This is a genomic window from Hominilimicola fabiformis (genome assembly GCF_020687385.1).
Lineage (GTDB): Bacteria > Bacillota > Clostridia > UBA1381 > UBA1381 > Hominilimicola > Hominilimicola fabiformis.
This window is the reverse complement of sequence record NZ_JAJEQM010000016.1, coordinates 1-57,671: the sequence shown is the minus strand read 5'-3', so window position 1 is coordinate 57,671 and position 57,671 is coordinate 1. Positions and strand designations below refer to the sequence as shown.

50 protein-coding genes, 3 tRNA genes and 1 pseudogene (1 of these 54 running past the window's edge) are annotated in these 57,671 nt (G+C 37.0%); 13 read left to right on the top strand and 41 right to left on the bottom strand.

Features of this window, described 5'->3' with window-relative positions:
* The 9 genes from LKE05_RS11255 to LKE05_RS11215 form a co-directional block, all read right to left on the bottom strand.
* On the bottom strand, nucleotides 1-460 hold the 5' portion of the coding sequence (locus tag LKE05_RS11255) for a hypothetical protein (protein WP_308456928.1). The gene continues 446 nt to the left of window position 1, outside the view; the window shows 460 of its 906 coding nt (coding positions 1-460); the start codon lies at nucleotides 458-460; the stop codon falls past the left edge of the window.
* A gap of 16 nt (nucleotides 461-476) precedes the next feature.
* Nucleotides 477-1,844 (bottom strand): ATPase, T2SS/T4P/T4SS family, encoded by a 1,368-nt coding sequence (locus LKE05_RS11250; protein ID WP_022230054.1) that lies wholly within the window; start codon nucleotides 1,842-1,844, stop codon nucleotides 477-479.
* Nucleotide 1,845: 1 nt separating this feature from the next.
* Entirely contained in the window at nucleotides 1,846-2,574 is a 729-nt protein-coding gene (locus LKE05_RS11245; protein WP_022230055.1) for an AAA family ATPase, read from the bottom strand.
* Nucleotides 2,574-3,236 (bottom strand): Flp pilus assembly protein CpaB, encoded by a 663-nt coding sequence (gene cpaB, locus LKE05_RS11240; protein ID WP_022230056.1) that lies wholly within the window; start codon nucleotides 3,234-3,236, stop codon nucleotides 2,574-2,576. Before cpaB ends, LKE05_RS11245 begins: the two co-directional genes overlap by 1 nt.
* 24 nt (nucleotides 3,237-3,260) lie before the next feature.
* Nucleotides 3,261-4,439, bottom strand: a complete 1,179-nt coding sequence (locus tag LKE05_RS11235) for a hypothetical protein (protein WP_308456927.1) — start codon at nucleotides 4,437-4,439, stop codon at nucleotides 3,261-3,263.
* Complete coding sequence (locus LKE05_RS11230) at nucleotides 4,436-4,825, bottom strand: type II toxin-antitoxin system RelE/ParE family toxin (protein ID WP_308456926.1); 390 nt, start codon at nucleotides 4,823-4,825, stop codon at nucleotides 4,436-4,438. Before LKE05_RS11230 ends, LKE05_RS11235 begins: the two co-directional genes overlap by 4 nt.
* A gap of 56 nt (nucleotides 4,826-4,881) precedes the next feature.
* Nucleotides 4,882-5,637, bottom strand: a complete 756-nt coding sequence (locus LKE05_RS11225; RefSeq protein WP_022230059.1) for an adenine nucleotide alpha hydrolase family protein — start codon at nucleotides 5,635-5,637, stop codon at nucleotides 4,882-4,884.
* Nucleotides 5,637-6,512: a ParB/RepB/Spo0J family partition protein gene (locus tag LKE05_RS11220; protein ID WP_308456925.1), complete on the bottom strand. Its 876-nt coding sequence runs from the start codon at nucleotides 6,510-6,512 to the stop codon at nucleotides 5,637-5,639. Before LKE05_RS11220 ends, LKE05_RS11225 begins: the two co-directional genes overlap by 1 nt.
* 639 nt (nucleotides 6,513-7,151) lie before the next feature.
* On the bottom strand, nucleotides 7,152-8,249 hold the full coding sequence (locus LKE05_RS11215) for a LytTR family transcriptional regulator DNA-binding domain-containing protein (RefSeq protein WP_308456924.1): 1,098 nt from the start codon (nucleotides 8,247-8,249) through the stop codon (nucleotides 7,152-7,154).
* 164 nt (nucleotides 8,250-8,413) lie between these two features.
* Here LKE05_RS11215 and LKE05_RS11210 point away from each other — a divergent pair, with 164 nt between their 5' ends.
* The 8 genes from LKE05_RS11210 (at nucleotide 8,414) to LKE05_RS11175 (ending at nucleotide 14,565) form a co-directional block, all read left to right on the top strand.
* The gene (locus tag LKE05_RS11210) at nucleotides 8,414-8,635 is read left to right on the top strand and encodes a DUF6514 family protein (protein WP_118446914.1); all 222 of its coding nucleotides are present in this window, start codon (nucleotides 8,414-8,416) and stop codon (nucleotides 8,633-8,635) included.
* A gap of 108 nt (nucleotides 8,636-8,743) precedes the next feature.
* Nucleotides 8,744-10,069, top strand: a complete 1,326-nt coding sequence (locus tag LKE05_RS11205; RefSeq protein ID WP_147514943.1) for an MATE family efflux transporter — start codon at nucleotides 8,744-8,746, stop codon at nucleotides 10,067-10,069.
* Between the two features lie 172 nt (nucleotides 10,070-10,241).
* Nucleotides 10,242-10,330: transfer RNA gene (locus LKE05_RS11200), tRNA-Ser, on the top strand.
* Between the two features lie 88 nt (nucleotides 10,331-10,418).
* Nucleotides 10,419-10,509 (top strand) — tRNA-Ser (locus LKE05_RS11195).
* 215 nt (nucleotides 10,510-10,724) lie between these two features.
* Nucleotides 10,725-11,075, top strand: a complete 351-nt coding sequence (locus tag LKE05_RS11190) for a Mor transcription activator family protein (protein ID WP_308456923.1) — start codon at nucleotides 10,725-10,727, stop codon at nucleotides 11,073-11,075.
* Nucleotides 11,076-11,090: 15 nt separating this feature from the next.
* A complete protein-coding gene (locus LKE05_RS11185) occupies nucleotides 11,091-11,456 on the top strand; it encodes a hypothetical protein (RefSeq protein WP_118446843.1) in 366 nt (121 codons plus the stop codon).
* Between the two features lie 41 nt (nucleotides 11,457-11,497).
* Nucleotides 11,498-12,355 (top strand): AIM24 family protein, encoded by an 858-nt coding sequence (locus tag LKE05_RS11180; protein ID WP_308456922.1) that lies wholly within the window; start codon nucleotides 11,498-11,500, stop codon nucleotides 12,353-12,355.
* Between the two features lie 617 nt (nucleotides 12,356-12,972).
* Nucleotides 12,973-14,565, top strand: coding sequence for a glycosyltransferase family 39 protein (locus LKE05_RS11175; protein ID WP_308456921.1), 1,593 nt, complete (start codon nucleotides 12,973-12,975; stop codon nucleotides 14,563-14,565).
* A 17-nt stretch (nucleotides 14,566-14,582) separates the two neighbouring features.
* Here the strand turns inward: LKE05_RS11175 and LKE05_RS11170 are convergent, their stop codons facing one another.
* Nucleotides 14,583-16,901: a GGDEF domain-containing protein gene (locus LKE05_RS11170; protein WP_308456920.1), complete on the bottom strand. Its 2,319-nt coding sequence runs from the start codon at nucleotides 16,899-16,901 to the stop codon at nucleotides 14,583-14,585.
* A 258-nt stretch (nucleotides 16,902-17,159) separates the two neighbouring features.
* Between LKE05_RS11170 and LKE05_RS11165 the strand changes: the two genes are divergently transcribed.
* Nucleotides 17,160-17,969 (top strand): helix-turn-helix domain-containing protein, encoded by an 810-nt coding sequence (locus LKE05_RS11165; protein WP_308456919.1) that lies wholly within the window; start codon nucleotides 17,160-17,162, stop codon nucleotides 17,967-17,969.
* A gap of 306 nt (nucleotides 17,970-18,275) precedes the next feature.
* Here LKE05_RS11165 and LKE05_RS11160 read toward each other — a convergent pair whose 3' ends face one another.
* The 11 genes from LKE05_RS11160 to mraZ all read right to left on the bottom strand — a co-directional run bounded on the left by LKE05_RS11160 (nucleotide 18,276) and on the right by mraZ (nucleotide 31,288).
* Complete coding sequence (locus LKE05_RS11160) at nucleotides 18,276-19,373, bottom strand: iron-containing alcohol dehydrogenase family protein (RefSeq protein WP_308456918.1); 1,098 nt, start codon at nucleotides 19,371-19,373, stop codon at nucleotides 18,276-18,278.
* Between the two features lie 67 nt (nucleotides 19,374-19,440).
* Entirely contained in the window at nucleotides 19,441-20,667 is a 1,227-nt protein-coding gene (gene hisS / locus LKE05_RS11155) for a histidine--tRNA ligase (RefSeq protein ID WP_308456917.1), read from the bottom strand.
* Nucleotides 20,664-21,773 (bottom strand): undecaprenyldiphospho-muramoylpentapeptide beta-N-acetylglucosaminyltransferase, encoded by a 1,110-nt coding sequence (murG, locus tag LKE05_RS11150; RefSeq protein ID WP_308456916.1) that lies wholly within the window; start codon nucleotides 21,771-21,773, stop codon nucleotides 20,664-20,666. Before murG ends, hisS begins: the two co-directional genes overlap by 4 nt.
* Before the next feature lie 15 nt (nucleotides 21,774-21,788).
* Complete coding sequence (gene ftsW, locus LKE05_RS11145) at nucleotides 21,789-22,970, bottom strand: putative lipid II flippase FtsW (RefSeq protein WP_118446067.1); 1,182 nt, start codon at nucleotides 22,968-22,970, stop codon at nucleotides 21,789-21,791.
* A 28-nt stretch (nucleotides 22,971-22,998) separates the two neighbouring features.
* On the bottom strand, nucleotides 22,999-24,024 hold the full coding sequence (mraY, locus tag LKE05_RS11140; protein ID WP_308456915.1) for a phospho-N-acetylmuramoyl-pentapeptide-transferase: 1,026 nt from the start codon (nucleotides 24,022-24,024) through the stop codon (nucleotides 22,999-23,001).
* Nucleotides 24,025-24,045: 21 nt separating this feature from the next.
* On the bottom strand, nucleotides 24,046-25,416 hold the full coding sequence (locus LKE05_RS11135) for a UDP-N-acetylmuramoyl-tripeptide--D-alanyl-D-alanine ligase (RefSeq protein ID WP_308456914.1): 1,371 nt from the start codon (nucleotides 25,414-25,416) through the stop codon (nucleotides 24,046-24,048).
* 76 nt (nucleotides 25,417-25,492) lie between these two features.
* The gene (locus tag LKE05_RS11130) at nucleotides 25,493-26,929 is read right to left on the bottom strand and encodes a UDP-N-acetylmuramoyl-L-alanyl-D-glutamate--2,6-diaminopimelate ligase (RefSeq protein ID WP_308456913.1); all 1,437 of its coding nucleotides are present in this window, start codon (nucleotides 26,927-26,929) and stop codon (nucleotides 25,493-25,495) included.
* 21 nt (nucleotides 26,930-26,950) lie between these two features.
* Nucleotides 26,951-29,224: a penicillin-binding transpeptidase domain-containing protein gene (locus LKE05_RS11125; RefSeq protein ID WP_308456912.1), complete on the bottom strand. Its 2,274-nt coding sequence runs from the start codon at nucleotides 29,222-29,224 to the stop codon at nucleotides 26,951-26,953.
* A 73-nt stretch (nucleotides 29,225-29,297) separates the two neighbouring features.
* Nucleotides 29,298-29,819 carry a hypothetical protein gene (locus tag LKE05_RS11120; protein ID WP_308456911.1) on the bottom strand — a complete coding sequence of 174 codons (522 nt, stop codon included), beginning with the start codon at nucleotides 29,817-29,819 and terminating at the stop codon, nucleotides 29,298-29,300.
* A gap of 35 nt (nucleotides 29,820-29,854) precedes the next feature.
* Nucleotides 29,855-30,787 (bottom strand): 16S rRNA (cytosine(1402)-N(4))-methyltransferase RsmH, encoded by a 933-nt coding sequence (gene rsmH / locus LKE05_RS11115; protein ID WP_308456910.1) that lies wholly within the window; start codon nucleotides 30,785-30,787, stop codon nucleotides 29,855-29,857.
* Nucleotides 30,788-30,844: 57 nt separating this feature from the next.
* Complete coding sequence (mraZ, locus tag LKE05_RS11110; RefSeq protein ID WP_022230879.1) at nucleotides 30,845-31,288, bottom strand: division/cell wall cluster transcriptional repressor MraZ; 444 nt, start codon at nucleotides 31,286-31,288, stop codon at nucleotides 30,845-30,847.
* 402 nt (nucleotides 31,289-31,690) lie between these two features.
* Between mraZ and LKE05_RS11105 the strand changes: the two genes are divergently transcribed.
* The 3 genes from LKE05_RS11105 (at nucleotide 31,691) to LKE05_RS11095 (ending at nucleotide 34,939) form a co-directional block, all read left to right on the top strand.
* Nucleotides 31,691-33,853 (top strand): Tex family protein, encoded by a 2,163-nt coding sequence (locus LKE05_RS11105; RefSeq protein WP_308456909.1) that lies wholly within the window; start codon nucleotides 31,691-31,693, stop codon nucleotides 33,851-33,853.
* Between the two features lie 2 nt (nucleotides 33,854-33,855).
* Entirely contained in the window at nucleotides 33,856-34,653 is a 798-nt protein-coding gene (lgt, locus tag LKE05_RS11100) for a prolipoprotein diacylglyceryl transferase (protein ID WP_308456908.1), read from the top strand.
* Nucleotides 34,654-34,792: 139 nt separating this feature from the next.
* Nucleotides 34,793-34,939, top strand: a complete 147-nt coding sequence (locus tag LKE05_RS11095; RefSeq protein ID WP_022230876.1) for a hypothetical protein — start codon at nucleotides 34,793-34,795, stop codon at nucleotides 34,937-34,939.
* Nucleotides 34,940-34,964: 25 nt separating this feature from the next.
* Here the strand turns inward: LKE05_RS11095 and LKE05_RS11090 are convergent, their stop codons facing one another.
* The 3 genes from LKE05_RS11090 to LKE05_RS11080 all read right to left on the bottom strand — a co-directional run bounded on the left by LKE05_RS11090 (nucleotide 34,965) and on the right by LKE05_RS11080 (nucleotide 44,288).
* A complete protein-coding gene (locus LKE05_RS11090; protein ID WP_308456907.1) occupies nucleotides 34,965-39,188 on the bottom strand; it encodes a rhamnogalacturonan lyase family protein in 4,224 nt (1,407 codons plus the stop codon).
* Between the two features lie 125 nt (nucleotides 39,189-39,313).
* Nucleotides 39,314-40,270 (bottom strand): stage II sporulation protein D, encoded by a 957-nt coding sequence (spoIID, locus tag LKE05_RS11085; RefSeq protein WP_308456906.1) that lies wholly within the window; start codon nucleotides 40,268-40,270, stop codon nucleotides 39,314-39,316.
* Between the two features lie 82 nt (nucleotides 40,271-40,352).
* Nucleotides 40,353-44,288, bottom strand: a complete 3,936-nt coding sequence (locus tag LKE05_RS11080; RefSeq protein ID WP_308456905.1) for an SGNH/GDSL hydrolase family protein — start codon at nucleotides 44,286-44,288, stop codon at nucleotides 40,353-40,355.
* A 194-nt stretch (nucleotides 44,289-44,482) separates the two neighbouring features.
* Here LKE05_RS11080 and LKE05_RS11075 point away from each other — a divergent pair.
* A tRNA-Leu gene (locus LKE05_RS11075) sits at nucleotides 44,483-44,566 on the top strand.
* A gap of 33 nt (nucleotides 44,567-44,599) precedes the next feature.
* On the opposite strand, the gene LKE05_RS11070 is transcribed toward LKE05_RS11075, so the two are convergent.
* The 17 genes and pseudogenes from LKE05_RS11070 to LKE05_RS10990 all read right to left on the bottom strand — a co-directional run.
* Nucleotides 44,600-46,138 (bottom strand): recombinase family protein, encoded by a 1,539-nt coding sequence (locus LKE05_RS11070; RefSeq protein ID WP_308456904.1) that lies wholly within the window; start codon nucleotides 46,136-46,138, stop codon nucleotides 44,600-44,602.
* 164 nt (nucleotides 46,139-46,302) lie between these two features.
* The gene (locus LKE05_RS11065) at nucleotides 46,303-46,431 is read right to left on the bottom strand and encodes a hypothetical protein (RefSeq protein ID WP_308456903.1); all 129 of its coding nucleotides are present in this window, start codon (nucleotides 46,429-46,431) and stop codon (nucleotides 46,303-46,305) included.
* Between the two features lie 226 nt (nucleotides 46,432-46,657).
* Entirely contained in the window at nucleotides 46,658-46,975 is a 318-nt protein-coding gene (locus LKE05_RS11060; protein WP_308456902.1) for a hypothetical protein, read from the bottom strand.
* A gap of 168 nt (nucleotides 46,976-47,143) precedes the next feature.
* Nucleotides 47,144-47,884: a helix-turn-helix domain-containing protein gene (locus tag LKE05_RS11055; RefSeq protein WP_308456901.1), complete on the bottom strand. Its 741-nt coding sequence runs from the start codon at nucleotides 47,882-47,884 to the stop codon at nucleotides 47,144-47,146.
* An 88-nt stretch (nucleotides 47,885-47,972) separates the two neighbouring features.
* A complete protein-coding gene (locus LKE05_RS11050) occupies nucleotides 47,973-48,974 on the bottom strand; it encodes a hypothetical protein (protein ID WP_308456900.1) in 1,002 nt (333 codons plus the stop codon).
* 30 nt (nucleotides 48,975-49,004) lie between these two features.
* Complete coding sequence (locus tag LKE05_RS11045) at nucleotides 49,005-51,095, bottom strand: VirB4 family type IV secretion system protein (protein WP_117968299.1); 2,091 nt, start codon at nucleotides 51,093-51,095, stop codon at nucleotides 49,005-49,007.
* Entirely contained in the window at nucleotides 51,089-51,739 is a 651-nt protein-coding gene (locus tag LKE05_RS11040; protein WP_022230082.1) for a hypothetical protein, read from the bottom strand. Before LKE05_RS11040 ends, LKE05_RS11045 begins: the two co-directional genes overlap by 7 nt.
* A gap of 67 nt (nucleotides 51,740-51,806) precedes the next feature.
* A complete protein-coding gene (locus tag LKE05_RS11035; protein ID WP_022230081.1) occupies nucleotides 51,807-52,169 on the bottom strand; it encodes a hypothetical protein in 363 nt (120 codons plus the stop codon).
* A gap of 17 nt (nucleotides 52,170-52,186) precedes the next feature.
* Nucleotides 52,187-52,414: a hypothetical protein gene (locus tag LKE05_RS11030; protein WP_022230080.1), complete on the bottom strand. Its 228-nt coding sequence runs from the start codon at nucleotides 52,412-52,414 to the stop codon at nucleotides 52,187-52,189.
* 4 nt (nucleotides 52,415-52,418) lie between these two features.
* Nucleotides 52,419-53,273, bottom strand: a complete 855-nt coding sequence (locus LKE05_RS11025; RefSeq protein WP_022230079.1) for a conjugal transfer protein TrbL family protein — start codon at nucleotides 53,271-53,273, stop codon at nucleotides 52,419-52,421.
* Nucleotides 53,274-53,310: 37 nt separating this feature from the next.
* Nucleotides 53,311-53,643, bottom strand: a complete 333-nt coding sequence (locus LKE05_RS11020; RefSeq protein ID WP_022230078.1) for a hypothetical protein — start codon at nucleotides 53,641-53,643, stop codon at nucleotides 53,311-53,313.
* A 13-nt stretch (nucleotides 53,644-53,656) separates the two neighbouring features.
* Nucleotides 53,657-55,201 (bottom strand): VirD4-like conjugal transfer protein, CD1115 family, encoded by a 1,545-nt coding sequence (locus LKE05_RS11015; protein WP_308456899.1) that lies wholly within the window; start codon nucleotides 55,199-55,201, stop codon nucleotides 53,657-53,659.
* A 16-nt stretch (nucleotides 55,202-55,217) separates the two neighbouring features.
* Nucleotides 55,218-55,865, bottom strand: a complete 648-nt coding sequence (locus tag LKE05_RS11010) for a hypothetical protein (protein ID WP_308456898.1) — start codon at nucleotides 55,863-55,865, stop codon at nucleotides 55,218-55,220.
* 24 nt (nucleotides 55,866-55,889) lie between these two features.
* Complete coding sequence (locus tag LKE05_RS11005) at nucleotides 55,890-56,144, bottom strand: AbrB/MazE/SpoVT family DNA-binding domain-containing protein (protein ID WP_022230075.1); 255 nt, start codon at nucleotides 56,142-56,144, stop codon at nucleotides 55,890-55,892.
* Between the two features lie 15 nt (nucleotides 56,145-56,159).
* Nucleotides 56,160-56,609 carry a hypothetical protein gene (locus tag LKE05_RS11000; RefSeq protein ID WP_117968296.1) on the bottom strand — a complete coding sequence of 150 codons (450 nt, stop codon included), beginning with the start codon at nucleotides 56,607-56,609 and terminating at the stop codon, nucleotides 56,160-56,162.
* Between the two features lie 2 nt (nucleotides 56,610-56,611).
* A complete protein-coding gene (locus LKE05_RS10995) occupies nucleotides 56,612-57,166 on the bottom strand; it encodes an S-layer homology domain-containing protein (protein ID WP_308456897.1) in 555 nt (184 codons plus the stop codon).
* A gap of 7 nt (nucleotides 57,167-57,173) precedes the next feature.
* Nucleotides 57,174-57,671 (bottom strand): annotated as a pseudogene (locus LKE05_RS10990) (hypothetical protein); the annotation flags it as partial.

The following is a 57,671-nucleotide window of genomic DNA, read 5'->3' as shown; positions in this document are numbered from 1 at the left end:
TTACTGCCTTTATAATATCGTTACAGCTTATATAGCTGTTAGTTATAAGGCTCAGCGTATTTTCAAGAAGCTCATCCTGATTACGCTTATACCATCTTGACTTGACTTTAAGGAATATGTAAGGGACGGGAATTAAAGCAAGCCCTGTTACTAAGGCGAGTCCCGTATCGGTAAAAAGCATTTTTCCCATACCTATCCCTGCCGCACAGAATACGGCAAGCATAGCGGCAAATATCTTCATATTACTGCCTCCCATTGCTACCGTATTCTGTACCGTTGTAATAATTTGGTCTTTTAATGTCAGCCTGCTGAACCGCTCGTCAACATTACGGAATTTCTCCTCCTGTACCTGCTTAGACAGTGAAATATATGACTTCCTTCTAAACGGATTTATTCCGGTAAATAAAAATGTGCCCGTAAGTAGGAGCGCGAATATCATAATCAATATTATATTTTGCAATCTCAAAAACCTCCCATTACATAAATTGTTTTATAGCGTCCTCGCTTGCGCCGCCATAGCGTAAGCGGTGCAAAAGCTCATCGGACATCTTGCTGACCTTCTTATGATGACCGATTACTTTTTCAATCTGTCCGTCAGTTCCGTATATATTTTTCTCAATCTCGTACTTATACAGGGTATTTCCGATGACCTTACCGCCCTTTATCCCTGTACCCTCAAAAATTTCATCATATACACGCCGCCCGTCAGGTAGCTGTCTTTTAAAGAGAACAATCGGAATAGCCTCCAGAATAAACTCGAGGATTTTATTCTCCGATAATTGAAGTCCCGTTGCAACACACATTGAAAGAATACGGTTATACGCGTCTACCGCTGAATTAGCGTGAAGCGTGGATATGATAACATGACCTGTTCTGCCTGCTTCAATCGCTGTCATAGCTTCTGCGCCGCGCATTTCTGCGGGAATAATCGCATACGGGTGAAATCTTAACGCTTCCTTTAACAAATCGTCCATTGTAATCGGATTCGGCGCATCCTTTGTGAGCGTCTGAACAACTCTGTTTGTCATTCTTCCATTCTCATACTGAGCTATATTCAGTTCCCTTGTATCCTCAATCGTATATATTCTCTTTTTCTTGTCCAGACACGAAATCAAATATGCAAGGTCTGTCGTTTTACCGCTGCCCGTACTTCCTGCAATCGCCAGCGACACACCGTTATTGATACACACGGGCAAGAACTCCAACTCCTCCGGTGTTGCGCTGCCATACTCAATCATCAGCCTGCGTGTTATGACATTTTCCTTTTGCCGCCTTATAGACGCCACTCCGCCCGTTTTACTATCGACACACGGCGGAATGAGCGCCGATATTCTTACACCCTCACCTATATAGCTGTCTACTTTCGGATTGGAACCGTCAATGATAGAGCCGCCGAGCCATACCATTTTCTTGATTTTATCCATACAATCGTCCGGCGAAACAAAGGTTTCCTCCAGCAATTCCACTCTGTCGGGATAGATAACCTCGATACAATTCCAAGCATTGATATTAACCTCTTCTACTTCCTCGTTCTGAAGATATTTTGTTAAAATACCGAAGCCCGCCATGTCCTCGTATATCCTGTCTGCAAGCATAGAAATGTTTTTACATTCCTCTACCGACATCTTATTCTGATTAAGATAACGGATTATGAGATTTTTCAGCTTATCGCCTGCCGACGGTGAGTATATAACGTCTATAAGCTCCGCCGAGTGATTTTTGGATATGATATGCCGTATCTTATCCAGCACGTCCTTATATTCCATAGTCTGTTGATTGGAAGTGTCAGAAGTCGTATTGATATTTACCTTGTATATTAAATCATTTATGTTGAATACGTCCATATTACTGTCCCCCTCCCAATATTACCGAGCTTGTCAACGCTTTCATGCCTGATATGTACTCACGTTCCTGCTTCAAATCGTGGAATACAATAGCCTGTCCCGTATTAGCATAGATATTTGCGTTTTCCACATATCCAAGCTCAAAGTCAAAGGTCAGACCGATGCTTGACTTATACGCGGATAAATCGCACGACTTATCGTGAGCGTTTAAGATATGCGCTGTCTTGTATGACAGATTAAGCAAATCAAACACATTTCTCATACTGTCATGCCACAAACAATCCTTTACAGACGGACGGTGAACAACAAGAAGCTTGTCAGCCTCCGTCATTCCTATGCTTGATATGGGATTATTTAAGTCAGTATTTCCGTCAATAACTAAATAATCAAAGCGCATATTCGCGTCATCAAGCATATCCTTAACGCTTTTTGCGGATACGGTAGTAAGCTGCATAGCATCAAACTTATCGGGAACAGACAGCACAAATACTGATGTTTTTCCTGCCTGCACAAGCATATTCTTTGTTTCGCCGCCCATAAGCGCGTGATATATTCCTCTGTCGTCAGGGACATTACAGCCGCAAAGCATCTGCATTTCTCCGTAATATATATTTGAAGAAATGAGTCCCACCGTGAAATTACGCTGTGAAAGCGAAAACGCAAGATTAACCGCTGTTGTGGTCTTGCCGCTTCCGTTCGCGCCCCAGACCGCTATAACTTTTGCGTTCATTATGCCACACCTCTGCTTTCAAGTATGATGTGAAGCTTACCCGAATACTCGGCATTGATAAGCTTCGCCGCCTGTTCTTCTGTTGCTATAAGCGTTACGTTAGCGGCGATTGTGTCCTCTTTATCCTCACTCCCCTGTACATTCTCCAGATTTTGAGCGTCCTCATTTTCCACGCTGTAAATCTCTATACCTTTGAGTGTATCGTCAATAATAACCGTATCATCAGCATAATACGCAACTGTTACCTTATCGCCTGCCTTTAGCTGATTTGCCACACTTGCGGCATTGCTCGGCACACTCACGGCAATAAGGCGCTTTCCCTCTGATACCGCCTTATCAAAGCGTTCATCAGATACGAAATCTGCAAACTTTGAAGCGTACAAGTAATCGTCTGTTGTCATACTTACCTTTGCATACTTGCCTACAAGCTCATCGGGATTTTTGACAACCGACTCAGGCAAACCGTAGCTGCCTACCTCTACTTGTTTAAGCATTTGTGCCTCAATCTTTGTCCCTGCTGTAATATCCGCCTGCAATCGGCAAATATATATCGTCTTTTCCTTTTGCTTATACATTCCCGGTAAGACCAGAAACGCAAGAATAGCGGCTATGACAATGCACACACCGCCGACTACAAGCTTATTTTCCAATAACTTTTTCAAATCTTATCACTCCTACTATATTTTTTATTCCGTCAAAAAAAGCCTTGCAATTTCCTCTGCAAAGCTCTGACTGTTACGGTCAAACATATTGACCGCGTATTTCTGCAATGACTTAGGCGGCTCGGTATCAAACAGAAATATATATGAATTTGATATTTGCCCCGCCCACTGTTCATCTGTTAAAAAGTATTCGCATTTCTTTATATGCCAAGCGTCCGACAGCGACATTACAATCTGCAAGGACGATTTTTTCAGAAATTCTATATTCCTGTAATCATACCCGTCCGAAAAACCGTTATATTTTCCTCCGCTGCTTATTCTATATGGCGTTCCAAGGTCAATGAGAATAACGTCATAGTCCTTTTCAAATTCAGATATGTCAAATGATTTTACATCTCTGTACTGCGCCTGTCCGTTTATATACCTGAACTCATCGCCGCCGGAAAGATTAAAGGCTATTACCTTTTTACCGTTCATAACCAGATATTCCGCAAGGCTCGCCGTCATATTCGTGACGCCTGCGCCATGCGTTGTGCCAAAAAGAGAAATAACTGTGCATTTGTCCGCTGACTTATGCTGTAATACTTTTTTCTTTTTGGGCTTAATATCTATGACAGGCGTTTTTTCTCGCTTAGGCTTTTCTCTCTTGAGTTTTTCAGGCTTTTCCCTTTTGGGTTTTGCCTCCGGCTTTATATCAAACTCAGCCACATCAGATTTTCCCGTCTGATTTTCGATGGAATTTTCTTTAGATTTCTCCACAGGCTTTTCCGCCAGACTCGGATTTTCAGCATGTATTTCCTCTTTTATTTCCTGCTCAACCGTCAGCCTGCCCTTATTCATAATAGACAGAATTTTTAATTTGTCTATACCGTCACCCTCAAAGATAATATCCTCAACATTATATCGTCGGTTATATCCCTCATACTGCTCTTGTATATACTGATGTCTTTTGCCATTCAAGAGCAGTACAATACGCGCTGTCTTTGTAATTTCCCGTATTTGTGAAAGATATGTTTCTATATCCTTAACCACTGTATGCCCGATTACAATAACGTCAACATCAGGGTGTTGTTCAACCGCCATAATCAGCGAGATACCATTACTGCAATCCTCTAACGAAAAAACCATATTCTGACCTTGCATATCCTTATACAGTGCGTCCTGAATATGCTGACCTCCAAACGCGCTTATGATACTAATCATCCTAGCATCACCTCTTTAAGATACTGAAACGGGAGCAGGCTGTCGCTTTCCAGACTTTCATATACCTTCAGGGCATTTTCAAGAGCCTTTTCGGTGTCGCGCTTATCGTGCTTGTAAAAAGCGTGAAGAAGTACGATATTATCGTCCCTCTCACAGAATATGATACGCACAATTTTTTTTGATACCTTTATCCGAAACTCATAAAACTGTCTGTAACGCTCTATGATAAAATGCTTTACATGAGGCTCTCGAAGTATTTTGTTCTCCATTACAAGCATACTAAGCTGATACTTGAATTTCTTTTTTACCTTGTCATCGGAATGTTTCAAAAATTCAAGCACCTGCGACGCTCCGCTTTCATCACAATATGTATAAATTTGCTTCAATAAAAATTCACCACACTTTACTTACTTTTTAATTTTGAGTACAAAAAAAACAAGGGCTATGTATGTAAAAGCCCCCAATTTTCCGTTATTATTTTATCTATTCTTTCCTCCACCTCGTCAAATGGTACACCATACCTGAACCCGCGCGATACCAAATCAGGCACACACGATAATACTTTCAGCTCCTCCCATAATTCGGGATGCAAAAACTTCAAATGTGCAAGCTCATTATATGATTGATTAGGACAAAACCAACACCCATTGCGCCGCGTAAAGCTATATATCGGCGATAACAGTCCGTAATTCTTACATAATTCATAAGCCATTTCCTCAGTACAGTGGTATTCATACAGTAAAGACCGTTTGTTATCTGTCAGACGTTCCAAGCGTTTAGGCTCGTCTGCCGCTATTCCCACATACTCTATATACTCACCCTCAATACTTTTACGATACTGTCTTATAGGCTTCATCTTTAATCGGTCATTCCCTGCACATCTGCCGCCGATAAGCCAACCGCTGTGTTTACCGTTGTTTTCTTCTGTCTTTGACCTTGTAACGGTATGAAAAAATAAATCCATATAGTCACAATCGGCATGAAGTATTTTTATCTTATACCCCCATTCTTCAAATATCGGTATTGCGATATTTCTGATAAAATCAATATGTTCAGGTATTTCACCCGATATATTCCTGCTTTTATCAAACATAACCTCGCAAAAAACTATTTCCGTAATCGGCAAATGATGTATATGAGCGAGAATTATTGAGGCAGTCGAATCTTTTCCTCCTGACCAGAAGCATAGTGTATTCATTATCCACCGCCTTTCTTATCAAGCAGCTTATTGTCTTTAAGATAACCTATGAGCAGTTTTTCAAGCACGTCCGCCATTTCCTGTTCACTATGGAACTTACCAACATACTTCTTTACAAAGGCATCAACATATCTTTCGGACTTCTGTTTCGGTTCGCCAAGTTCTGCAGTTATCTTTTCCAGAATTTCAATAGTAAGATTATTTCTGTACTTCTTTATTTTCTTGACATATTCGCTATTTAATATATCTTTTTTATCTACAAAGAAATATTGATGTATTATACTTTGACATTCCTTTGAAAAATATGATAAAGCGACCGATATTTTAATTTTTATTTTTCCGCTGTCCACTAAAATGAGTAAATCATCAATTAAATAGTTTAGACGAATATACTCATATATATTGCTTTTGGACACGTCAAATTCTTTAGCCAATGCTTTCTGCGTATTTTCATCCAGCTTTGTCCACCCGGTGGACAAATTGCCTTTCTCCTTTTTCAGACATTCGTTACGAAGCATATATACTTTTGCGCGTTCTGACGGTAATATCTTATCCCTTTGCAGAAGATTAGACTTTATAACGATATTTGCCGCTTCTATGTCAGTACACTTAATAATGCGTACATCTGCCTCTGTTTCACCATTAAGCTTCAACGCTTCCATTCGTCTGTGACCGCTTAGAATTTCATACCTGCCGCCAAAACCTAATACACGCACAAGAATTGGATTTAACAGACCATGCTCCTTTATATCCTCCGCAAGCATTTCAAGCGCTTTATTATGCACCACTCTGAACGGATGCTTTGAATATGCCTCAGTATCAGTTATCTTTACCCTTGTTACGGGTATCACTTCAAATTCCTGTTCAAAATCCATATTAGTTCCTCCCTTCTGTTACTTTTTTTGATTAGATGTTTGTCTGTGTAAAATTACTTCTATGTCCCTTTCCACAGCATAGTCAGTCCTCCTTTTTAAATTTTTGCAAATAAAAAGACTTGAAATTCAAAGTTTTGAAAATCAAGTCTCTTTAATAAGTATTATTTAATTATATGATTTTAATTTATATTCTAAAAAATCGAATTATATTTATTGTTAAAAATATGTGTACCTTTATTTAATTTACCAACTAGAAACCGTTTAGATTTTCTAGTTAGAATTGTCAGCAGACTACATTTTTTCTTTCTAACATTTTTCTAACACTTTGGATTTTTTAGATGATTTATGTATTTTTCAAAAATCCCTTTTTATACAGTATAAACATGAATAAATGGCTATGTAATGCCATTTTTACATGATTAAAAGGTCTTAAATAAATCACTATAAAAATAAATAAAACACATCTGGTTCCACTCTTAATCAGGGTGTCCAGGGTTCGAGCCCCTGATCGCGTACCACAAGTTGTAATATCCGAACTTTGGTTCGGATATTTTTTTGTACAAAAACAAAATATAGCCTCTTAGAACTATATTTATGCAGAAATATATTGAGTTCATTAAACGAGATTTTAATACAATGTCAGTCTTCTTCTATTATTTGCATACTATTAATAACATTTTTATATTCTTTTGCAACTTCCCCAAATTGCTTATCAATCAAAATTTTATCACAATCTTCTCCATTATGATTAATGTTATAAAGAGTTTCCGTAAGAGCCGAACTTGCCTTATAAAGTTTTCCGAAATCAAGACTTACTGACGAGCCTTTCAGAGTATGCGCACAAAGATACGCTTTTTCATACAATTCTTCATTCAAAGCCTTTTTCAATTCATTAAAAGCGGTATCGTTTTTGAAACACTGTACAAAGCGGACAACATATTTTTCATCAATGAGTCTTCTTTTGACTACTTCAAAATCACCTCCGACTTTATCATAAAAAACTTTCAGTCTCTTGGTTGTTCCTGCAATATTACCTCTGTATTCAATATAATTATAGTATTCTTTTTTTATTTCATTCAAATTTCGAGTTCTTATCGGCACAACATCGCCCGATTTCATTGTAAAATCATTCTCAACACTCTCTATCTTGTTCATATTAACAAGATAACTCTGATGACATCTCAAAAATGCTCTATGATTTATTTCTTCCTCAATATCATTAAGTTTCTTATATATTGTGTACTTGTTTCCGTCTGTGCGATGAAGAATACATTTTGAATTACTGCTCTCAATATATTCAATCTCACTGTACAACACTTGAATTACGGAATTGCGTTTTTTTATTTGGTATGTATGCACATTTTCATAATTGCTCAGCACTCTGTCAAGTACCATGCTGATTTTATCTATATCGTGCGGCTTAACCAAATAGCCGCTCGCCTCAACGTCATAACTTTCAACCGCATATTTTGACGTTGCGGTAAGAAATATAATCTTACCTTTATAATTCATATTTCTAAGCTTTTCCGCAACTTGTATTCCGTTTAACTTGTCCATATACATATCAAGAAATATTATATCATAATACTCCCCATCTTCTATCGAATAAATTAAATTAACGCCGTTTTCATAGCTATCAATATTGTATTCAATAAATCTATCTGAGAAATAGATACTTAGTTGCTGACGGATTATTTCCCTATCACTTAGATTGTCATCACAAACTGCAATATCCACTTTTTGTGTTCACCTCACAAGGAATTATTCTATCATAATTATACCACAAATATGTATTTTTTGTCAAATTCATCGTAAACACCTTCATTTTCAATAAATTCATATTTCTACGGTTATTTATGCTATAATTTCATCATACAAAAGGATAAAAGGAGAAGTATAAAATGGTAAACTACGGAGTGATTGAAGAAAAAATGTGTGATTTATGTATGGGAGAATACATCACCTATGGGATAGGTGCTTATAATACACAGGCTCACGAACTAATAACTTTTGTTTCAGATGTTTTTCCATGTAAGGATGACGCCGAAAAATTTGTGAATGTTTGTAATGAAAACGAACTTTCATTACATCATTTAAGAGATGTTATCGAAGATTTCATTTGAAATAAAAAAGCACTGAATAAATTAAACTTTGTTCGGTGCTTTTTTATTGCAATTCACTTTGAAAGGTGCTATACTTGATATGCAAAAAATATACAAAGGAGCATATGTATGAGTAAAGCACCTTCGGATAATCAGTATTTCGGTACCGAAAAAACAATGAAAATTTTATTTAAGCTTGCGCCGCCCGTTATGCTGGCACAGCTTATTCAATCTTTATATAATATAGTAGACAGTTTTTTCATCGGTAAATTCTCAGGATACGCACTGACGGCACTTTCTGTAATATACCCTATGCAACTTTTGATATGTGCCGTTGCAGTCGGAACAGGTGTCGGCGTCAATACCGTTATGGCACGGTTTTACGGTCAAAAGCGAACTTCCAAAGCGATTAACACCGCCGGAATAGGAACTGTTATGGCTGTTGTGAGCTGGTTCATATTCGCTTTAATTTCATTTTTCATCATAAAACCGTATGCCTTAATCTCGGCAGAATCTGAAATTGTACATGAGTATACTATTACATACGGTAAAATAATCGGAATTTTCAGCTTGGGAATATTCCTTGAAAGCACTTGGACAAAGATTTTGCAGTCACAAGGAGATATGAAAACACCTATGATTGCTCAGATTGTCGGTGCATTGACAAATATTGTACTCGACCCTATTTTAATTTTCGGAATGTTCGGAATTAAACCGATGGGTGTTGCAGGTGCGGCTATTGCAACTGTCATAGGTCAGTCGCTCGCCGCCGCCATAACAGGTATTAAAGGATTTTATAAGCCGCCGAAATTAAATATATTTTTGCCGTATGTAAAACAAATATATGCAGCAGGACTGCCGAATATTATTATGCAAGCATTGTGGACTGTATATATTCTCGGACTGAACGTACTTCTTGCGTCATTCTCTGATGCATCCGTAACCGTGCTCGGTATTTATTATAAACTTCAAAGTTTCTTCTTTATTCCGCTTAATGCTCTCGGCGTCTGCATAGTGCCTGTATTGAGCTTTAATTATGCGATAAACAGAAAAGACAGATGTAAACGCGTGTTTTGGGAAACTGTTGCCGTATCTGCCGCATTTATGCTTTTAGGCGTGGCGATATTTGTGCTTTTGCCAAAACAGTCAATTGGAATATTCTCAAATGATACAGAAGTTTTGAATATAGGTAATGTGGCTTTCCGAATAATCGGAGCAAGCTTCGTACCCGCCGCACTCTCGCTTACATTCCCTATTTTGTTTCAGGCTATCGGAAAAGGTAAGGAAAGTATTTTTATAACAGTGCTAAGACAAGTTGTACTTCTTGTTCCTCTTGCCTGGGTATTTTCGTTCGCAGGACTTAATTATGTATGGCTCACTTTTCCGGTTACAGAAATTATAACTTGCAGTGTCAGTATGATTTTTTATAAAAAAGTTTTTCATAAAAATGCGTAATTTTTGACTGTCGATTAAAAAAATCGACAGTTTTTTGTTATGAAAACGGCTTAAAACCTATGGTTTTGAAAGTTCACTAAAAAAAGTTTAATTTTTTTCAAAAAAAGTGTTGACAAAAGGTATATGTTCTGCTATAATAATTTTTGTCAGTTGAGCTGATGAACAAACATCTGGAGAGATGTCTGAGTGGTTGAAAGAGCCGGTCTTGAAAACCGGTGACGGTTCCGCCGTCCGTGGGTTCGAATCCCACTCTCTCCTCCATTTAAAATTTTATATTTTGTACTGCATACAAAGCTAATTGCTATTTAGAACGGCAGCAATTTTAACTTGTTGTATGCTTTTCTTTTATGGAGAAGTACTCAAGAGGCCGAAGAGGCGCCCCTGCTAAGGGTGTAGGTCGGGAAACTGGCGCGAGGGTTCAAATCCCTCCTTCTCCGCCAACAATTCCCACAACGTTGGGACACGGAAACACTATAAACCATGAGGTTTGTAGTGTTTTTTTGTATTATTTTTTACGCAACAGTTCACTATTTTTTTACAACTTAATTTTATATTATTTTAATTTATATTAATCTATACTACCCTATCTGAATTTACTCGTTATATAAATATATATTCTTACCTTGATAGCTATCTTATACTTATGGAGGTAAAAATGGACAAACATACAGAAAAAGTCAATGACATTGAGATTTGTACCGTTCCGAAAGGTGTGCTACAATACACTCATGGGGTGATGGAAATGAGCGAATACGACAAAAATTTATTCCACAAGGTGTACAGAGAAATCAGTGAACAGCTTGGAATTGAAACAGCTTTAACCATTCATCAAATGTTCAAAGGTACACAGGTAAACTTCCCTGTGCGATTTTTTGATACACAATGTGTAAAGGAGATGATAATTAAAGAGTATGACGGTACTAATGTCAAAACATTAGCGAAAAAATATGATTATTCCGAAAAATCAGTCAGACGAATAATCAAAGAAAGTACGAAAAAGAAATAAAGGAGGTATTTCTAAATGGATAAACCATCAAAAACAAGAGGTATAATAACTTTTATCATTGCAATAATTGCTGTTATCGTAATGATTACAACAAGCGGTTTATTGGGGTTAATTCTGTATTTATTTGCTGTTGTAATCTCTTTCTTATCTATTGATAAAGAAAACAGACATTCTGTATCTGCACTAATAAACTACACAAAAAACACTGTATGCAATACTCACAAAGAAACATTGCTTTCAAATGATATATTTGCAATTATTATAGCACTATTCCCTGTTATACTATTAATCAGCTGTTTTATGATATTCTACATAGACCCATTAAGAGCGGCAGAAAATGCTTTAAATGATGCATTTGACGAATTAGACAGCCTATTTTAAAACCGGCACACTATAAAAAATATAATTAGGAGATGTAACTTATGATAAAAATTAATAATTTCTTTGACAATTCCAATGTAAAGTGCATTGCTGAAGGCGGTGTATTCTCAATTTATGAACATCAACATGATTTAAGCGTTGATAGCAATACTGCAATGAATTCTTATTTTATGGAGCAGATGAATGTAAAGAAACGTCAAGTACTGTGTAAACTTGATAATAGTACAGTCAAATTACAAGCAGGAGCAATGCAATGGATAACAGGCGATGTTGAAATGGATTCAGGTGTATCAGGTGCTAAAGACTTTTTCGGTAAATTGGTAAAAGGTGCCGTAACAGGTGAATCAGCCGTTAAACCGCTTTACACAGGTACAGGTTGTGTTATGTTAGAGCCGACTTATAATTTCCTTCTTATTGAAGATGTTGCTTCTTGGGGAAAAGGTATTGTATTAGATGACGGCTTATTCCTTGCTTGTGAAGGTAATATACAAGAGTCAATTAATAAAAGAAGTGATGTTGCCACAGCATTATTATCAGGAGAAGGTATTTTCAACCTTACACTTTCGGGTAACGGTTTTTGTGTGCTTGAATCACCTGTTCCGAGAGAAGAATTAGTTGAATTTGAATTAGATAATGATGTCTTAAAAATAGACGGTAATATGGCAATAGCATGGTCATCATCATTGCAATTTACAACAGAAAATGCAAGCAAGTCCATAGTCGGCTCTACTCTTTCAGGTGAAGGTGTAGTAAATGTCTATCGTGGTACAGGTAAAGTTCTTGTTGCTCCAACCATGAACGGTACAGTTAATCCATCATCAAACGGTCCTGAACAAACAACTGCAAATTCAGGTTCTGACAGTTTAGTTGGCAGTATCGTCGGCGGAATACTAAAATAAATCATTTTATCAATTTTAAAGTCATACAGCCAAACCTATGGCAGTATTCTCTGTTTTATAGAAGGAATTTGATACTCCGCCAAAACGTATAAACCGTATAAATGCTTGAATATCAAGTATTTATATGGTTTATATTAGTATTACAATAAATTCTGTATACTTATTTTAAAAGAACCTTTAGATAGCGGGGTTTTTATAGTGAACCCTGCTCTGTTAGGAGACCGGTTATTCTTTTTATTGTATATTTATCTATATATGATATTTTTAGGAATTTCTTTATTCAAATTATACTCTTTTGTAATTTGCACCCTTGACAAATGATATGCCGATTTACAATCACAACACCAAATTTCACCGTATCCATACTCTCCGAGATTTCCCACAAAAGTATAATCGGTATTATCACTCCCGCAATACGGGCATTTTCCGCTTGTTTTTGTTATTGCTATGCTTTCTAAGTTTTAATCCATTTCATGTCACAACACCCCCATAATATATAACACCATAATTTTATTATATCACATTTTTATTTTTTTCAACTGTAAATTCGCTTTACAAATATAATCATATTGTTTATAATAGTATTATAAACAATACACAAAACACAGGAGCATATAATGAACAAAATTGAATTTAAGCAATTCTTACAAAATACAAAAGACAATATACAAGAAAAACTCAATCCGAAAAAAATCGGTACAAAAATATCAGTGAGTTTAAAAAGTAAAAAAACACGCAAAAATCTAATAATCTATGCATTTTTAACATTATTCTGCATAGCATTTCTGTTACTTCTGTCTGCGTCCACAAGTCCGCTATACAAGGACTTATGCGACGGTGATTCAAGCATTTTCATATTCTTCGGAAAAGCGATAACGCTCGGCAAGGATGCATACAGAGATTATTTTGACCACAAAGGTCCGATTTTGTTTTACATAAATGCATTGGGATATTTCCTGACAAAATCAAAAGTAGGCGTATTCATACTACAATGTATATCCCTTTCAATATCTTCGATATTTATGTACAAAACGGCACGTTTTTTCACAAAACCGATACGCTCGGTAATTTGTGTTATAATCACCATTCTCGCATTCGGTGCGACAATCAGTGACGGCAACTTAACGGAAGAATACTGTATTCTCTACTGTATGATAGCGATTTACACCGCATTAAAATTCATCACAAAGCACCCAAAAGCACCTCACCCTCACAAAAATATGGTTATTTACGGAATATGTTTTGGAATTTGTGCATTTATCCGCGTAAACAACGGACTGATTATCTGCGGTATTGTATTCGTTACGATTATGACCGACTTTATAAACGAGCATATCAAAGAAATATTTAAAAATATACTGTATTTTATAGTCGGTGTATTGATAGTGGCAGTGCCTGTATGCCTTTTCTTCCTTATTAAAGGGACGCTGTCGGATATGTTGTTTTCTACTTTCGTATTCAACTTTCTATACGCGTCGGAAGGCTCGTCAGAAAAGACATCATCAGCCATATTACTGCTTCTGCGATGGGTTGCACCTGTCTTGATGATGATATTTATATCGTCATTTTTCGCAAAACGACTTGGTCCAAAGGTTGCGTCATTTATCACAACAATATCCATATTCGCACTGATACCTATATTACTCGGTTTCAGTTACACGCATTATTACACAACGCTTATACCTTTAATACCGATTTATTGCGCTGTATTCTTCTATATTACATCAAATAAAATAAACATTCTTGCAGTAATACTTTGCGTAATAATGGCATTTCCGTTGGCAAATTACTTTGTTCAATCAGAGTCAAATATAGTGCATTACTCAAAGAAGTTGTATTTGCAAAGTCACCCTGCCAAAACAAGCGACGTATATTCGGATATTTATTACAGTGCAAAACAGCTTAGCTCGCAAATTCCCGATGAAGACAAAGACAGCGTATACTGCTACGACATTTCGGCAACCTGGCTTTTGCAAGCCGACATTATGCCTTGCTTTAAGATATTTATTCTTCAGGAATGGTGGTCGGAAATGTATCCCGAGTTCGGTCGTCAAATTAATCAAATGATGCTTGAAAAACAACCTAAGTGGGTAGTTATACACAATATCGACATTGTAAACAGTAAGCAGTTTATGAATATAATCAACAATAATTACGAGCTTGTTGATGAATACAGTTATGACCGATTATACAAATTGAAAACCCAATAAAAAAATAGCTGTTGCAATTAGCAACGGCTATTTTCATGTTTATCTTTGTCATAGACAATGCAAAATGATTCCGTAGGATTTTTCACAGTCTTTTTAGCTTTCAAAGCCTTATCCAGCCCCACTCCCACAACTTCATTTGTTTTAAGCACATAAATTCCTGTTTTAACAATAATATGCGCGCCGGGATATTTTTCATTAATCATTTTACTGAATTGTTTATTTAACGCATCTATCTTATCAAAGCTTTCTAAATTTTTAAATCTGAACGCACTGAAAAAAATATCCGCACCGTCAATGTGAGTTATAATATTATAATCATTATCACTTGGCAAAATACAGTTTACAAACTCTGTAAAAACCTTATCTCCCTCAATCTGACCGAACCGTTCGTTGAAATCAAGCATTCCCGAAAAATCGGTATGTAACAGAGCAACCTGTTCGTCTTTTTCCTCTGCAAATTTTCTCAGTCTGCCTATCTGTTCATAAAACTTTGCAATAGTATAACAACTTGTTTTGCGGTCATAATCAATTATTTTTCTAAGCTTTTTCTCATTTTCCGTTTCCTTATCGCTTTGAGAAATGTACATCGTCATAAGCTTCGTCGCCATATTCAATTCAACGCATTCTTCTATCTGCCAAGGATTTTCATATCCGAATCTCGTACAAACAAACATAAAGAACGAATCTCCTGTTGTAATATTTGCATTATAGACCACTTCACCGTTCTTTTTATTCTTTTCAAATTCACGTTGAAACTTTAACGAAAATCCGTTTATTTTTTCATTTGAAAGAATAAATACAGGATATTTTTCAAAGAATTCTTTGAAATGCTCAATGTCAGAATGAGCATAATATCCTCTTTTTCCCGCATTATTCTGAAATTTTGGATCACTGCACCATTCATAGCTTATTGTGATTAAATCTTCCTTGGTATTGACCTTCATTATCTGAAACCAGTCAATATCGAACTTTTCAGCCACATACCGAATAATCTTATACATTGCGTCATCGCTGTTTTTCGCACTTGAAGAAAGTTCAAGGAACACTTTCATCATATCGCGTGTCTTAAATAATTCCGTACTGTTTTCGGCGTCCTCAACTTCATAATCAATCGCATGGCTTGAATTGTCGTACACAATATTTTCATTGTATATCTCCCAGTGAGCCTTGCCATTCTTTTTTGTACTGTACAGCGCCTTATCTGCTTTTGAGAACAACGCTTTATAATTAGGCACTTCTTCAAATATTCTGCCGTCTGCCACTCCGACACTGCACGTTATTCTCTTATCTTCTGAAATATTAATCTTACATACATTGTCAACAACTCTGTCGGCATTCTCTGCTATTCTGCTACTTTTCAAAAACACGAAAAATTCATCACCGCCGTATCTTCCGACAATAGCGTCGTCATCGGTTGCCTTGTTCAGCATTTCCGCAACCATGGCAATAACGGTATCACCGTATAAATGTCCGTATGTGTCATTTATATTTTTAAAATCGTCAATATCAATAACAAACAGTGCGTAATCTCTGCTTTCGGGATTGGATTTTATATACTCATTAATCCTCTCGACGCCTGCATTTCTGTTATAGACATGAAGTACCGGATCAATCTCGATTTTTTCTTTTAATTCTTTTTCATGATGTTTTTCATCCTCGATATTCGTTATTGTTCCGAAAATTCTTTTAAGATTACCCTTTTCATCATGTTCAAAATTTCTGAAAATGCGGTGCCATTCATAATTCTTATTGCCCGGCAACTTCATTCTGACACTTATATTTTCTACTTTTTCATTGTATATGTTTTCTTTAAGATAACCGTAATCTCTTTTATCCGTAAGCTCATAAACAGCATCTTCTGTATTATTGGGGATAGACAGTTTTTTCAGTTCGGTTTGACCTTTCACCGGAATATATAAAGTCATATTATCGTCCGCTACGTTATGTTCAAAAACAATATTTTTTGAACTTTTAAGAGCAAACGTAAAACATCTTCTCTCATCTTTCATCCTGACAAGATTCGTATGCTGTTCCGTAACGTCCATAAGAATACCAAGAATATCATTTTCATTATATTTAGTCAAATGCATACAAATATAACGTATCGATCCGTCCGAAACAATACATTTGTATACCACTTCATTTTTATCTTTCAAATCAGCTATAATATTTTTGTCTTCTTCACAAATATTAAGACTTTCAAAATTTCCGTTCGCATAAGTCGAATAATAGTAATCATTCGCCGAAATAATTTTAAGCGTACTGTCATTTTGAAACGCAACAACACCACACGGCATTATATTATAGCTATCGTCCTCAAAATATTTTTTCAACATTACAACTGCCTCAACCTTTTTATAAATTATCGGTATAAATATTCTATCACAAAAAATGTATCAAGTAAATATTTTTCGACATATTTTATTATAAAAAAAACAACCGTATCTATATAAGAATACGATTGTCTGAGAGAGAGATTTATTTTACGGTTATATAATAACACAATAATTAAATTTATTCCATTGCATTTGTTGTCCAAAATATTGCAAATATTGTCCTTTTATGCTATAATAATTGTGTAGGAGGTGTATTTTATGGATGCAATTTCATATAAACAGAAAGAATATCTTTACAGTTATTTCCGTTCAAAGCCTCCGGAGCTTAACTTGCACCTTCATAAATATTATGAATTTCTGTATTTTATATCGGGTGATGCAACGTACATAGTCGAGGATAATCTATATAAAATTCACCCCGGCGATATTTTGCTTACAAGACCAGGAGAACTTCATACGATTTTCTTTCAGTCAGAAAAGCCGTATGAACGTATTTTTATGCAGATACATCCCGACTTTATCACCGAATTTGATTTGTTTGATAAAATAAATTCTTCACCTATTGGCGAAAATAACAGAATACCGTCAGACATTGTTCAGTCTTTCGGACTTTACGATTATTTCAAAAATGTTGAACATTACATTTTAAACAGAGTACCCGAAAGTGACGCTATGATAAAATCGTATTTTTTACAGTTTCTTGTCGCGGTAAATCATGCACTTGACAACACCGTTTTGCCGATAAAACCGACAAATAATAACCGTATTGACGATATAATAGATTACCTTACCGATAATATTTCCGCAGATATAACACTGGATTTTTTAGCAGAGAAATTTTTTATTAATAAGTATTATATGTGCCATACATTTAAAAAACAGACTGGTATTACAATAAAGGAATTTATGAATACAAGAAAAATCACTAAGGCGAAACAAATGCTTTCCGAAGGTGCGGATATTATGGGGCTTTGCTATGAATGTGGGTTTAATGATTATTCCACGTTTTATAAAGCGTTTAAAAAACTTACCGGTAAATCGCCGAAAGATTTTTTGACTGGTGATTGATTTTTGCCACCCCGTCACTTCGTGACGCCTCTCTTCAAGGAGAGGCTTTTTGGCTCCCCTTGTGGGGAGCTGTCGGCAACGCCGACTGTGGGGGTGGCTTCTCGGGTCGTAGTGGTGCCGTCCCCTACTGCCTTAATATCTAAAAAAAAGGGGCGACCAATGGTCGCCCCTACATACAATATTGTTTAACATAAGCGATTGTTTAACATAAGCGGTTATCTGCCATTCTTATTCGTACGGGCGGTCATTGGCCGCCCTTTAACATTCCACACATAAAAAAAACAGCGGTCAAAGACCGCCGTTTTTTTACATCAATGACTCAACATATATTTGAAGTATTTCATCTTTTGACGGAACGAACATACTGTTTAGTGTACCGCCTGCATTTTGAGCAATTTCTGCATACAATTCAAGTTCTTCTTTTTCAAACTTTTCTTTATCACCCAAAATTTTCGCAAGAATATTTTTAAATTCTTCTGCACTGTCTAAATTCATACAAGACAATATTTCCTTAACTCTGTCCTTATCATTTCTTTCAATATACTTTGTAAACTCACCGAGCAACAATCCGTTTGCTCTGCCGTGGTCGATATTTTTGAAATATGTAAGCGAATATCCCATTGCGTGTACCGCCGTTGTTTTTGTTTGCGATATGACAACACCTCCAAGCATTGACGCATAAAGCAGTTTTTCTCTGTCGTCTTCCGTAAGTTCACCGCTAATTAAATCATCAAATGTTGACGCAATAATTTTAACAGCCTCTTTAGCTATTACATCAGCCATTATATTCGCCCTCTTTGACATCATTCCTTCAACCGAATGTGAAAGTGAATCTATTGCGGTATTGACCGTAGTGGCAAGTCCGAGATTTTTTGTGTATTTTGCGTCAAGCAATGCGTATGTTGGGAAAAGGCATGGTGACGCAATACTCTTTTTTGTCTGTTTTTCGTGGTTTGTCAAAATCGCATACGGTGTAACCTCCGAACCGGTTCCGGCAGTTGTCGGAATATGTATCATAGGAAGTGCCTTATTGCCTATGTTGCCGTCAAACAAATTCTTTCTTTCAATGTCCGATACTGCCAGCAATGCAATAGCCTTTGCCGAGTCCATCGGCGAGCCGCCGCCTATGGCAATGACAAAATCAACTTCTTCCTCCATCGCCGTTTCCGCACCGTCATACACACACTCAACTGTCGGATTACTCATAACCTTATCGAATATTACATATTCAATATTATTCTTTTCAAGCGCATATTTGACATCGTCAAGTGCGCCGCTTAATTTTGCGGAATTTTTGCCTGTAACGATAAGTGCTTTCTTTCCTATTTTGAAAACGTCACTGTTTTCTCTGACACAATCCTTTCCCACAATAACCTTTGTAGGCATATAAAATCCCAAATTCATATTTTCACAACCTCACATTCTCAAGCAACAAAAGCAAGCTATTTTGTTGTATAGCTTGCTTTAATTCTTATTTCTTCAATTCTCTTATTTCTTCTCCAAGGAAGCAGAAACCAAAGTAACCCTTTGCCTGAATTTTATCAAGGAATTTAGACAATTTCTTTGGCTTTTCATAGATTACAACATCATAATCCTTACGCAGTTTTTCTGCCTCTTCTATTGCATTTACAACGTCTGCTTTATCGTGAAGTAAAGCAATTCTCTTTTTAGTATCGGGAATTGTATATCCTGCCTCTGTAAGAAGTGAGAAAATTCTTTCAAAACCTATTGAAAAACCTACCGCAGGAATATTTTCACCCGTAAATTTACCGATTAAGTTATCGTAACGACCGCCGCCGGCAATAGAGCCTTTAAACTTATCGCTTACGATTTCAAAAACAGTACCTGTATAATATCCCTGACCTCTTACAAGCGAAATATCGAACTTAATCTTATACGCACCGTCCGAAAGTTTTTCAACGGCATTAATTATTGTTTCAATACTTTCGGCAGATTCTTCACCGCAAACATCTTTTACGCTTTCAACAGTAAGTGGTTTTGCGATGACTTCACCGAATTTTGCGATAGCACCGCCGTCAAAACCTTTATCGGTAAGCTCACCGATAACGCCCTCAGCACCGATTTTATCCATTTTATCAAATGTAATACACACGCTGTCAAGCTGACTTTCTTCAAAGCCTACACCTTTAAGCAATGCTCTTAAAATTCTTCTGTCATTAATTTTTACGGTAAAGTCCTTTATATCAAGTGACAAAAGTGCTTTTGCTGTTGTATGAATAAGCTCGATTTCAGAGCTTATAGAAGATGAGCCGATTATATCAATATCACACTGCACAAACTCACGAAGTCTGCCCTTTTGCGGTCTTTCCGCTCTGTACACCTTATCAATCTGTATACACTTTGCAGGAAGAACAAGTTGTTCACGATTATTTGCATAATATCTTGAAAGCGGAAGTGTAAGGTCATATCTAAGTCCCATATCACAAAGCTTATTTGTATCACCGCTGTCCATTGCTTTCTTTAGCTTATCTCCACGCTTTAAAATTTTAAATATCAAATTAAGATTATCACCGCCGTCACTCTTATCAAGATTTTCAATATCTTCAACTGCAGGCGTCATAATACGTTCAAAGCCGGCATCCTGATATGTATTTAAAATTTGATTTTGAAGATAATCTCTAAGTCTGACTTCTTCAGGAAGATAATCATTTGTACCTTTTACTGTCGTGATTTTCATTTTCTATCTCCTTTTGCCATTTTTATCATAAGCTCATATATTTTTTCAAGTGCGTCTACTTTGGCAAGCGGTTTCAAATTTTCCGACATCTCTTTCAATCTGTCCTTATCGCTTACCATAGACATTATTTTATCGTATAATGCGTCAGACGTCAAATCTTTTTCTAAAATTAATTCTGCCGCATTCTTATTTTCAAATTCTCTTGCATTCTGCTCTTGGTGATTACGCACAACATTCGGTGACGGAATAAGTATTGACGGTTTACCGAGTGCAGCAATTTCGCTTACGGTTATCGCACCTGCTCTTGATACAACAACGTCTGCCGCCGCCATACACTCCGCCATATTGTCAATATATGACACAATCTTTATGTTATCCGAAAGAGTTATTCCGCTCTCCTTAATTTTATTCATTATTTTATCGTAATTTCTGTCACCGGTTCCGAACAGCAATTCGATTTTATTGTCCTTTGATATTCTGTCAAGCATACCGATTACCGTATCATTAATTCTGTCCGCACCCAAACTGCCGCCGAAAATAAGCACAAACGGCTTTTTTATACCGAGCTTTTCTCTTGACTTTTTATAATCGGAATGAAGTATTTCACTTCTGATCGGATTACCTGTTACAACACATTTTTCCTTATGCTGCATATGATTAATTGTTTCTTCAAAGCTGAGTGCAAGATATGTAACATAATTTGCACTGCCTTTTACCGTCATACCCGGATACACATTTTGCTCATGTATAAGCGACGGCACTTTCATTTTCTTTGATGCCATAGCAACAGGGCCGCTTACATATCCGCCCGTACAAACGATACAATCGGGTTTAAATTCCTTTATAATCTTATTGCACTTTCTTCTTGCGGAAATAAGTTTTTTTACCGTTTCAAAATTTCTGAAAATATGCTTTCTGTCAAAACCTTGTATTTCGATATATTCAATATCATATCCTGCTTTCGGTACAAGTTTTGTTTCAAGTCCCGATTTTGTACCGACAAACAAAGCCTTAAAATCCTTATCCTGTTTAGCTGCATAATCGGCGATTGAAATAGCCGGATTAATATGTCCGCCTGTTCCTCCGCCCGCAAATAATACTCTCATAAATCTTCCTCCACATTAATCTTTTACGGAATGTCTTGATATATTAAGCAATACTCCCATTTCACATAAAAGCGTTATTATCGCCGTACCGCCGTAACTGAAAAACGGCAATGCCACACCTGTATTCGGTACGCTCGATGTTGCAACGGCGATATTAAGTATCGTCTGAATAGCAAGCTGAGCCGCAATACCCACCGCAACAAGTGAGCCGTATGTATCGGGTGCATTCATAGCAATTCTTATTGCTCTTATAATAAGCGCCGCAAAAAGCAAAATTACAACAGCCGCACCGATAAGACCAAGTTCCTCACAAACAATCGCGAATATAAAGTCATTATACGGTTCAGGTAAATACGAATATTTCTGTACACTCTGTCCCAAGCCAAGTCCGAAAATACCGCCCGAGCCAATCGCATAAAGACCTTGCACAACCTGATAACTTTCGTCACGAATATCCGCAAACGGATTCATAAAACTTGTTACTCGCGCCCATCTTACACCACTGAGTGCTCGGACGCCGATTAAGCCGATTGGCAAAAGAATAAGTGCTCCGATAAGTACGGGTTTAATCGGTGTACCGCCTGCAATCATAACGCTTACACCGATACCGGCAATAACTATCGCACCGCTAAGGTGTGTTTCCATAAGCATCAGTCCGACAACTATAAGCATAACTCCTATATACGGCAAATTACCCTTAAGATGTTTCAAATTATATTTTCCCGAATCGACAAGTCGTGCAAAATACATCGCTATAACGGGTTTCATAAATTCCGACGGTTGAAGCTGAAGAAACGGAGTATTAAGCCATCTTCTCGAACCGTTCAATTTTACACCCAAACCCGGTATAAGAACGCAGACCAAAAGTATTGTACATACAATCATAAACTTCGGAACGGTATTTTTATATTTGTTGTAATCAATCCTTGAAATAACCCACATTCCGATAAGTCCCAATATTGCACAAAGGAATTGTTTATTAAAGAAGTAGTACGAATTGTTATGTAAAGTATTTCCGGCAGGTGCAGACGCCGAGAGCAGCATTACCAAACCGAATGAAAGCAACAATATTACTATAAACAAAAATGTATAGTCTATCTCTCCCATTCGTGCAAGCTTAACCGGTTTTCCTATTTTAGCACGAGTTGTTCGTCTATTCTGTTTTATAGCTCTTTTAGGATATGCAGTCCCTGCCATATCTAAATCTCCTTCCGATTAATTCGTCTTAAATTGCAAAATATGCAACAGCACAAGTAATTACCGTTACCAATGTAAATACCGCAACGATTTTCTTTTCTTTCCAACCGCACATTTCAAAATGGTGGTGAATAGGGCTCATCTTGAATATTCTTCTTCCCTCACCGTATTTCTTCTTTGTATATTTGAAATATGCAGTCTGCATAATTACAGAAAGTGTTTCCATAAAGTATACAAAACCTATTAATATAAGATGTATAGGCATTTTAAGGTCAATCGCCATAAGTGCAACCGACGCACCCAAGAAAAGTGAGCCTGTATCACCCATAAACACCTTTGCAGGATATTTATTATACCACAAAAATCCTATCAAACCGCCAATTAATGCCGCTGAAAATACAGTCACGCCATACTCTTTAAATACGATATATGACACAAGCATAAAGAATATTCCAACTATTGTCGTTATACTTGCTGCCAAACCGTCAAGTCCGTCTGTAAGATTTACAGCATTTACAACACCTACGACAACGAACATTACGAACGGTATGTAAAGCCATATCGGCATTGTCCATTCAATGCTTGTAAACGGTATTTTAATCGCCGTATCAAGCTCGCCTATGAAGTAAAGCACTGCAATATAAATTGCCGCAAGCACAACCTGCATTATGAATTTCTGCGGTGCGGTAAGTCCGAGATTACGTTTTTTTACTACTTTAATGTAATCGTCCACAAAACCGATAACACCGAAACCGAGTGATATTACAAACAATACAATACATCTTGCGTATGTCGTGTTAAAATTACCGTTCATTGCAAAAATGACTGTTGTTACAAGTATCGCAATCGCCATTGCAACTATGAACATAATACCGCCCATTGTCGGTGTACCCGATTTTTTCTGGTGCCACTTCGGACCTTCTTCTCTTATTTCCTGACCGAATTTAAGTTTTCTGAGCCATGGAATAAACACAGGTCCGAACACAAGCGTTACAACAAGTGCAACGACAAGTGTAAGCAATGATGACATTAACATTTCTTTTATCAATTCCATTTTTTAATCCTTTTCCTCTCGTTATTTATTTTTAATTGTGTTATATACTTCTTCAAAGTGCATTCCTCTTGACGCCTTTATAAGCACCGCGTCACCGCTCTTGATTTCAGCTTTGACATAGTTGCACACTTCAAGAGTTTTATCAAATGACACTATATTTTCTACACCGTTATCCTTTGCACCTTGTGCAAGATATTTCATATTTTCACCGGCTGTTATAAGCAAGTCCACTCCGTTCTCCTTGACAGCCTTACCGAGATTGTAATGTGCGTCTTTTGCAAAATCGCCCATTTCAAGCACGTCGCCCAAAATTGCGACTTTTCTGTTTTTATCTGTATCCGCAAGCACTCCGAGTGCCGCTTTAATCGAATCCGGTGACGCATTATAACAGTCATTGATTATCGTAATACCGTTATATTCTTCAACAGCCAATCTCATTTTTGTAAGTTCAAAACTGCGTATTCCCTCTGCAATCTTATCCATAGGCACATCAAATTCACGTCCTACGCATATTGCCGCAAGTGCATTGTACACATTATGTTTACCCGGAATATTTACTTCAATAGGATATTCGCCGCCGTCAACAACTGCGGTGAATTTAATTCCGTTAAGTCCGTTATTTTCAATATCCTTTGCGTAAACATCATTTTCGGGATTTGTTATACCGTAATATACTACCTTGTATTCACCCATACCCTTTGTTTTTGAAAGGTAATCGTCATCACCGTTTACTATAAGTGTATTATCCTTTGTAAACAGCTTTGTCATTTCCATTTTCGCCTTGAAAATGCCTTCGCGTGAGCCGAGATTTTCAATATGCGACTGACCGATGTTTGTTATAACCGCAACATCAGGTCTGCCTATATCAGCAAGATGTTCTATTTCACCGAAATGGTTCATTCCCATTTCAAGAACAGCCGCCTCATGTTCTTTTTCAAGTCCGAAAATCGTAATAGGCAAACCTATTTCATTATTGAAGTTGCCCATTGTCTTAAGTGTATTATACTTCTGTGAAAGGACTGATGCAAGCATATCTTTAGTAGTAGTTTTTCCCACACTGCCCGTAACGGAAACAGTCGGAACATTATACTTTTGCTTGTAATACTTTGCAATGTCGCCGAATGCTTTTAATGTATCTTCAACCTTTACGATTGTCTTATCTACTAAAAGCTCGGTATCTCTCTGTGTCAAAACAGCCGAAGCACCAAGGTCGAAAGCCGCCTTTATAAATTCGTGACCGTCAAACTTTTCACCGACAAGCGGCACAAAAAGCACACCTGCCGTAACCTTTCTCGAATCACTGATTACATCGTTAAAAGTTTGGTGTATGTCACCGCTTAAAAGTGTTCCCCCAGTTGCTTTTAATACATCTTCAATCGTCATTGCCTGCATAATAAATTAAATCCTTTCTCTCTTTTTGTCCTATGCTCAAAAATAAGGGCGGTAGTTTTTCAGCCGCCCTTTTCAATTATTTATTAAGGTGTTTATATACAACAACACGTTCGTCAAAGTCGTGTTTCTCTTTACCAATTATTTGATATGTTTCCTGTCCCTTACCCGCAAGAATGATTACATCATCTTTCTTTGCGTGGTCAAGAGCATATGCGATAGCCTCTCGTCTGTCGACTATTACTTTATATTTCCCGTCTGTGCGTTTCATTCCGACTTCTATCTGTTCTATAATAGAAACAGGGTCTTCCGTACGCGGATTGTCTGACGTTATAATACTGTAATCCGAAAGTTTTCCGGCGATTTCACCCATAATCGGTCGCTTCGTATTATCTCTGTCACCGCCGCAGCCGAACAATGTTATAACCTCACCCTTTGCAAAATCTTTAACGGTTTTAATTATATTTTCAAGACCGTCCGGTGTATGTGCATAGTCGATTATAACCGTATAATCGGTATTTGTAGGAACAACCTCAACACGTCCGACAACTCCTGTTGCATTTTCAAGACCTTTGATAATGGTATCCATATCAATACCCATCTGCAATGCCGCACCCATGGCGCATATTGCATTATACACGCTGAACTTGCCCGGAATTACTATATGAACACGATATGTCTTACCGTCATATTCAACATCAAAATCAGCACCCGATGATGAAATTTCAATATTTTTTGCTTTAAGGTCGCAACCGTCCGAAAGACCGACTTTTAATATATCGCAGTCATTGTTTGCAACAATCTTCTTACCGCCGTCGTCGTCAAAATTAACAACACCCTTATCGCTGATTTTAAACAGCTTAGCCTTTGCATTTAAGTAATTTTCCATAGTCTTATGGAAATCAAGATGGTCACGCGTAAGATTTGTGAACACACCCACGTCAAAGTGACAACCGTGTACTCTTTCAAGTTCAAGTGCGTGACTCGAAACTTCCATTACAACACATTCCGCATCACTGTCAACCATTTCCGCAAATAGCTGTTGAAGTTCAAGTGCATTTGGTGTTGTAGGTGTTGTACTTTGCGTAACAAGCACCTTGTCACCGATAATATTTTGATTTGTACCGATAACACCGATTCTCATACCGGCTGTTTCGATTATACTCTTTATTAAATATGTTATTGTAGTCTTACCGTTTGTGCCTGTGATACCGATAAGTTTGAATTTGCTTGACGGATTGCCGTAATACTTACAAGCCATTTCCGCAATTTCAACTCTCGAATTTTCAACATACCAAACAGGTACATCTACATCTATTTTATCTTCGGCAACGATTAGTGACGCACCGTTTTTAACTGCCATTTCTGCATATTTATGTCCGTCCGTTTCAAAGCCTTTGATACATACAAAAATGTTTCCCGGAAGTACGTTTCTTGAATCGTACGCTATTCCGGTTATATCTATATCTTCATGCTCATCAAGCCATTTACTGCCTAATAATTCACTTGCTAACATTTGATATTTCCCCCTGTCCTATTAGTCTGAAGTTACTTGGCGGAATTCCACGCCTATTACTGTCGCAGGTGTAACCTCTTCGCCTGCCGCTATGCTCTGATTTACCGCATACGCACTCGACACTTCACTGTGTCCCGCACCGACAATCTCAAAGTTCAGTCCGCTCATTTCAAGAGTATATTTCGCATTATCCACGGACATTCCTTTAAGATTAGGTACTGTTACCGTATGTGTTTTGTCAATTTCTTCTGTATATAATATTACCGTTGAATCTTCGTTAAGCATTGTACCCGGTTTCGGAAGCTGGTCAACTACCGTATCACCGTCACCTCTCACTTGAACATTCAACTTTTTGTCAACAATGGCTTTCTTCGCCTCTGTCAAATCCATTGTTCTAACGTCAGGTATTTCCTGCTTAACGTCAGGTTCTTCATTTTCTGTGTACTGCTTTTCAACACCGAGATAGTTTAGTACATCTTCAATAACTTCACCTGCCAAAGGTGCGGCTATTGTACCGCCGTATTTGTTATCAACCTGTGGTTCGTCAAGCATTATAAGACACACTATTTCCGGATCGTTTGCAGGAGCAAAACCGATAAATGACGCAATACGTTTTTCTTCGTCACGGTTACCTTTTTCCGAAGTACCTGTTTTACCTCCGATACGGCAACCTTTTACATACGCATTTTTACCTGTTGATGTCGGCAACGATACAACCGATTCAAGAATTTCTCTCATTTGCTGAGATGTTTCTTCCGAAATAACTCGGCTTATAACCTCCGGCTCATACGTTTTCAAAATTCCGTTTGAGTTTCTGATTTCCTTTACAATCTGCGGTTTCATTCTTTCACCGCCGTTGATAACCGCCGAAACGGCTGTTACAAGCTGAATCGGTGTTATTTGGAAACCTTGACCGAATGAACTTGTCGCAATATCGACTTCACTCATTTTATTGTGGTAATAAATACTTGACGCCTCGCCGACAAGTTCGACGTTTGTCTTTTCGGTAAGACCGAATGCAGTGAAATATTCCATAAATTTCTCATACCCAAGTCTTTCGCCCAATTCCATAAATACAGGGTTACAAGAGTTTCTTACACCCTCTACAAATGTTTGAGCGCCGTGACCGCTCTTGTTTGCACAACCGATTTTTCTGTCGGCAACAATCTTAAATCCCGGACAATAGAATGTTGAATTAAGGTCTACAACGTGTTCTTCCAAAGCCGCCGCCGCAGTAATAATCTTAAATGTCGAGCCCGGTTCATATGTATCCGAAATAACCTTGTTTCTCCACATTTTATTTCTTATTTTCGCAATGGCCTCGTCACTTAAATTATTCGGATCTTCTGTCGGTTTCGGTGTTGCATCGGGATCGTCACTTGTGTCATCTGATGTATCATATCCCAAATCTATCGCATATTTTTCAAACTGGTCAATATCATACGGATTATTTACGTCAAAATCAGGCTTAGTTGCCATTGCAAGTATTTCGCCCGTTTTCGGGTTCATAATAATACCTGCCGCACCCTCTTTAAGCTTGTTTTCCGTAACCGCTTCTTCAAGGTGCTTTTCAAGGAAATGCTGGATTGTTTCATCAATCGTAAGCACAACGTCATCACCGTTTTGAGAACTGTTCAAATACTCATTTTGTTGGTCTTTAAGTGTTGTACCCTTTGCCGACTGATTAGTTTCTATACTTCCGTTACGCCCCATAAGCTCATCGTCGAAAGTAAGTTCAATTCCCTGCAAACCGTTATTGTCATATCCCGTAAATCCCAAAATATGCGGTGCAACGTTGAACGGATAATATCTCTTTGAATCATTTTCAAAATATACCCCTTTAAATGCTTTTGCAATCGTTGCGTCAACATCTGAATCTCTTAATTTTTTTACCGCCTCGGTCTGTTCGTTCGTAAGACGTTTTTTTATAACTTGGTATCTTGAATTTTTTGTTATAATCTTAAGGATTTCGTTTTGATCCATATTCAAAACAGGAGCCAATCTTGCGGCGATTACTTCACTGTCACCGTCCGCCTCAATATCCTTAGGATTGCAAATAAGTGTGTTTACCGTTGCACTTTCCGCAAGCACCTTACCGTTACGGTCGTAAATGTCTCCTCTTGACGCTGTAACAATACTGCTGCCCTGCTGTTGTGCCTTTGCCTTGCTCGAAAGCTCGTCACCTCTTATTATCTGCCAATATGCCACTCGCAAAACAAGCAACGCAAGCAGTACAGCAACGATACACACCATAAATATCGTTTTCTTTTTAATTTCATTTAATGATGGTTTCATTAATTTATCAATTCCTTTTAATACTTTAATAAATGTACATTTTTCATAATTTTATAATTATAGAAGTCCATTTTTATTTTATGCTGAAAAATTGTACAATATTACCACCAATCTTTTTCAATACAGACACAATACCGTGTCCAAACCCCTCTACTTCACCGGCAGTTTTCTCTGTCATATCCTCTTGCTTTACGTTTACATATATTGTCTGATACTTTTCAGGTCTTTGCATACCCAATCTTGTTGTTGCCTCTTTTTCAATTTTTGTAAGGTCAACACTCTGTTCAAGATCAAAAACCATCTGACTTGTTGCTGATTCAAGCGTTGTAAGCTGACTTTTAAGTGACGCAACCTGCTGGTTCATTTCATTCACAGCAACGAATTTTGAAATCATAAATCCTGCTGATACAGCCAAAAGCACTGTCACGCATATTCCACGAAAAATTGTTCTCTTATACTGCATTTGTTCATGATTCCTCTTGTTACTGACTGCTGTGGTATTAACTGTTTTCTCTTTTCTCTTTTGTGGTTTTCTCTTTTTTATCGGTTCATCATACTGTTCCGGCAATTTATATGCCAAATTTCCGTATTCCACAATAATTCTCTCCCTTAATTATCCTTTAGCCTATCCTATAATTTTTCGGCAATTCTCAATTTTGCACTTTTTGAACGTGAATTATATTCAAGTTCTTCTTCCGACGGTAAAATCGGTTTCCTTGAAATAATTTTAATTTCCGGTTTCTTGCCGCATACGCATACCGGAAATTCTTTCGGACAAGTGCAACCCCTTGCCAAATCCTGAAATGTTTTTTTGACAATTCTGTCCTCAAGTGAATGGAACGTTATAATCGCCAATCTCCCGCCAGATTTTATGCTTGACACAAAGTCTTTAATAGCATTTTCCAATATTCCGAGTTCGTTATTGACTTCAATTCTTATCGCCTGGAACACTCTCTTTGCAGGATGTCCGCCTTCCATACGGGCTTTTTTCGGTATTGCCGCCTTTATGATTTCAACAAGTTCAAATGTTGTTTCAACAGGCTTTGTTTTACGTTTTTCACAAATAAATTCCGCAATACGCTTTGACCACTTTTCTTCGCCGTAGTCATAAAAAATACGCATCAATTCCTCACATGAATATGAATTTACAACGTCATATGCCGATTTCGGCGAAGACGTATTCATTCTCATGTCAAGAGCGGCATCGTGCATATAGCTGAAACCTCTTTCGGCATTATCGAGCTGATATGAACTCACGCCCAAATCAAGTACCGCACCGTCAATTTCATCAATATCAAGTTCTGATAAAATATCCTTAATCTCGCTGAAATTGCGATTTACGAACGTCACTCTGCCGTCAAATTCTTTAAGACGTTCCTTTGCCGCCGCAATAGCCTCTTTGTCTTGGTCTATACCGATAAGTCGGCACGAATCGTTTGTTGACAAAATACCGTGCGAATGTCCGCCGCCGCCGAGTGTGCCGTCTGCATATATACCGTTCGGTTTAATATTCAGCGCGTCAATACTTTCCCCAAACAATACTGAAATATGTTTAAATTTCATTTTGATTCCCTTTCAATTAATTTTTTGAACCGTCAACACTTTATCGACAACCTCAAATCAAATATTAAGTCCGTAATTTAATATTCCGTCCATCATAATATCGTCTGAAAGTTCATCTTGGTATCTATCCCATTCTTCACTGTCCCATATTTCAAGACGTGTGTTTGCACCTACAAGCACAACATCTTTTTTCAGATTAGCATATTCCATCAGACGCTTTGCGATTGGCACTCTGCCTTGCTTGTCTATAACGGCTGAAGTAGCCTTACCGAAAAACAAACGTACAAAAGCCGCAGCATTTCTGTCTGTGGCAGTTGGGAGTTGATTAATCTTTTCAGAAATCTTATCCCATTCCTCTTGTGTGTATAATTGAAGGCATTTATCTGACATTGAACGTGTAACGTACACTGTTTCGGACATATTTTCTCTAACTTTGGCAGGCAAGATAATTCTTCCGCGCTCGTCAAGCTGACGCGGATATTCGTCAACAAAATTTACCATATTCAATGTCACCTGCCTTTTTATTGATTTATGGGTTACTCTCTCCAATTTGACCGTTTGTCACCCCAAACGCTCCAATTCGCTCCCATTAACTCCATTTTACCTTAAATCAATCAAAAGTGCAATAGGTTTTTTGTATTTTTTTCAGCTTGTACATCTCATTTTAACTCATTTTACTGTTTTGCTTGTAAAATTAAGCTAAATGGGATATAATTAGCTTAACTGCATTTTTAATCACATATATATTTGGTGTTGAGTTTACATAATTGCACACTATATATTGTGGTTGTTACTATTATATCACAAATATTTCAGTTTGTGAATAGAATTTTTAAAATTCATTTGCAGAATTGTTACAGAATAATTTCAAAGCAAAACATTATTTTTTGGAGGATATACATAATGGAAAAATCAGAAGAAAAAATCATAAATCAGCTTACGTCTGAATTTAACTTACGCCCCGAACAGGTTACAAACACTGTAAAACTGATTGATGACGGAAACACAATTCCTTTCATTGCCCGTTACAGAAAAGAGGCAACAGGCTCTCTAAGTGATGAAATATTACGAGATTTTTACGACAGACTTTCATATTTACGTAACCTTGAAGATAAAAAAGAAGAAATATTGCGTTTGATTGACGAGCAAGAAAATTTGACCGTTGAAATCGCAAAATCAATCGAAAATGCCGTAACATTATCGGAACTTGAGGATATATACCGTCCGTTCAGACCAAAACGCCGCACAAGAGCGACTATCGCAAAAGAGAAAGGACTGGCACCGCTTGCCGAAATTATCCTTGCACAAAATCCGAATGATAATATAGAAAGTATTTCGCTTGATTTTATCGACGCCGAAAAAGATGTTGAAAGCAGTGAGGACGCAATGGCCGGTGCTATGGACATAATCGCCGAAGAAATCAGTGATAACCCCGAATACAGAAAAGATATTCGTCAAAAAACAATCGACTTTGGTCTTTTGGTTTCAAAAGCGTCAACAGAAGACGACAGTGTATACCGTCTTTACTATGATTTTGCCGAACCAATAAAAAAACTTGCAAACCACAGATTGCTTGCGATAAATCGTGGCGAAAAAGAAGGATTTTTATCGGTAAAAATTGATATTGACGAAGAAAAAATCACAAACTATCTTTTCAGACGACTTACTCCAAAACACGAATCACCGTCTACAAAGTACGTCAAACTTGCCGCTGAGGACAGTTATAAACGACTCATCGCGCCGTCCATATCAACAGAAATACGCAATATGCTTACGGAAAATGCCGAGGAGGCATCAATAAAGGTATTCAATCAAAATCTTTCGGGACTTTTATTGCAACCGCCTATTAAGGATAAAATCGTTATGGGCTTTGACCCCGGTTACAGAACCGGGTGCAAAGTCGCGGTTGTGGACGAAACAGGCAAAGTCCTTGACACCAACGTTGTTTACTGCACATTACCTAACCACGACAAAGACAAGGCTAAGAAAATTCTTACGGATATGATTTTAGGAAACAACGTAAACTTAATTTCAATCGGTAACGGAACAGCCTCAAAGGAAAGTGAAATATTTATTTCCGACCTTTTAAAAGAAATTGACCGAGAAGTATTTTACATTATGACAAACGAGGCAGGTGCGTCTGTTTACAGTGCGTCAAAGCTTGCAACCGAAGAATTTCCGCAGTATGACGTTGCACTCAGAAGTGCCGTTTCAATAGCAAGACGTGTGCAAGACCCGCTTGCAGAGCTTGTAAAAATTGACCCTAAGTCAATCGGTGTCGGACAGTATCAGCACGATATGAACCAAAAGCGACTTGGTGAGGCACTCGGAGGAGTGGTTGAAAATTGTGTAAACAGTGTCGGTGTCGACCTTAACACCGCCTCTCCGTCACTGCTTGCATATGTTGCCGGAATTAACAAAACCGTTTCAAAAAACATAATCACATATCGCGAAGAAAACGGTAAATTCAATACAAGAAAAGAACTTTTGAAAGTGCCAAAACTCGGTGCAAAAGCATTTGAGCAGTGCGCAGGTTTCTTGCGTATAACAGACGGTGACAACGTCCTTGACAACACCTCCGTCCACCCTGAAAGCTACAAAGCCGCCGCGCAGCTGCTTAAACATATGGGATATACCGAACAAGACGTTCAAGACGGCACAGTTGCGGATTTAAAGCAACGTCTGTCGAAAGAAAATACACATAAATTAGCCGGAGAACTCGGAATAGGTGAAATAACTTTAAAAGACATTGCCGACAGTATTATAAAGAAAGGTCGCGACCCGCGTGAAGAATTGCCGCAACCCGTTTTAAGAAGCGACATTCTCTCAATGGAGGACTTAAAACCGGATATGGTACTGACGGGAACGGTGAGAAACGTTATAGATTTCGGTGCATTTGTCGATATAGGTGTTCATCAAGACGGACTTGTACACATATCGCAAATATGCGACCGATACATCAAGCACCCAACCGACGTACTTTCAGTCGGTGACGTTGTGAAAGTTCGTGTACTTGAAGTTGACGTACCGAAAAAACGTATTTCACTTACTATGAAGGAGGTATGATTATGAACAACATTGCTTTTCCTAAACTCGGTATTTCTCTAAACATTTCACCTGTCGCATTTTCAATAGGCTCAAAGCCTATTTATTGGTATGCGCTTATCATTCTTTCGGGTTTTCTTTTGGGATTATTTTTCGTTTATAAAACTTGTGAAAAGCGTGGTGTGAAAAAAGATAATGTATGGGATATCGCCTTGTTCGGACTTATTTTCGGAATAATAGGCGCAAGAATATATTATGTGCTTTTCGCACTCGATGAATTTGACTCGATAGCCGATATGTTTAAAGTCTGGAACGGCGGACTTGCTATTTACGGTGGTATTATCGGTGCAATAATCTCAACCGTTATATACTGCATGGTTAAAAAGCTGAATATCGCCAAAGTCTTTGACGTATGTGCACCAGGTCTTTTTATCGGTCAAGCAATCGGACGTTTCGGAAACTTTGTAAACGTCGAAGTGTACGGCGGTGAAACAAACAGCCTTTTCGGTATGTCCATAAACGGTGCAACACCTGTTCACCCATTATTTTTATATGAATCGATATGGAATGTTATCGGACTTGTGATACTTCTTCTGATTCGTGACAAAAAAAAGAATGACGGGCAGGTATTTTGTTTCTATATTTTCTGGTATTCATTCGGCAGACTGTTTCTTGAAGGTATGAGAAATCCGAATTATATATTATATGTAATTCCAAATGTTCTCGGCATTTCTCAGCTTGTTGCAATACTGTTTATGATTGCCGCTGTGTCAGCTTTTGTCGTTTTACAGGTTAAAGCGAAGAAAGATAATGAAATTTAAACGGTTGTGTCGTTTTCTGCAACACGAAAGTTGCTCCTTTTATACCACAATATATTGACAAGTTTTATCATATATTGTAAAATAAATACAACAAGCAGTGGTTTATATATAACCGTGTAATCGAAAGGAGCATACATAAATGAACAACATTAAACAACTGAAAACAGATTTTGATAATCTTATAATTGAAAAAAATTATTGTCTTTCCGACCCCGAAGTCGTATCAAAAGCAATAGAACTCGAAAACATACTGAATAACACATTAAAAAAATCGCAGACCTTATAGTCTGCGATTTTTGTTTTTAAATTTGTTATTGAGCATTTTCGCAAAGTGCTGTCATACTGCCAAGCGAATTCCACATAAATACTTTCAAATTTTTTTCTTTGATACTGTTTTCAAAAACAATTTCACTGTTCAAATATTTGCCTTTTTCAACATTGGCAACAGGAACTGTCTTGATTTCAACAAGTTTACCGTCCTTGTCATACAATGCACCTATCAATGAAATGTCATCAACATCTTCATCAACAACCGCATATGTTACCGTAGCAGTCTTATCGTCTTTTCCGCTTACTTTCACTTCTGAAAATTCAAGCGGTTCTTCACCTTGAACAAATTGTGACACTTTAATTCTGTCGATACCGTTCGGAACAGCCCAGTTAGGTGCCGCACCGGCGCGAGTAAATCCGAATTTAACAGCATTTGCCGCGTTTTCTGTAGTATAATCGTCTACTTTTGTTCCGTCAAACCAAAGTGATGCTACACCTGTAGCAGTATTAACCGTCACTTTAACATTCTTAGTGTATGTTTGATTTGCACCGTTGAATATGCTGTCATTTGTGCCGTCACTGTCGCTGTCAAGCCATGTTGCTCCGCCGTCTGTGCTTAGGAACATCTTATAGCCGTTTGTCCAGCCAAGACGAATATTACCGATTTGAAGATATTCAAAGTTACCATCTCTGCCTACTGCACTTCCGAAATACCAATCAACATCATAAGTTACAATAGCATTATCTTTCACGGCAAAAGTCTTTTCTGCACTGTATTCAGCACCTGGCTTTTCAGGATTGTATAAAATACGGTTATTGTCACTGTCTAAAGTAAGTGTCGCCGTATCTGTGCCTGTCTGTGTCCAATCTGTTATATCACTGTCAGTAAACTTACTATCTCCGCCTTTGTTATACAATTCTTCTGTTACACCCGAAACAGTTGTTGACTTACTGTATACAAGATTTTCAATTTTCGGCGAAGCCGTTAAGGTAGCCGAATCACTGTCTTTTTGTGTATACAAACTTAATGTCTTGAATTTAGCACCCTTTAGCGCAAATGTTTTTTGTATTACGCCGTCATCATTTCCCCATGTTCCGTCTGTACCTGTAACCTTTACAGTACAGTTATCATTATCATAATCCAATGTGACTTTTACTTTCCAACGCTTTGAACTACCTTGAATATTGCCTACAACGTTACCGCTGTTTGACCAACCCGAACCTGATGCAGTTACAGCAGTTGCCGCAGAATCGACAGAAGTTTGCGCCATCAAATTTTGAGCCTTTGTAGTATACGGCTGATATACATTCACAATGTTGTTGCCCTCACTGTCAAGAAGTTTCATTCCCATTGTATATTCATGTCCTGTCCAGTTCCAATTTGAACCGTCAACCTTTACACCGCCTGTTGTAAGTCTGTATTCAAGCTCAACCTTACCGCTGTCATAAACTTCAAAATCTTTATGTGCCTCCGCACCGTCAGACGCACCCGTTTGAGAAATCACCGCACTGTTGGCACTTCCTGTAAAGGCAGTGTTTGCATCAGTATTTTCCGATACAAACTCATTGTTACCCGTTGCGTCAAATACATCTATCGGTTTAACTCTTACCACACACTTTGCGGTATATCCGCCGTCTGTTGTAGTCGCGGTTACAACCGTTCTACCGTAGCTTTTACCTGTGATTGTACCGTTGTCCGAAACTGTTGCGATTTCAGGATTTTCCGATGTCCATTCTACAGACTTATCCGTAGCGTCATCAGGCATTACCGTTGCGGTAATTTGTTTTTTGTAACCCATTCCCAAATCAATTAGTTTTTCCGAAATTCTTATGCCCGTAACTGCATTTTGCATAACAGTCACTTCACAAGTATCTGTAAAGTTGCCGTCTTTGGTTGTTGCCGTTATAGTTGCAGTTCCGGCTGAAATACCTTTCACAACACCGTTTGTAACAGTTGCCACGTTTGTATCGGACGAAGTCCAAGTTATACCTTTTCTTGTCGCATTTTCGGGTGTGATAATCGCATTGATTGTTTCTGTCTTGCCTTTTTCAACTTCTATTGACTTTTTCTCCAAAGTCATTCCCGTAACCGCTACTTGCTCCGGTGCCGAATATGTCACCTTTGTATAAGGTACTGCCGGTGCAAGATAGTTAAGTGTATTGCCGCTTTCGTCTGTTGCAAGTGCCACAGAACCTATATAATAGCTTGCGTGTGTCGGTTGGTTATATCCGACATTCTGCCACGCAACCGACAATCTGTATTGGCAGTCGTGCATTAATGTTGTAATTCTGTAATCTGTAGGCATTGTAGATGTATATATTCTCAAATATGCCTGATCCGTTGCCGAGCCTTTGTTTACCGGCATTATAATTTCTTCACGCCAGTCGCCCCAAATATCGGCAACAAGTGAAGGATTTCTCTTTGAGTAGTTGTTTGTAGAACCGCCTGTAAGTGTGTATCCGTCTGACGGACCGTAAAATCTCTTTGTTGTACCTGTTGCGGCATAATATTTTTGGATAATGTTTGCGTCAAGCAACTCACGGCTCAAATCGCCGTCCCAATATACAAGGAAATTATCAAAGGTACCGCTTCCCGCACCAGCCGGTTTTGCGGCAACATCATCACCGTTTAAGTCGTGAGCATTCGCAATTCCGCTGCTCCAACCTATCGCCAATGCATTTGAATGTTCCTTTGCGTAGCTATCATCAATGTTATCCATAACACCACGTCCGTTATCACTTGATGTAGTCAGTTTTCCGGAACCCCAAAAATGCTTTCCTGTGCTTGCGACTCTTAAATCTTCGGCATACTTTTTAAATTCCTCCTCTTTTACCGAAAATACTTCTTGAGTGCCGTCATTATTAAAGTCGCTCATATGCATTGCGTCACCGTGTCCAAGACCTGTATTTCCGAGAACTGTTTTACCGTCATCATCAAGTGCGGCACTTCCGTAAACAATTTCGTCCTTGCCGTCATTGTCAATATCGCCTACAGAAAGATTATGATTTCCTTGTCCGTACAGTGTCGTTGAACTTGCACTCTTCTTACCTTTATGCTCCCACTGCATTGTAAGTTCAGTACCGTCCCATGTATATGCACGAATTACAGAGTCGTGATAATAACCTCTGCACATAACGATACTCGGATGAATACCGTCAAGATAAGCCACTGCCGCAAGGTATCTTTCACTTCTGTTATACTTTGCCTTGCCGTCGCCCCAATATTGATCTTCTGCCGCATCATACGGAATATAGTCCGTTGTATAAAGTGCGGCACCTGTTTCGCCGTCAAATATGGTTAAATACTGCGTAAACGGATTTTTACCCTTTAATCTTCCGCTTGTGCCTATATATGATTTTGTATTGTCGGTATTTCTGATTTCGTCAGTATCACCGACTTCCGTAACGTAATGACCTGTGCCGTCAACCGTACCGGGTGCTGTTTTCATTGCCACTTCTGACTTTCCGTCACCGTCAAAGTCATACACCAAGAATTGCGTATAGTGTGCACCTGATGTAACATTTTTACCCAAATCAATACGCCACATATAACCGTCATTGTTCGGATCAATCTTATATGCGTCAATATATGCATTACCTGTAAAATCCGCACCGGCACTGTCTTTTGAGTCTGTCGGGTCCCACTTTAATACAATTTCATAATCGCCGTCACCGTCAAGATCGCCGACAGACGCGTCATTCGCACCGCCTTCGTGGCTTTTGTCAACATTGTAATAATTTGAAATCTTGCCGTCACCCATTCTTTCTACCGGATCAGGACGTGAAATAGGAATATCTACATATGTAAATGAATTTTTCTCACTGTTTCCATTTCCGACCTCATTTGACTTTGCACAGTTGTTGTTTGAAGTAGGTGTAACTTCAGTTTCCTTAGACGCGTCCTCACCCGCTTTTACAACCTTGTATTTATCCGATGCAGTACCCGATGTATCAATCCAGTTTGTAGCGTCATGTACACCTGTTGTATGTATTTTTGTACCGTTTTTATAAATATCGAATGCTTGATTTTCAAGACTTTCGTCACCAAGCAATCTCCAACTCAAATATACACCGTTAACTGCCTGACCTCGTGTATCTGCCGTTGTCTTAACAGCAATCAATCCACGATTAAGCTTTTCCATTTGACGTGCGTTTGTTTGATATTGCGGAGTTTTAACTTCCGCGGCGTTTGCCGGTAAGGCAAAACTGCCCATTGTGGCGGTCATTGCAACTGCAACCGCCGCACTTATCACTTTTCTGTTCATTATTAAATCTCTCCCTCAAAAATAATTATAATAATATTTTATAACTTTTTTCGAAATTTCTCAATATAAAAAACAGTCATATTATTTTTAAAGTCACAAATTTTTGCATTGTTTTTTGTGCAATTTCACCTATTTTCTATTTCAACACCTGTATAATATGTTTTTAAAATTTCCTTATATGTCTTTCCCTGCCTCGCAAGGTAATCTGCACCATACTGGCTCATACCGACGCCGTGACCGAACCCTTTTACGCTCATTTTTATATCGCCGTTTTCTTGCGATATTTCAACATTTGTGGAACGCAGTGAAAATATATTTCTAAATTCTGTTCCTTTTATATTTACTCCGCCTACATCAAGTGTTACAATACCGCCTGCATTTGAGCGGTTAATGTTCGATACAAGTCCATTATTCCAATCCACACCGTCAATTTTTTCTTCCGCAATATTTTTAAATTCCTGTTCACTCAATGTCAATTCACTGTGATACTTTGGCGATTCTTCATCTCCCGCACTTGCGACACTTTGCAAATACGGCACGTCCGCCCCCCAAACGTCAACTGCCGATTCCGTTATCCCCGACGAAGTTGAATGAAATACCGCCGATATTATTTCATCGTTGTACGTCATTATCTGTCCTGTAGTTTCGTCAACCGCTGTGCTTATTTTGTTCCAATTTTCATCGGCACCGGCACCCCAGCTTTCTCTCCGCTTATCCTCCGAAATATACGCCTGACAGTGCGTTGAATCGGTGCATATCACCGCACCGTTGTGACTTTCGGCAATGTTGCCTTTGTCTTTTTCGGCAATATGTGAGTACAGATAAGTTCTTGCCGCAACGGCTTGTGCCTTTAATGCCTCTTCCTCAAAATCGGCAGGCATTTCCGCCGCCACTACGCATTTTAAATATTCATTAATATCCATATCTTTAACACAGTCTTCTTCCGACACATACACACTTACCGTTCCGCTCTCAATCGGACTTTGTCCTTCTCCACTGCCACCGATTAACCAAACTATCGCAAGCGGCAAAAGCAACGTAATAAAAATGATTATAACAACTACTAAAAGTATTTTTTTCACACCCAAATCCCCTTTTTAGTTTATGTATATGGAAGCAGGCACAAAAAAAGAACTTCCCGTTCGGGAAGTTCTTTTAAGTTGATTATTGTTCATTGATGTGTGTATCATTTGCCTGGTTGAAGTCTGTACTTCCGCCTGCAATCTTCGACACACTGTCAAGGATATATGAACCAATCTTATCAGCAAGATACTGTTTATAGTGGTTGTGGTCACCATACCAGCTCTTTACAAGTTCAACTTGTGATGTAAAGCTTGTTCCGTTTTCAGCGTTATAAGCTGCAACATCTTCAGCTGTTAGACTATTAAAGTAATCTTCAAAATAGTAACCCAATTCAATAATGTTCAAATTATGTGATTGAGCAATCTTTCTTAAATCACCGTTATAAGCACCTGTACCACGATTTACTGTAAACTTACCTGTTGATGCATTATACGGATACTGTGAACTACTGAATCCAAGCGGTGTAGCTGTAACAATTACAGGAATAGCACCACGTTGAATAATACCTTCTACATAGTAGTTATTAAGCAATGTGTAGTATGATGCAGATTCACCTGCCTCTTTTGAGTTGATACCCATATTAACAGTTACATAGTCACCAGGGCAAACGCTCAACAGAACTGTCTCAACTCTGCCTTGGTTATAGAAGTTTACAGAATCACGTCCTGCCATACCGTTATTGCTGAATGATGAGAATGTATCAGGAACTGCTACACCATTACCTACACGGTTACCCCATGAAATGTTACCTGATGCATTATTATTTGTTGTTGAGTCACCGATAGCATATACTGCCGGTTTAGCAAGTGCTGCCTTAGCTGCAGCTTGTGTAATTGTCAAATCTGACAATGTTGAACCGCTTTCAAATGTAAGGTCAAGTACACCGTCGCAAACTGCTACATTAAATTGTGTACCTGTCTTTGTAATTCCTGTTGTTGCCGCAACTCCTTCAACTACTTCAGAAGTCATTGTTGCAGATGAAGTTGTAACCTTAACAACATAGTTACCGTTAGGAACTTTAGCCTTAAATCTGTATGCCGCAGTACCCTTTACATCTGATTCTTCACTTGTTACTACTGATGTATCATCAAAACCGTAACCAATTTTATCTGAATATGCGTCAGCTGCTGTTACCTTTGTAAAGCTGTCGTCTGACGGATCATTACTTCCGAATGCAAATGACAAACCGTGTACATTAACCTTAACTCTTGATGTCAAAGTTTCGTCACCTACAGTTGCAACCGCCTTAACATAAAGAACCTTTGATACTGCACCTGCCTGAACTGTCAAAACGCCTGTTGTTGCATCGAATGTAATTCCCTTCGCATTTGTCACCGGTGTGCCTGCAGCATCAACAAGTGATAGAGTTACGTTTGCACCCTCAACAGGTTGACCTGCCTTGTCTCTTACTTCTGCCGCGAAGTTACCTGTTACGGCATCAGAGCCCTCAAACGGAATTGTTATGCTTGAAGACGACTTTGTAAATGCGATTGCATTACCTGTTGTTGATAGAGAAATTTCTTTTTCAACTCTCTTTGAACCGTAAGTTGCAACTACTGTAACAGTTCCGGCAGCCGCCTCGTCTGTTACTGTCAAAGTTGCTGTCTGAGCATCCTTGCTTGCAATGCTTACACCTGTGTATTCATCAGCAAGTGACCAAGTAACGGCACCTGAGATATTATATCCGTCTGTATCCTTAACTATAGCAGTTAATTCTGCTGTTGCACTGTTTGCACCTGTTTCAGGAACCTGGATAGTTTCTGCCTCAGTATTTACAGTCATTGTTGAGGCTGTAGGTGTGTAAATTTTGAAGCTTGCCAAATCTACAGGATATGTACCTTGGAAACAGAAATATTTCTGTGTTTCTGTATATGTAGAACTCATAGCTTCAGCTGTTGTTTCGCCTACAAGAGTACCTGCGTCATTATATACCTTAACCCAGTAAGTTCCTACGCTTTCATCTGCAGAAACAATTACTCTGTACCAATCTTCACTGTTGACACCTGGAATTGACTGAGTGCCAACCGTCAAAGCACCACTTCCGTATGATACTGTCCAGTTAGGATTATTAGTTGCATTATTCGGTGTATTACCGTAGTGACCGAATGCCATTGCACCGCCTGTAAATCTAACCTTCATATCAACGATATATTGTGACGCTTGTTCTGCAAGTTGATATACACCGACAGTTGAACCGCCGCCACCGTTTGATGCAAATTGAAGATACTTTGTATTATCTTCATCCTTCTTAAGTGTTAGAGTTCTTACACCGTTTGAACCGTATATTGACCAGCCGTTAAGAACAAGATCCTTTGAATTGATTGTATTTGATGTAGCTGTGTATCCTACAAGAGAATCGTCATATGAACTCATGTTTTCAGGATAACCGGCATCCGGAGCTATATTAGTTGAACCGCTCGCACCGATTACGGCAAACGGAGTAGATATTTCAAATGATTCATCAAGATATGTTACCTTTGCAGTAACCTTACCGAACCAGTTTGAAACACCGTTTCTTACATTGAAGTAAGCAGTGGTATTTCCGTTAGGGCTTTCACCGTCAGTACCCTCACCTGTACCTTCTGCCTTTGTAAGTGAAATATAGCCGTCTTCTTTATCAAGACCTGTAACTGTCCATTCTACATTAAGACCTTCCTTGTTTGTTAGGTCGCCGCCATATATACCTGTTGCCTTAATTGCAATAGGCTTATGTACAGGCTCGCCTTCATTAGGCTGGTTAATTGTAGTATTAAGTTCAGAAGCAAATTCAACTTTTGATAGAGTTTCTTCTGCCTTTTGACCAAACTCATCATACTTATCTGTTGTACGAACAACAATGTTATCCAACTTCATAACACTCTGATAACGTCCTGACAAGAATAAGATACCTGTAATCTTATCATTAACGCCGTTTGTAGGAACAATCAACTTGTCTACAACCTTTTCACCGCTCTTATCTGTGATATTGACAGTTGCCAAGCCTTCGTTCTTGTCAACCAATATTGTATAGTGGTACCAAGCTGCGTCTGTAAGAGTTACGGTTGCCGCGTCAACGTCATTAATCTTACAGTTATTAGAATTACCTGCCATATTTATCTTGAAGATATAATTTGAAGTCATACCTGTGTTTGCAGTCGGCATAGTTCCTGATGCTACAACAAATTGTACATCATCTTTGCTTGACTTAGTTAATGCAAGGTCAAATTCTACCGCATACTTATTTTGAGAAGACAAATCAACATCAAATGCCGATGTTGCACTTCTTGTATTCTTATCTGCGTCAGTGTACTGTGCATATTTAGTATTATCTGTACCCAAAGTAATACCGTCTGCATAGTTTGCTGATGCCCAAATATTCTTTAATGCAGATGTATCTGCTACATCTTCATAGTCCTGAGTATATATCTCTGTATATTCTCTCGGTACTTCTGTAGGCTTAACTGTCGGTGTTGCAGTAGGCTCAGCCGTCGGTGTTGTTTCCGGCTGGCTTGTAGGTGCAGTCGGCTTTACAGTAGGTGCAGGATCAACAGTACCTTCAACACTTGTTGTTGCAAATAAAGGTGTCATTGTCTTTATATCATCCCAAACCATAATTTTAGCTGCTTTACCTTGTAAATCGTAAGCAACTTCACCGCTACCGTTTTCAAGTGTAACATTTTCCTTTAGTTCTACGCCTGCTAAAGTTTTGTTATCGTAATACTTTGAAATTACGATTGTTACTTTGTCAGCTTTAGCATTTGTAATTTTGATTTTTTGGTCTTCGTAAACAACTCCTGTTGCCTCCGGAGTTGCAGCTGTAGCAGGTTCGTCTGTAGACTCAACTTCAGTTGTCGCTGTTGCAACAGGTTCACCTGTTGTCGTAACTCCAGCCGTTGTACTCGGTGAAACAGTCGCAGTAACTTCTTCACCGGAATTTTGTTCACCCTCTGCACTTGCTGATAAAGGCAAGGCAGTGAACGCACTTGCAATCATTGATACAGAAAGTATCGCAGACAGCAATTTTTTTCTTTTCTCCATTTTCTTTTCTCCTCTCTCTTAGCTTGATGATCGCTAATCATTAATAACATAATTATACTATAACAATTAAATTTTGTACAGTCCTTTTTTACAATTTCACTAAAATTTTTATCTGAAAAATATTTTCATAAAAATTTTTTTAAAAAAAGTGTTGACAAATGTATGTGTATCTGATATAATCTATTATGTTGTTTGCAGATGTGGCGGAATTGGCAGACGCGCTAGACTTAGGATCTAGTGTCACCGACGTGGGGGTTCAAGTCCCTTCATCTGCACCATTATAACATACACATTCAGGAGATAGATTTTATCTATCTCTTGTGTGTTATAGTTTTATCAAAGCAATTCATATAGATTTGAATATCGCTTTCATTTACCACTATTTCTTTTACTACAAGATTTATCAATTCCTTTAACGGAGCTGATTCTTCTTCTAACATTTTTTCTGCTTTAGATAGCAGTTTTTTTATTGGTTCGGTAGAAAAATTATCATTACGAATTTCAATTTTTCTTATTTCTGCTTGAATTTCTTTTTTCTGTTGTTCTAATAATTCCAGCCTACTAATCAATGATTCCAAAGAAGCTTTTGAAATAGCATCAACTAATCTCTGTATCTCTGATTCAACCGAATTTAACTTATCCTGCAAAGTCTTAATTTCTTTATGATTGCAGTTTTCTACCTCTTTTATATACTCGCTTTGAATGTCTTCAAAATATGTAGCATTAAACCTTTTTACAAATTCTTTTGTTGCTTGTACAACTATATCTTCAATCCAATCTCTTTTAACACTTCCATTATCGCATTTATAATTTGGATTACGTTTTCCATTGCAAGCATAGTATATATATTTCACGCCACAACTATTAAAAACACGTCTTCCGGCATAACTTCCACCGCATTTCCCACATTTAATCTTACCAGAAAGTAAATATACTTCTTTTGCGTTATTTCCGTATGCTTTTCTTCGGCTATTTAAGATTAACTGCACAGTTTCCCAATCTTCAGAAGATATAATCTGAGGAATAGCTCCATTGATTCTAATAATTTCTTCTTCTGACTTATATCTATGTCCTGAACGTTTACCTGTTAGTTCGTCTCGGCTTTGCGTTTTGTTATAAACAAATATTCCTTTATACTTCTCATTTCGCAATATTTCATACAACGAATTTCGTGAGAATAATCGATTACACTTAGTTCGATAACCAGCTACATTCAATTTGCTTATTATTTCCCCATATGTCTTGCCCTCAAGAAATAATTTAAAAATAAGTTTTACACCCTGAGCCTCAAACTCATTGACTTTATAAAACTTATATTCATCCAAATCATATCCTAATGGTGGAATACCACCACAAGACTTTCCTTTAAGTGCATTTTCGGTTAAGCCTTTCATAGTTTCTCTTGCAAGATTTTTAGAATAATACTCCGACATTGCTTCTATAACAGCTTCCATCATCGCACTTTCAGGAGAATCATCAAACTGTTCCACCGCAGAAATCAAATATTTTCTATTCTTACGAAGGTGAACTCTATATGTAGCACTATCAAATCGATTTCTTGCAAATCTATCCAGCTTATGTACTATCACAATTTGCCAGTTTGCTGATTTACTATCTTTCATCATTTTTTGAAATGCCTCACGGTCATCTCGTTTTGCACTTTGTGCTTCATCTATATACTCACCTACAATGATTATATTATTCTTTCTTGCAAACTCTCTAATTAATCTTACCTGTGCGTCTATAGACTCTCCACGTTGCATATCCGATGAATATCGTGCATATATAACAGCTTTGAGTACAAGTACATTTGTTTTAGTTCTTATTTTTTCAAGGTAATCAGCCAACATTTTATTTTCCTCCTTTGTTTCTACAGAGGGCAAATAAAAAATGTTCTGTTATTATTCATTGATTACCATATTATTATATCACATTTTACTAATTTTGTCAAGATAAATTCCAATTATATAACAATAATTCCTATCGAAAAGCAATTTGCCCCCTCATTAATTTCCTACTCCTTATTCATTTTTTCTTCTTGAATAGATATGATAAGTTCCTTCATCAGCTCCAAAATTCTATTAAAAACTTTTTCATCAACTTTTTCACTATAAATGAATTTAATCTCTCGCTCATCATTCATATTGTTCACCCCCTTGCACAATATATTTCCTCGTTCTTTCAGGCACAAACACTTATTAATTTCCACCGATATATGATTATACTCTCAAAATACATATAGTGCAAATTATTCTTTATTTTAGTAAGATTATAAATATTGATACAAAAAAAATCGCTTTAGTTTGTATTACTAAAACGATTTAAGGGAAGATTTCAACACCAACGTCTGTTCAAATCCGTTTCATATATTAACTTTCCATTTTCATTTGTATTTCTTCTATTGCCATTTCCATATTCTCGCAATAAAATTCTACACTCTCAGCATCCAATATTATCTCCGTCAGTTCTTTTATTGCGTTTATATCATCATTCATTAAGAATGACAACGCTTCTTTTGGTATAAATATATTTTCAGTTTCAAATACCATTTTTACTTCTTGCATAATATAAATTTCTTTTGCTTTTTCTATTATTGTACGCTTGTCAAGTTTTTCAATGCTTACCGCAAAATCATTGTATTCCTTTTTTATTTTTTCTTTTAATTTCTGATACTCTTTACTCGCCATAAATAATTCCTCTTTTATCTAATTTATTTTTAGTATATAACAAGTTTTAGCTACTGTCAATACAGTATTGCATTTAGGCACACAAAAAGAACACCAAAAACATTTAGTCTTGATTTTATATGTTATAATATGGAATTTGTCTTATATTCTTCTTTTTCTAATATATATTTAATATAAGTATAGTTCTGGGGGTGTGTCATATGCATAGGGGGAGTACGTCATATGCAGTGGGGTTGCAAATGGTATTGTTATGCCATTTAATCGTTTTTCTATCGCATTCAAATCTCTGTATGTTTGCATATGTGCATTTGCTATCTTTGTATTTTCTACGTCAATTTTTCTGCGAATAACATTTTTATATTCTGTACCATCAGTCAATCTATAAAGCAGCACATAGTTACCGTTATTATTTATATTGGTTTGTTTTATTGTTTCTAACATATTTGCAGATTTTAATTCTTTTACCGCTCGTATAACAGAAGAAATACTGATGGAACACTTTTCTGCTATCAAATGCTGCGATACCCTACAACAATTATCTTCAGCCACATGTCTTGCCAGACAAATATATACACACACCGCTGTTGAAGATAGTCCTTTGCTAAATATATCACTGCGTACAGGAAATGAATTTTCCTTATTCTTTTTTAGCTTAAATAGATTACTGGTCTGTGAGCCGTTTTTTCGAACTCTGATTTTCTTTTCAAGCACATTTTCTAATAACATAACAGAAACGTACTTGTTATATGTGGAAATCGAAAAATTACCGCATTTAGATATGGTTTTGCGTGACGGGAAACACGTTCCGTCTGCATTTAAAAATTTGCACAATATTGCATAAATCAGCTTACCGTACATACCTACTCTATTATTATCAAAAACAGTTTTATCTACTAAAAAATATCTCATTTCCCTATCCCCTTATCTAAAAAATCGTACAAAAATAAAAACGGAGCTATACACGTTACTGTACAGCTCCGTTCACTTCATATTAAAATTATAACTCAAGTTCCGGTTCATATGTATTAATAGACTCAAATTCTTTTTCTTTTTCGATTTGAATATCCTCAACTGCTGTTTGCACATTCTCATTATGAAAATCTGCACTGTCATACTCCGATACCCTATCAGCCAATTCATCTGTGGCATTTACATCTTCTTTTAAAAGATAATCCACTGTTGCTTTAGGCATAAATATTCCTACTTCATTATCAAACACATCTCTAACCATTTTTAAAGAATATATCTGTTTGATATGTTTCAAAATTTCTCGTGCATTTGTTTTTTCAAGTTTGTCCATTATATCTTGATATTCTCTTTTAATCTTGTTCTGTAATTGTTTTAGACTTTCATTAAAATTCATATCATAATTACTCCACGCATAACCCTGTGCGTCTTGTAGATTTTCAAACTTTTTCGAAACGGTTAAATGCACTATATTATCATAATCAAATTGCAAATCACCTTTTTTTACAAACGAATAATTTTTGTCTGTTAAATTGTGCAATATCACATAATCAGGATTACTTTCAGCTATGCTATATATTTTGTTTTCATCGGAATATAAAAATTCATCATCTACCAAGCCAAAATCTTCTCTTGCAATTTTCAACGCCTGTCCCAAAGAAATATCATTGTATAATGAATTCCGACCGACGTGTAATGCCAAATACGCAATTCCATATCGGCCATTCTCGTCAGCGTATACAAACACTTTATTATTTGTCGCAACAATCTTTATCTTATCACCCAGCCAATTCATATCCTCGCAAATATCCCCTTTTTTAAGAGGATATTTGTTTGAGATATATTCATTAACATCTGACAAATTTTCAAATGATTTCGTGTCATTTTGCTCTTTTAACACAAATGATTTATTTGCATTTAGCATAACATATAATTTATAATCTTCATTAGATATAAATAGTTTCATATTCTCATCAATAGTATCAATTAGTTTGCCATTCAATTCCGGATACTTTGATAAAATACTTTTCATATTCAATTATTTCACCTTTCTTCTGATATATTAAGCATTAACCGATTGCCAAACCACATTATCACGATTGCTTGTATTTTTCTTTTTTGTTTCAACACCTTCACCACCGCCGGAGATACGTCTTTTTTTATAATCTCCAACTTTAAAGTGAACAATTACACGTTTAGAACCGAACTGAGCCAAAGCATAGCCTTGTTCTGCTCCAAGCAAGAAATCTCGTTCCGCTTCTTTCAAATCGTAAAGGTTAGATAATTCAAGCAAGTTTTGTCCTTCACAGCCAAAGAACATTTTATAGCAGCTTGTACCGATTAGTTCCTGACCGTATTGCTTGATTGCCGGAGCAAGGAAGTCAACGACAGAATGAGATATTGTCATTATAGATACATTATACTTTCTGCCACGTTTAGCCATATTACGCATATGTATCAATGCAGTTGGAACACGTTGGTCTATCATCATATACGCTTCATCGGCAACTATGATACATCTTTCTTCTCTATTCTGCGATGCTTGCTCCCATACCCATGTCAGAACATTAAAATATTGTATCTTCTTTAATTTTTCATTGCCCTCAGCAAATCCTGATGTATCCAAAGCCACAACCTTACTGTCGCTATGAATAGTTGTTTCTCCATTCCAAATAAAGCTATCGCCACCAACGGCTATATCTTTCATCAAGCCTCTTAACTGAACGTAATCATTATATTCAACTGTACTTACATTCTCTCCACGTTTTTTCTTCATATCTAACTTAGTTATCTCAAACTCAATTAAATCATAAATATCTTTCATTACCGGATAGTCGTTATTAGTTAAATGATAAATATCACTTTCAAATGTAATACCATACTTAGCATATGCCTTAATTGTCATATCCTTTAACAATGCCTTTTGAGAGGCAGTTATATCTTCCAAATATAAATCAAAAAATGTTTCAACTGTTTTTAGGTGCGAAGCTAAATTAGCCGTATCTTCTTCATCAGGATTTTTTTCATCTTTTGATGACGATGAAACTGTTCTTATCTGCAACGGGTTAATCATTGAACCTTTTGAATTTGCACCAACCTTAAGAACTTCACCCTCCATTTCGTCTTCTACCATTTGAACATACTCTCGTTCCGGATCTATTATATATATTCTTGTTCCTCTCATCCATTCGCCCAACAAAATAGACTTAACTGAAAATGATTTACCTTTGCCCGGCATACCCATAACAGTGAAATTGGAATTTGTTCTGTCACCGATACGTTTCCACATATCAAGTATTATCATATTACCGTTAGTATCTTCAGCAAAATGACAACCTGTATCATCTGAAAACGCTGATGATGCTATCGGCATACCAAATTCCATAGCCGACTGTGTTATAATTTTCTCAGAACATCTTAGAACGTCTGCTTGAGGTGTATATGTTGGAAATGCAGACATAAATCCTTCTTTTTGCAGATTAGATAAAATTTTCACTCTCAAATTCAGTGCAGATATTTTGCTTTCCACCCTTGAGCATGATTTTTGAAACTCTTCTTTTGATGTACCAAACGCCAAAACAATACACGAAAAGCGGCCGACTGATTCGCCGGTTCTATCCAATCGTTTAATTGTTTCCTCCGCATTTTCAATACCCTGTTCCACACGTTGCTGTTCGATATAGTTTCGAGTTGATTCAGCAGTACCACGCATTACATTAAGTGTTTTAGCCAATGCTTGCATTAAATCTGCGTTCGATGTCGGTGTATATAATGTTGATACAATCGTATTTGGAATACCCATTATATCAGCCAGCCAACCAAACTTAGGGTGTGGTGTATATTGTGTAATTGCGTATGCCCTTACAATTTTATCACCAAACCTAAAAGAATTTTGGTCAAATGATACCGATATAGGAGCAACCGTATCCAAAATAGCTTTTAGCATTGGATCAATTTCAACTTCTTTCTTCTTACTTGAAGTCCTTTCTTCCACTAACGCTACGTCTTTTACTGGCGTCTTTTTTTCATTTTTAATAGTATTTGTTTTTCTATTATTTGCCTTTTTTACTTTCTTATTATTGCTTTTATTCAGCATTGTAATAACTACAAGTGCTATTACAATAAGAAGAAATATAATTATTTTTTTTACCATTTCCACATTTCCTCCCAATTATTATCCGAGAAATACATAACCGGAGCTTTAACCGCTTCAACTATATTATCTACATCTTGCTCAGCAAGTGCAGCAACCGGGTCTGTGTATAAAGTCAATACATATACTATTTCTTTTAAATTCAACAGTTTTGCATTCACTCCAGCTTTACGGTATTTCTCTGTCATTTCTTTTGCTCTTTGTTGCAAATGTTCAACATTTTTATCCCAAATCGTAACATAGAATTGCGGAGTAAATGATGAATTTTCGGTCGCAATTTTATCTAAATATTGAACTTCCTCATTTATAAACAACTTACGTTTTTCCGACGCAGTCTTTTTCAATGATAACAAGCCATTTGTAATGCCGGAAATATCTACTGCACCCTGCACTTTTATCAGTCGGTATGGTTCTGTTTCACCGTTTAATTCAGCTATTATCTTTGTAGCCTGTATTACTTGTTCTTTTTCTGTCATTAATTCACGAGATATTGCCTCAAGACCAATCATCATAATTGCAATACCCGATTTATTTATAATCATATTTTCATGTATGCTTTCGATATTAACAAAGTCTTGAGTTGTATCTTGTGTCCCACTATTATTACTTGGTGGAAACAATAAATTTTTTATTGTATTAAACAAAGTCTGATTCCTCCCTTCAAATAAAAAAAGGAACTGTAATTACTACAGTTCCAAATCATCATCTGCTTTACTGTTCAACTGTTAAGCTATCTTTATATTTCTTTATAATATAAGCTTCTTCATCTTCAATATGGTTATTGTAGCGATAAGATCGTTGCGTGGTTGCAAATTTTATCATATACCTGATATAATCTACTATACATTGATTAGTAGTATCTTTTACAAAGATAAATACTCCGACAGCCATTGAACACATGATCTCAAACGCTAACTGTATCGAGCTGTGTTTTATAATGAATAGTATTATCCATATAACACTGGTAATTGCCGTAAATGCCAGTGTTTTAAACAATTCCGACATTCCATATCCTTGAAATATCATTGTTTCTGTTTGTATATTTATAGGAATGTATATTTTATTCTTTTCCATTAGTTGCCTCTCCTTTTTTATGATAAATTTATGTCATAATAGTGGAATATTAAATCTTTTATACCCCATGCACATTCAGCTACTACAAGGAAAATCAAAGAATTTTTTATCCTCATTTTATTCTCAGCTACTCCACCGTCATCGTTGTTAAAATTCATCTTTAACAAACAAATAACAACTCTGCAAGCAACACCAAGTCTTATTATGATTTGAAGAAGTCCAATAATATCAATCATTCTTTCCATAACATCAGCCTTTCTTCGCCAATCCTTTTATCATTTGCGCGATGTAGTATGTTTGCGTAATTCCACCACCGCCACCACCGCCAGGATTATAGATTAATTCCTGAAGTATTCGTGGTGAATTAACTGCCGTTATTGCAAATACTATAGCCCATATTAAATGTCCGCCAATCATAAATGATAGTGAAAGTTTACACAACACTACCTGCACCGTTACTGATAAAACAATCTGAAATAATTTGTTTACATATCCGGAAAAAACACCGCCATTTGCATCTATTATTCCTACACACGCTAACGGAAATCCCATTCGTACAATAAAAATTTCCGCTCCACGCATTAAGAATTTCATATATAGCATTATTATCAAAACTAAATATATCAGAATGAAAATAATCATTGTAAAACCGGCAGTATCTATCATAGAACGCAAGGTATCTGACAATGATGTCATTCCACCAATCCCCATTACATTCATTATTCCGGTAGTTAAATCTTCGATAACATCGACCAACCAACCATATAATATAGGGAAAGTCAAGGCACAAACAAGTGCCTTGACAAAGTTTGTTGTTAATTGTAGCGGGTCTGAAGATGGATCATCCGTCCATGCTATCCATGTATCAAAACCTTTTTTCAGAAACTTTAATACTATCAATACGACTGCAAATCCCATGATGTAATTTAAAATAGCTTCGGGATTAAATGTACTTCCGTTTAACCCTATTGATTTTTCTATCATTAATGTATGGTTTGCCAAAGTATCAAATCCCATATTAAAGTTTATATCAATATCGTCAAGTTCCGTATCAAAAAAGTTATTTAATATCCATTTTAAAAAGATAACAATTATATTGCCCACAAACTATCCCTCCTTTCTTCTTATATGTAAATACTGATTACTGATAATATGATACCAATGCTTTAATTACACCTGATGCCACAACTATACCAACACCTGATATCAATGATACAATCATTCTGGTCTGCCATTTTTTATGATCCATTTCATCTGCCATATTACGACGAAGCAAGCAATATATAACCATCAAAATCGTTACACCACTTCCTAGTCCTATAATCCAAGCTGTAACATCTTGAATAAGATTAGTTGTTCCGGTGGCTAACTTTGTAGATGATATACTGTCTGCAAAAGCTGCTTGTGCAGTAATCATCATTGCTATTCCTATTAAATTTATCTTTTCTAATATTTTTTTCACTACTTTTATCATCTTTGCATTCTCCTTATTTAAAAATCTTTTCGCCCATATTAATATTTTTATCAGTGAAAACACTTCTTCGTGGTGCCGGCTTTTTATACTTTCGCCAAATCCCCCATAGCTCTACAACCGCATTAATCTTTTCTGTTTTTCTGCGATTGTATCGTTCAGCACGAACATTCGTGTTATGTTTTACATTTCCTAATCCAAACATTTTATTAAATGGTGTTTTAGCCAAGTCATATGCGTGCATTATTACCGGTCTTGAGCCAACTATCAACACTTCAGGTCTTTCTATCAAAGAAAGTTCTTCAGGTTTTAATAATCGCCTGCCCATTAAATTTCTGCTTGCCGATATATTTGCACCTGTCATATCAAACAATCTCGTACCGTTATAACTGTTAGATTCGGAATTTGACATCGTTGTATAATCGCCTATTTCTTCACTTATCATTTTTCTCGTGTCCAAGTCAGATGATAGAAATATCCAATACTCGCAGTTTCCCACTATCGTTCTTGCACCCTCTTTACCATACTTCACTTTTTTGCTATCGCTCTCAAGCTGTGCAGTTGATTGTAGAAACAAATTAAAGCGTATTCCTCGACCACCTGCAACTGTTAATTTGGTTGCAAAGTCAGGAATAACCGCAAAATTACCAAATTCATCAAGTATAAAATTTACTCTTCTTTTCAAACGACCGCCTTGTAAATCTGCTACATCTGCAAGTTTGGTATAAATCTGGTCTACAAACAAGCTTGCAACACCGTAATATGTAGTGTTATAATCTGGTAAGATTATAAATATAGCTGTTTTTTGCTCATTCAAATCTTCAATTTTAAAACTGTTTGACTTTGTTAAGTTGTACACATTTATATCTGCAAACAGGCGTAATGTAGCCAATGCTGAAATATTAAAACTACCCTGTGTTTTTGACGGAGCAACTCTCGTGGCCGAAATCAAAGCCAATGCCGGATGATTAGGATTCAATGCTTCAATCGTGTCTATATAACGTTTCAAAGGTGGATTATCCGACATTTCACACATGTTATTAATGAAATGATACACGTTTGTCAAATTCTGATATTCAGGATGTTCCTTGTTGTCATATACAACAGCTAATATGCATGCCGCCATAATTGACTTTTCACCCTCTGACCATATTTTTTCATTTGATGTGTCATTTCCAACCAACGCCTCCGTAATATCCAACGCCTTTTTTTGTGCCAACGGAATATTATCATCATTAATTGCGTCAATAACTTCTTGCAAAAAATTAAAATGGTCGGAACGGTCAGGATTTTTAAAATCAAGAACAAATACGTTATATCCCAATGCCTCAAGGAATGGATATGTATATTGATGAAGTTCCCCTTTCGGATCAGACACAACCATATTTTCTCCGGCAAGTCCTTCTATTCCAATAGTCGGTAACACGATACTTCTCGACTTACCGGAACGTGTTGCTCCTATTACCAATGTGTGCGTATCACTTCCGTTGATATAATATCTGTCCTTTTTTGTTCCAAAAAGTATACCGCCTTTTTCAATATACGATTTATCACTATTCAAATTTTTCACCCTTTCTTTATATCAAAAATAGAAAAATGATATATCCAAGCAATAAAAAAGGAACTAACGGAATTTCTTTATCTTTTACCGTCAGTTCCTGTTTCTGCTGAACATCACTATTGTTCTCTTTCTGATATTTTTTTAAATGTATACATTTTCTTGTCCAAGTAATTGCCGCCGTCAACATAAATGCAGTTGACAAAAGCGGCATTGTCAAATATATAAGGAAAGCAATATCAAAATCACCACTTCCCAATCTATCTGTTGAATGTGACAAACAAATGCAACATATACCGTAAATCAGTATCGTTATCAATTTATACACCATATCAAAATTAATTCCGATATAAATTCCGTAAACAATTTTTGCTATCAGAATAATACCGCACGTAATATATATAGGTATTGTATATGTGTGCATACAAACAATGTCGCTTACCGACTCAAAGCCTAATACAAGTAATGTCAACATAATTAATATTGATGTAAAATTGATATTCTTCATACAAACATATTCTATTGCACCAACGATACCCATAGTACCCATGCTCAATATTATCGGTATAGCTTTGTGTTTCGTTTTATCCGCTAAGTCTTTTTTCACAATGATATAAAAAATACTGCCAAGACAAAGTCCAAGCAGTATTGATAAAACTAAATACATTGTTTAATTCCTTTCACTTAAATATTACTCTTTGGCATATACACCCATTCTTTTTGCACATTCAGTGCAAATATTTTTACCATTATAGTTAAAAACGTCTTTTGCATCGCCGCAGAAAATACACGCCGGCTCATACTTTTTCAAGATAATGCTGTCATTATCATCAATATATATTTCAACAGAATCCTTGACGTCTATTCCGAATCTTCTTCGTACTTCTACCGGAATTACAACACGTCCAAGTTCATCAATTTTTCTTACTACTCCTAATGCTCTCATAAAATACGCTCCCCTTTATTCTTTCTTCATAAATTCTAAATCGTCATATCCATGTTTCATAAGTTCTTGAATATAACTGTCTTGCTTATTTATTTTTATTTCTGTAAAAACTGTATCAAGTTCATCATCTCGGTAAAAACGAGCCGAACCATACTGATTCTGTCCGGCTCGTTGCGGTATTTCAATATTCTTAGAAATTTTAACCATATCCGATTTATATGTAGATGTTCGTGATAGCTGTGCCGCTATCAATCCAAGCACAATAAACACCTCAAATGCTAAGAATATACTTCTTGCTCCCATATTACTAAATACAAGCTTGCACGTTTCAATGAATGGTGCAAATGTCAACCACTGATTATCTTTGATTAGCATTTTGTGAAATATAGCAGAAACAAAAATATTACACAAGCTTAGCAATACAAACACGATAGCAGCCGTTATATATTTTGTTTTTTTCTTCATGCTTATTTCTCCTCTGCTATATTAAGATATGCTTTTGCATTAAGCATTGTTGCAATAACTTCTGCTTTAGTTGCCGGATAACGACCTCTGAATGTATTATCTTCGTACCCTGACATAATACCATACGCATAGCACTTGCCTATATCTTCTTTGCATTTAGGACACGTTGTGTCCCAATCTGCAACATTCGTCATATCAATATCTGTATCCGGAAGTTTTAACATTCGTGAAACAACTTTTGCTACTGATTGCCTTGTTACAGGTTTTGTTTCATCAGTCATTTCCGTAATTAAAACATATCCCTGCTGTCGAGCATATTCCATATACAAAACAATATCATTTTTATCTTCTATGAAATTCACTGCTAATTTTATAAAATCAGCATTACTTATTGTTTCTTCAGGTTGCTCATCGGCATTTATTATACCGATTTTATTGGCTGTTTCCATTACATCACTGTACCAAACATCTTCAGGTGCAGCATATACATTAATTCCGCTTAAAACAACAACCACCGAGAGAGAAAATATAACTAATTTGTTGAATAATCTCATCATGCACCTCTCATCTTTCTGTATCTGTAATAACAACATTCGGCTTAATTTTTTTGCCCGTATAAATTTGATTTGCTATTTCTGATATGTTAAGTTTTTCTGCTGATTTTTGTGTAATTATAAATGTCATTGATGTCATTCCTGTAAAATTACCTTTGCCGGTTATTGTTATTGTTGCTGTTCCGGCATTGATATTATCGGAATAACTCAAGGTGTAATCAGTATCCTTTTTTAGCGTTTTATTATTATATGTGATTGTAGGCAATGGCGAAATAACGTTACCTGTATATGTTTGTGAACTTATATTAGCCACACTTGTATCAGACATTGCTCGTGCTGATATACTAAACGTTTTTGACGTTGTTCCTGCGAAATTACCTTTGCCGGTTATTGTTATTGTTGCTGTTCCAACATTGATATTATCGGAATAACTCAAGGTGTAATCAGTATCCTTTTTTAGCGTTTTATTATTATATGTGATTGTAGGCAATGGCGAAATAACGTTACC

Coding starts and splice junctions, on each gene's coding strand:
- LKE05_RS11175 (WP_308456921.1), top strand. CDS start 12,973: ATGAACAAAATTGAATTTAAGCAATTCTTACAAAATACAAAAGACAAT.
- LKE05_RS11000 (WP_117968296.1), bottom strand. CDS start 56,609: ATGAAGAAAAAAACAAAATATATAACGGCTGCTATCGTGTTTGTATTG.
- LKE05_RS11210 (WP_118446914.1), top strand. CDS start 8,414: ATGGTAAACTACGGAGTGATTGAAGAAAAAATGTGTGATTTATGTATG.
- LKE05_RS11060 (WP_308456902.1), bottom strand. CDS start 46,975: ATGGCGAGTAAAGAGTATCAGAAATTAAAAGAAAAAATAAAAAAGGAA.
- LKE05_RS11020 (WP_022230078.1), bottom strand. CDS start 53,643: ATGATAAAAGTAGTGAAAAAAATATTAGAAAAGATAAATTTAATAGGA.
- LKE05_RS11190 (WP_308456923.1), top strand. CDS start 10,725: ATGGACAAACATACAGAAAAAGTCAATGACATTGAGATTTGTACCGTT.
- LKE05_RS11130 (WP_308456913.1), bottom strand. CDS start 26,929: ATGTTAGCAAGTGAATTATTAGGCAGTAAATGGCTTGATGAGCATGAA.
- LKE05_RS11065 (WP_308456903.1), bottom strand. CDS start 46,431: ATGAATGATGAGCGAGAGATTAAATTCATTTATAGTGAAAAAGTTGAT.
- LKE05_RS11010 (WP_308456898.1), bottom strand. CDS start 55,865: ATGTATTTAGTTTTATCAATACTGCTTGGACTTTGTCTTGGCAGTATT.
- murG (WP_308456916.1), bottom strand. CDS start 21,773: ATGAGAGTATTATTTGCGGGCGGAGGAACAGGCGGACATATTAATCCG.
- LKE05_RS11030 (WP_022230080.1), bottom strand. CDS start 52,414: ATGGAAAGAATGATTGATATTATTGGACTTCTTCAAATCATAATAAGA.
- LKE05_RS11070 (WP_308456904.1), bottom strand. CDS start 46,138: ATGTTGGCTGATTACCTTGAAAAAATAAGAACTAAAACAAATGTACTT.
- LKE05_RS11050 (WP_308456900.1), bottom strand. CDS start 48,974: ATGAAAAGTATTTTATCAAAGTATCCGGAATTGAATGGCAAACTAATT.
- LKE05_RS11090 (WP_308456907.1), bottom strand. CDS start 39,188: ATGAACAGAAAAGTGATAAGTGCGGCGGTTGCAGTTGCAATGACCGCC.
- LKE05_RS11220 (WP_308456925.1), bottom strand. CDS start 6,512: ATGGATTTTGAACAGGAATTTGAAGTGATACCCGTAACAAGGGTAAAG.
- LKE05_RS11095 (WP_022230876.1), top strand. CDS start 34,793: ATGAACAACATTAAACAACTGAAAACAGATTTTGATAATCTTATAATT.
- LKE05_RS11035 (WP_022230081.1), bottom strand. CDS start 52,169: ATGGAAAAGAATAAAATATACATTCCTATAAATATACAAACAGAAACA.
- LKE05_RS11225 (WP_022230059.1), bottom strand. CDS start 5,637: ATGAATACACTATGCTTCTGGTCAGGAGGAAAAGATTCGACTGCCTCA.
- LKE05_RS11165 (WP_308456919.1), top strand. CDS start 17,160: ATGGATGCAATTTCATATAAACAGAAAGAATATCTTTACAGTTATTTC.
- mraY (WP_308456915.1), bottom strand. CDS start 24,024: ATGGAATTGATAAAAGAAATGTTAATGTCATCATTGCTTACACTTGTC.
- rsmH (WP_308456910.1), bottom strand. CDS start 30,787: ATGAAATTTAAACATATTTCAGTATTGTTTGGGGAAAGTATTGACGCG.
- LKE05_RS11125 (WP_308456912.1), bottom strand. CDS start 29,224: ATGAAACCATCATTAAATGAAATTAAAAAGAAAACGATATTTATGGTG.
- LKE05_RS11185 (WP_118446843.1), top strand. CDS start 11,091: ATGGATAAACCATCAAAAACAAGAGGTATAATAACTTTTATCATTGCA.
- lgt (WP_308456908.1), top strand. CDS start 33,856: ATGAACAACATTGCTTTTCCTAAACTCGGTATTTCTCTAAACATTTCA.
- mraZ (WP_022230879.1), bottom strand. CDS start 31,288: ATGGTAAATTTTGTTGACGAATATCCGCGTCAGCTTGACGAGCGCGGA.
- LKE05_RS11205 (WP_147514943.1), top strand. CDS start 8,744: ATGAGTAAAGCACCTTCGGATAATCAGTATTTCGGTACCGAAAAAACA.
- hisS (WP_308456917.1), bottom strand. CDS start 20,667: ATGAAAATCACGACAGTAAAAGGTACAAATGATTATCTTCCTGAAGAA.
- LKE05_RS11170 (WP_308456920.1), bottom strand. CDS start 16,901: ATGTTGAAAAAATATTTTGAGGACGATAGCTATAATATAATGCCGTGT.
- LKE05_RS11005 (WP_022230075.1), bottom strand. CDS start 56,144: ATGAGAGCATTAGGAGTAGTAAGAAAAATTGATGAACTTGGACGTGTT.
- LKE05_RS11250 (WP_022230054.1), bottom strand. CDS start 1,844: ATGGACGTATTCAACATAAATGATTTAATATACAAGGTAAATATCAAT.
- LKE05_RS10995 (WP_308456897.1), bottom strand. CDS start 57,166: ATGATGAGATTATTCAACAAATTAGTTATATTTTCTCTCTCGGTGGTT.
- LKE05_RS11245 (WP_022230055.1), bottom strand. CDS start 2,574: ATGAACGCAAAAGTTATAGCGGTCTGGGGCGCGAACGGAAGCGGCAAG.
- LKE05_RS11105 (WP_308456909.1), top strand. CDS start 31,691: ATGGAAAAATCAGAAGAAAAAATCATAAATCAGCTTACGTCTGAATTT.
- LKE05_RS11045 (WP_117968299.1), bottom strand. CDS start 51,095: ATGGTAAAAAAAATAATTATATTTCTTCTTATTGTAATAGCACTTGTA.
- LKE05_RS11160 (WP_308456918.1), bottom strand. CDS start 19,373: ATGAATTTGGGATTTTATATGCCTACAAAGGTTATTGTGGGAAAGGAT.
- LKE05_RS11080 (WP_308456905.1), bottom strand. CDS start 44,288: ATGGAGAAAAGAAAAAAATTGCTGTCTGCGATACTTTCTGTATCAATG.
- LKE05_RS11235 (WP_308456927.1), bottom strand. CDS start 4,439: ATGATTAGTATCATAAGCGCGTTTGGAGGTCAGCATATTCAGGACGCA.
- LKE05_RS11055 (WP_308456901.1), bottom strand. CDS start 47,884: ATGAGATATTTTTTAGTAGATAAAACTGTTTTTGATAATAATAGAGTA.
- LKE05_RS11180 (WP_308456922.1), top strand. CDS start 11,498: ATGATAAAAATTAATAATTTCTTTGACAATTCCAATGTAAAGTGCATT.
- ftsW (WP_118446067.1), bottom strand. CDS start 22,970: ATGGCAGGGACTGCATATCCTAAAAGAGCTATAAAACAGAATAGACGA.
- LKE05_RS11135 (WP_308456914.1), bottom strand. CDS start 25,416: ATGCAGGCAATGACGATTGAAGATGTATTAAAAGCAACTGGGGGAACA.